The organism is Mycoplasmopsis lipophila (assembly GCF_045276895.1).
In the GTDB taxonomy this organism is placed as follows: Bacteria; Bacillota_I; Bacilli_A; order Mycoplasmatales; family Metamycoplasmataceae; genus Mycoplasmopsis; species Mycoplasmopsis lipophila.
This window is the reverse complement of sequence record NZ_CP174165.1, coordinates 1-57,671: the sequence shown is the minus strand read 5'-3', so window position 1 is coordinate 57,671 and position 57,671 is coordinate 1. Positions and strand designations below refer to the sequence as shown.

The 57,671-nt window shown below is 23.8% G+C and carries 43 protein-coding genes (1 of these 43 running past the window's edge); 12 read left to right on the top strand and 31 right to left on the bottom strand.

The genetic code is table 4. The features are described 5' to 3' along the window. From ACJA27_RS00215 to ACJA27_RS00160, 12 genes are all read right to left on the bottom strand, one after another. On the bottom strand, positions 1-645 hold the 5' portion of the coding sequence (locus tag ACJA27_RS00215; RefSeq protein ID WP_406617996.1) for an SGNH/GDSL hydrolase family protein. It extends 7,281 nt beyond the left edge of the window; only the first 645 of its 7,926 coding nucleotides appear in the window; it begins with the start codon at positions 643-645; its stop codon lies beyond the left edge, outside the window. A 340-nt stretch (positions 646-985) separates the two neighbouring features. Beyond that, positions 986-5,464 carry a DNA-directed RNA polymerase subunit beta' gene (locus tag ACJA27_RS00210; protein ID WP_406617995.1) on the bottom strand — a complete coding sequence of 1,493 codons (4,479 nt, stop codon included), beginning with the start codon at positions 5,462-5,464 and terminating at the stop codon, positions 986-988. After that, entirely contained in the window at positions 5,454-9,056 is a 3,603-nt protein-coding gene (locus tag ACJA27_RS00205; RefSeq protein ID WP_406617994.1) for a DNA-directed RNA polymerase subunit beta, read from the bottom strand. Before ACJA27_RS00205 ends, ACJA27_RS00210 begins: the two co-directional genes overlap by 11 nt. A gap of 302 nt (positions 9,057-9,358) precedes the next feature. After that, positions 9,359-9,964, bottom strand: coding sequence for a thermonuclease family protein (locus tag ACJA27_RS00200; protein ID WP_406617993.1), 606 nt, complete (start codon positions 9,962-9,964; stop codon positions 9,359-9,361). A 152-nt stretch (positions 9,965-10,116) separates the two neighbouring features. Beyond that, positions 10,117-10,563, bottom strand: coding sequence for a hypothetical protein (locus tag ACJA27_RS00195; protein ID WP_406617992.1), 447 nt, complete (start codon positions 10,561-10,563; stop codon positions 10,117-10,119). A 110-nt stretch (positions 10,564-10,673) separates the two neighbouring features. Continuing rightward, positions 10,674-12,650: a TaqI-like C-terminal specificity domain-containing protein gene (locus tag ACJA27_RS00190; RefSeq protein ID WP_406617991.1), complete on the bottom strand. Its 1,977-nt coding sequence runs from the start codon at positions 12,648-12,650 to the stop codon at positions 10,674-10,676. 59 nt (positions 12,651-12,709) lie between these two features. Then, positions 12,710-13,147, bottom strand: a complete 438-nt coding sequence (locus ACJA27_RS00185) for an MAG3450 family membrane protein (protein ID WP_406617990.1) — start codon at positions 13,145-13,147, stop codon at positions 12,710-12,712. Then, complete coding sequence (thrS, locus tag ACJA27_RS00180) at positions 13,140-14,888, bottom strand: threonine--tRNA ligase (protein WP_406617989.1); 1,749 nt, start codon at positions 14,886-14,888, stop codon at positions 13,140-13,142. The genes ACJA27_RS00185 and thrS overlap by 8 nt, the downstream gene beginning before the upstream one ends. Positions 14,889-14,902: 14 nt before the next feature. Next, complete coding sequence (gene trpS / locus ACJA27_RS00175; protein ID WP_406617988.1) at positions 14,903-15,904, bottom strand: tryptophan--tRNA ligase; 1,002 nt, start codon at positions 15,902-15,904, stop codon at positions 14,903-14,905. Between the two features lie 54 nt (positions 15,905-15,958). Then, a complete protein-coding gene (fba, locus tag ACJA27_RS00170) occupies positions 15,959-16,831 on the bottom strand; it encodes a class II fructose-1,6-bisphosphate aldolase (RefSeq protein WP_406617987.1) in 873 nt (290 codons plus the stop codon). A 9-nt stretch (positions 16,832-16,840) separates the two neighbouring features. Continuing rightward, a complete protein-coding gene (gene rpoE, locus ACJA27_RS00165; protein ID WP_406617986.1) occupies positions 16,841-17,101 on the bottom strand; it encodes a DNA-directed RNA polymerase subunit delta in 261 nt (86 codons plus the stop codon). A gap of 92 nt (positions 17,102-17,193) precedes the next feature. After that, positions 17,194-18,615, bottom strand: coding sequence for an HAD-IIB family hydrolase (locus ACJA27_RS00160; RefSeq protein ID WP_406617985.1), 1,422 nt, complete (start codon positions 18,613-18,615; stop codon positions 17,194-17,196). Between the two features lie 41 nt (positions 18,616-18,656). On the opposite strand from ACJA27_RS00160, the gene ACJA27_RS00155 reads away from it, so the two are divergent. From ACJA27_RS00155 to ACJA27_RS00140, 4 genes are all read left to right on the top strand, one after another. Continuing rightward, positions 18,657-19,913, top strand: a complete 1,257-nt coding sequence (locus ACJA27_RS00155; RefSeq protein ID WP_406617984.1) for a hypothetical protein — start codon at positions 18,657-18,659, stop codon at positions 19,911-19,913. Between the two features lie 6 nt (positions 19,914-19,919). Beyond that, complete coding sequence (gene rlmD / locus ACJA27_RS00150) at positions 19,920-21,227, top strand: 23S rRNA (uracil(1939)-C(5))-methyltransferase RlmD (RefSeq protein WP_406617983.1); 1,308 nt, start codon at positions 19,920-19,922, stop codon at positions 21,225-21,227. Positions 21,228-21,267: 40 nt separating this feature from the next. Then, complete coding sequence (locus ACJA27_RS00145) at positions 21,268-22,047, top strand: hypothetical protein (RefSeq protein WP_406617982.1); 780 nt, start codon at positions 21,268-21,270, stop codon at positions 22,045-22,047. Positions 22,048-22,188: 141 nt separating this feature from the next. Then, positions 22,189-23,613 carry a hypothetical protein gene (locus tag ACJA27_RS00140; protein ID WP_406617981.1) on the top strand — a complete coding sequence of 475 codons (1,425 nt, stop codon included), beginning with the start codon at positions 22,189-22,191 and terminating at the stop codon, positions 23,611-23,613. A gap of 257 nt (positions 23,614-23,870) precedes the next feature. On the opposite strand, the gene ACJA27_RS00135 is transcribed toward ACJA27_RS00140, so the two are convergent. Both ACJA27_RS00135 and ACJA27_RS00130 read right to left on the bottom strand, forming a co-directional pair. Beyond that, positions 23,871-24,359 (bottom strand): hypothetical protein, encoded by a 489-nt coding sequence (locus ACJA27_RS00135; RefSeq protein ID WP_406617980.1) that lies wholly within the window; start codon positions 24,357-24,359, stop codon positions 23,871-23,873. Between the two features lie 163 nt (positions 24,360-24,522). Next, positions 24,523-25,533, bottom strand: a complete 1,011-nt coding sequence (locus ACJA27_RS00130; RefSeq protein WP_406617978.1) for an Abi family protein — start codon at positions 25,531-25,533, stop codon at positions 24,523-24,525. A 244-nt stretch (positions 25,534-25,777) separates the two neighbouring features. On the opposite strand from ACJA27_RS00130, the gene metK reads away from it, so the two are divergent. The 6 genes from metK (at position 25,778) to ACJA27_RS00100 (ending at position 33,926) form a co-directional block, all read left to right on the top strand. Continuing rightward, positions 25,778-26,914 carry a methionine adenosyltransferase gene (gene metK / locus ACJA27_RS00125; protein ID WP_406617977.1) on the top strand — a complete coding sequence of 379 codons (1,137 nt, stop codon included), beginning with the start codon at positions 25,778-25,780 and terminating at the stop codon, positions 26,912-26,914. 91 nt (positions 26,915-27,005) lie between these two features. After that, a complete protein-coding gene (locus tag ACJA27_RS00120; protein WP_406617976.1) occupies positions 27,006-28,013 on the top strand; it encodes a hypothetical protein in 1,008 nt (335 codons plus the stop codon). Positions 28,014-28,225: 212 nt separating this feature from the next. Beyond that, entirely contained in the window at positions 28,226-29,530 is a 1,305-nt protein-coding gene (locus ACJA27_RS00115; RefSeq protein ID WP_406617975.1) for an amidohydrolase, read from the top strand. Positions 29,531-29,532: 2 nt separating this feature from the next. Next, positions 29,533-29,670 (top strand): hypothetical protein, encoded by a 138-nt coding sequence (locus ACJA27_RS00110; RefSeq protein ID WP_406617974.1) that lies wholly within the window; start codon positions 29,533-29,535, stop codon positions 29,668-29,670. 156 nt (positions 29,671-29,826) lie between these two features. Then, positions 29,827-31,488, top strand: coding sequence for a site-specific DNA-methyltransferase (locus ACJA27_RS00105; RefSeq protein ID WP_406617973.1), 1,662 nt, complete (start codon positions 29,827-29,829; stop codon positions 31,486-31,488). Positions 31,489-31,490: 2 nt separating this feature from the next. Next, positions 31,491-33,926, top strand: a complete 2,436-nt coding sequence (locus ACJA27_RS00100; RefSeq protein WP_406617972.1) for a DEAD/DEAH box helicase family protein — start codon at positions 31,491-31,493, stop codon at positions 33,924-33,926. 55 nt (positions 33,927-33,981) lie between these two features. Here the strand turns inward: ACJA27_RS00100 and ACJA27_RS00095 are convergent, their stop codons facing one another. From ACJA27_RS00095 to ACJA27_RS00040, 12 genes are all read right to left on the bottom strand, one after another. Then, a complete protein-coding gene (locus ACJA27_RS00095; RefSeq protein ID WP_406617971.1) occupies positions 33,982-35,367 on the bottom strand; it encodes an MSC_0618 family F1-like ATPase beta subunit in 1,386 nt (461 codons plus the stop codon). After that, positions 35,367-36,911 (bottom strand): MSC_0619 family F1-like ATPase alpha subunit, encoded by a 1,545-nt coding sequence (locus ACJA27_RS00090; RefSeq protein WP_406617970.1) that lies wholly within the window; start codon positions 36,909-36,911, stop codon positions 35,367-35,369. The genes ACJA27_RS00095 and ACJA27_RS00090 overlap by 1 nt, the downstream gene beginning before the upstream one ends. A 1-nt stretch (position 36,912) precedes the next feature. Continuing rightward, positions 36,913-38,979, bottom strand: a complete 2,067-nt coding sequence (locus ACJA27_RS00085) for an MSC_0620 family F1-like ATPase-associated subunit (RefSeq protein ID WP_406617969.1) — start codon at positions 38,977-38,979, stop codon at positions 36,913-36,915. Position 38,980: 1 nt separating this feature from the next. Beyond that, the gene (locus ACJA27_RS00080; protein WP_406617968.1) at positions 38,981-39,433 is read right to left on the bottom strand and encodes an MSC_0621 family F1-like ATPase epsilon subunit; all 453 of its coding nucleotides are present in this window, start codon (positions 39,431-39,433) and stop codon (positions 38,981-38,983) included. Positions 39,434-39,454: 21 nt separating this feature from the next. Continuing rightward, on the bottom strand, positions 39,455-40,342 hold the full coding sequence (locus tag ACJA27_RS00075; RefSeq protein WP_406617967.1) for an MSC_0622 family F1-like ATPase gamma subunit: 888 nt from the start codon (positions 40,340-40,342) through the stop codon (positions 39,455-39,457). Beyond that, on the bottom strand, positions 40,342-40,854 hold the full coding sequence (locus tag ACJA27_RS00070; protein WP_406617966.1) for a DUF2714 domain-containing protein: 513 nt from the start codon (positions 40,852-40,854) through the stop codon (positions 40,342-40,344). Before ACJA27_RS00070 ends, ACJA27_RS00075 begins: the two co-directional genes overlap by 1 nt. Then, complete coding sequence (locus ACJA27_RS00065) at positions 40,829-42,301, bottom strand: MSC_0624 family F1-like ATPase-associated membrane protein (RefSeq protein WP_406617965.1); 1,473 nt, start codon at positions 42,299-42,301, stop codon at positions 40,829-40,831. Before ACJA27_RS00065 ends, ACJA27_RS00070 begins: the two co-directional genes overlap by 26 nt. A 54-nt stretch (positions 42,302-42,355) precedes the next feature. Beyond that, positions 42,356-44,659 carry an Ig-specific serine endopeptidase MIP gene (gene mip / locus ACJA27_RS00060; RefSeq protein WP_406618311.1) on the bottom strand — a complete coding sequence of 768 codons (2,304 nt, stop codon included), beginning with the start codon at positions 44,657-44,659 and terminating at the stop codon, positions 42,356-42,358. Between the two features lie 12 nt (positions 44,660-44,671). Next, positions 44,672-46,867, bottom strand: coding sequence for a putative immunoglobulin-blocking virulence protein (locus ACJA27_RS00055; protein WP_406617963.1), 2,196 nt, complete (start codon positions 46,865-46,867; stop codon positions 44,672-44,674). Positions 46,868-47,146: 279 nt separating this feature from the next. Beyond that, entirely contained in the window at positions 47,147-47,890 is a 744-nt protein-coding gene (locus ACJA27_RS00050; RefSeq protein ID WP_406617961.1) for a hypothetical protein, read from the bottom strand. Positions 47,891-47,959: 69 nt separating this feature from the next. Beyond that, complete coding sequence (locus tag ACJA27_RS00045; RefSeq protein ID WP_406617960.1) at positions 47,960-48,937, bottom strand: ABC transporter permease; 978 nt, start codon at positions 48,935-48,937, stop codon at positions 47,960-47,962. Next, a complete protein-coding gene (locus ACJA27_RS00040) occupies positions 48,928-49,860 on the bottom strand; it encodes an ABC transporter ATP-binding protein (protein WP_406617959.1) in 933 nt (310 codons plus the stop codon). Before ACJA27_RS00040 ends, ACJA27_RS00045 begins: the two co-directional genes overlap by 10 nt. A 163-nt stretch (positions 49,861-50,023) precedes the next feature. Here ACJA27_RS00040 and ACJA27_RS00035 point away from each other — a divergent pair, with 163 nt between their 5' ends. Further along, positions 50,024-51,331, top strand: a complete 1,308-nt coding sequence (locus tag ACJA27_RS00035) for an ATP-binding protein (protein WP_406617958.1) — start codon at positions 50,024-50,026, stop codon at positions 51,329-51,331. A gap of 52 nt (positions 51,332-51,383) precedes the next feature. Here the strand turns inward: ACJA27_RS00035 and ACJA27_RS00030 are convergent, their stop codons facing one another. Next, a complete protein-coding gene (locus tag ACJA27_RS00030) occupies positions 51,384-53,759 on the bottom strand; it encodes a phosphoketolase family protein (RefSeq protein ID WP_406617957.1) in 2,376 nt (791 codons plus the stop codon). 149 nt (positions 53,760-53,908) lie between these two features. Between ACJA27_RS00030 and ACJA27_RS00025 the strand changes: the two genes are divergently transcribed. Beyond that, positions 53,909-54,328, top strand: coding sequence for a hypothetical protein (locus ACJA27_RS00025; RefSeq protein WP_406617956.1), 420 nt, complete (start codon positions 53,909-53,911; stop codon positions 54,326-54,328). A gap of 36 nt (positions 54,329-54,364) precedes the next feature. On the opposite strand, the gene ACJA27_RS00020 is transcribed toward ACJA27_RS00025, so the two are convergent. The 4 genes from ACJA27_RS00020 to dnaA form a co-directional block, all read right to left on the bottom strand. Then, a complete protein-coding gene (locus ACJA27_RS00020) occupies positions 54,365-54,676 on the bottom strand; it encodes a hypothetical protein (RefSeq protein WP_406617955.1) in 312 nt (103 codons plus the stop codon). Continuing rightward, positions 54,669-54,884, bottom strand: coding sequence for an RNA-binding S4 domain-containing protein (locus tag ACJA27_RS00015; RefSeq protein ID WP_406617954.1), 216 nt, complete (start codon positions 54,882-54,884; stop codon positions 54,669-54,671). Before ACJA27_RS00015 ends, ACJA27_RS00020 begins: the two co-directional genes overlap by 8 nt. A 2-nt stretch (positions 54,885-54,886) precedes the next feature. Further along, positions 54,887-55,999 (bottom strand): DNA polymerase III subunit beta, encoded by a 1,113-nt coding sequence (dnaN, locus tag ACJA27_RS00010; protein ID WP_406617953.1) that lies wholly within the window; start codon positions 55,997-55,999, stop codon positions 54,887-54,889. A 136-nt stretch (positions 56,000-56,135) separates the two neighbouring features. Further along, entirely contained in the window at positions 56,136-57,566 is a 1,431-nt protein-coding gene (gene dnaA / locus ACJA27_RS00005) for a chromosomal replication initiator protein DnaA (RefSeq protein WP_406617952.1), read from the bottom strand. Positions 57,567-57,671 lie beyond the last annotated feature (105 nt).

Below are 57,671 nucleotides of genomic sequence, written 5' to 3'. Positions count from 1 at the left end.
TTCAATTTCTTCTTTTGCTTTTTCTTTTGAACCAAATTTTTGAATTAAAGGTTCTAACATATTAGTTTTACCAGTATCAAAATATTTTTCTTCAGTTTTAGATTTTTTATATTCAATATTGAATAATTCCATTCAATCAACAATAGTAGAACCTGAAGAAGCAAAATTATGGAAACTTTCTAATTTTCCATCTTGAAGTTTATTAATCAAATGAGCTACATAAGCGGGAAAAGAAGTTCCTGAAACTTTACCATCTTTAAATTCACCAGCATAATCTTTATCTAATTCACCAGAAAAACCTGCAGAAATAGAATCACCTAAAGCAAGGTATTTAACTTTATCTTGTTTTTTAATAAAGTTTTTAGAGACATTTCTTTCTTGAGTAATGTCATTATCTGGATCTTCTGGTTTAGGTTCAGGTTCGCCTGGTTCAGGATTCACAGGTGGGGTAGGTGGGGTAGGATCTACTTCCCCAGGATTTTTTCCAGGATCAGGTTGAACTTGAGGGTTTTCAGGGTTATTTGGAATGCTTTTTTTCTTTCAAGGAACAAAGCTTAGTCCAGTTGCTAACCCTCCTATTCCCAACAAAGAAAATAGAGTTGATAAAATAATAATTTTTTTCTTTTTGTTATTAGAATCTTTCATAATAACCTCCATAATGATTCCTATATATATTAAGTTTCTTATATTAATATATAAATATTAATTAATAATATATAAGAAAGTCTTATTAACACGCTTTATTATAAATGAATTAGAACAATTATAATTTTTACCTATTTTTTACATAGAAAAACAAAAAGTTAATTTTTTGAACTTTTTTAAGGTATTTTTTGACTTTTTATAGTTTTATGAAGAATAAGAAATGTTTGTTTATAAAAATTTTATTGAGGGGAAAAATTAATTTAGCAATTTAATGACAGGGCAAATAATCAAAAAATAAGGCCAATAAGACCTTATTTTCAAATAATTGTAATTAATTTGCTTATTCATCAATGTCATTATAGTTGTCATCTTCTTCTGAATCATCATAATTTGGTTCAGCCATAAAATCACCAATTTCATCCATAATTCCACCAGCAAACATTTCTATTTGGGCGTCATCTAATGAAGGAGGAATATTAGGTTCATCATCAACGGTAATTTTTCTTGAAGTTTTGCCAAAGAAATAACTTTTTGGATCACGAATATCATATTTTCCTTTTAGTTCAAATTCAGTATTTGTTCCAGCAGGAATTTTATGTCCTAAAATAATATTTTCTTTAAGTCCTTCTAAGTAATCAGTTCTACCGGAAATTGATGAGTTAACTAAAATTTTTGGTGTTTCTTGATAAGAAGCAGCAGCTAAAAATGAACTTGACAATAAAGGAATTTGTTTAGCACCTTTAATTTTTACTTCTCCATATGGTGGACGTTTTCCTTGTGCTAATAATTTAGCAGATTCATTTTGATAGGTTAAAATGTCTACTAATGAACCTGAGAAGAATTTAGAATCTCCTGGATCGGTAATTAAAATTTTAGATAATAATTGACGAATAATAATTTCAATATATTTATCAGAAATAGTGATACCTTGTAAACGATATAATCTTTGAATTTCTTTTAATAAATAATTTTGAACAGCTCTTGAATCGGCAACTTTTAATAATTCATTAAGGATAATAGGCCCATTAACAATTTTTTGACCTGGAATAACTTTATCGCCAACTTTTACTCTTGGACGACGATCAGATTTAAAGGCAAAAGTTTTGGTTTGCTTTTCATTTTGTTCATTTAAATATTCAACATTTACTAAAGTAAATTCAATTAAAGAATTTACTTTAGAAGTTTGATTATTAATACTTGTTACAGTTCCATAAACATCAGAAATAATAGCTGGTTTACCTCAAGGAGCATCATACGCATCAATTAATTCTATTAACCGACCAAAACCACCAGTAATATCTTCAACACCAGCAACCCCTCCAGTATGGAAAGTACGCATAGTAAGCTGAGTACCAGGTTCACCAATAGATTGGGCCGCAACTATACCAACAGCTTCACCAATATTAACTACACGGTTAGCTGCTAAATCTTTACCATAACATTTTTTACATACTCCATTTCTAGTATGACAAGATAAAACAGAACGAATTTCTACAGTTTTAATACCTTGAGAAACTATTTTATCAGCAATAGCTGGGGTAATTAATTCATCAGCTTTAATAATAATTTTTCCATTTTTATCAAAAATGTCTTTATTAGCAAAACGTCCTTCAATTCTTTCTCTTAATCCTTCAATTACAGAATTAGTTTGAATATCTACTATATCTTTAACTACAACTCCAAAATCAGTTCCACAATCTTCTTCTCTAACAACAATACCTTGAGCCACATCAACTAAACGACGAGTTAAATAACCAGATTTAGCAGTGTTTAAAGCTGTATCGGTAAGCCCTTTACGAGCCCCGTGAGTTGATGAATAGAATTCATAAGCAGTGAGCCCATCAAGAAAAGAAGATTTAACAGGAATTTCAACAGTTGAACGAACCACACGGTCATTAGAAGCATCGGCTTTTAATGTTTTAGTGTTGTTATTCATAAGTCCCCGCATACCAGCTAACTGAACAAAGTTAGATGAATTACCACGAGCACCTGATGTAAACATCATAAATAATGGGTTATCTAAATCAGATTTAGTAATTTGTTTTAATTGATTTTCAATACCATCTTTAATAGAAGATCATTTACTAATGGTTAAAGTATATCTTTCATCATCGGTTAATCAACCTTTATTAAAGTAGCTTTTTAATTCATCAATATATTTATCACCTTGAGCAATTTTTTCTTTAATTTCTCTAGAATCAATATTAATATCGTGAATAGAAATAGTAGTTCCTGATCTAGTTGAAAATTCATAACCTAAATCTTTAATTTGGTCAAGAATATCGGCAACTATATGTGTATATCTGAATCAAACATTTTCTAATAATTCTGCATAATCTTCAATAAATCAAGATACATCTTTTTGAGTGGTATTTGCATCCTTCATTAAACGAGCAAGAATTTTTTCATATTCTTCAGTTAAGAATTTATTCAAAATAATTTTATGAGAATATTGAATTTTATTTCCGGCATAGTCTAATAATTTTGAACAAGCTTCTTCTTGATTCATATAGTTAGTATGATCCATACTATAAATAATTTTAGCAATATCCTCTTTGGTAATAACTGCTACATAGTGGTCATAAACTTGACGAATAATTTTAGCAACGTCTTTTTTGGTTAAAGCTAAATTTAAAGGCATATTAGCAATAACTTTAGGAAAATCTACACCCATAGGGAGTAAATAGTGTTCTAAATCTTTAGAACTATCAGAAGTATGAATAACTTCTTTTTCAGTTATTTTTTTAACTGTTACTCCATCTTTTTCATAATCAATTTTTCTATCAACATATTTTCCAAAAATAAAGGCAAATGTATTAGGGAAAACATTGTTTAAAATGAATTTACCTGGAGTTGAAACAATATATTTTGCTTTGTTTGGATTTTTAGAAGTAGCAATTAAATCATCTTTATTAATTGCTTCAATAGGGAGAACTACTCTTGTATGTAAGGTAATAATATTTTCTTCATACGCTCTTAACATTTCATCATATGAACTAAAATATCTACCTTCACCTTTAGCCCCATGAGCTAAGTCTTTTTCCATAGTTAGATAGTAAATACCTAAAATCATATCTTGAGAAGGATTGATAATAGGATCACCATCTTTAGGTCCTAAAATGTTTTTAGAAGCTAGCATTAATTCTCTTGCTTCTCTAACTGCTTCATCACTAATAGGAACGTGAATAGCCATTTGGTCCCCATCAAAGTCAGCATTAAAAGCAGTACATACTAATGGGTGTAATTTAATGGCTTTTCCCCTAATTAAAACAGGTTCGAAAGCTTGAATTGATAAACGGTGTAATGTAGGAGCACGATTTAAAAGTACAGGTCTAGTTTGGATAGCTCTTTCAACATAAGGTCAAATAATTGGATCTAAGTTTTCAATAGCTTTTTTACCTGCTTTAATTGAATTTATATTATTATTTTGATCTTCTATTAAAGCCTTAATAATTCATGGTTCAAATAATTTTGCAGCCATTTCTCTAGGAACACCAACTTGATACATTTTAAGTTTAGGTCCTACAACAATAACTGAACGCCCTGAATAATCAACACGTTTTCCCAATAAATTTTGACGGAATCTACCTTTTTTACCTGTTAAAGCGTCTGAAATAGATTTCAATAAACGAGAATCTTTAGAAGTTACAGGATTTGGTTTTTTTCTAGCGTTATCAATTAATGAATCCACTGCTTCTTGAATCATACGAAATTCATTTTGTTTAATAAGCATAGGAGCATCAGTTTCATCTCATTTACCAGCACGATTATTTCTAATAATAATACGACGATAAAGTTCATTAATATCACTAGTTGAGTGTCTACCACCATCAAGTTGCACTAATGGACGTAAATCAGCAGGGATAACTGGTAAATCATAAATAAGCATATCAGTAGGAGCTTGTCCTGACTTAATAAATGCGTTTATAACTGCTAAACGTTTATATAATTTTGTTCTTTCTTGAGTTTTAGAAGTTGATAAATCATCTTCTTCACTTTTAACAGATTTATTAATAAGATTAATTTCATCTTGAACTGCTTGAGCTTCTTTTTCTAAGTCAATATTTTTTAATAAATATTCAATAGCTTCTGAACCAGTTGAAATTTTAGCATCTGAAAATTCATGAATAATATCATTATATTCATAGAAATCAATACCATAATCTTTACCCATTTTAGAAGTAGCATATTCTTGCAATTCTTCTAAAGCTTCTGAAATTAATTCATATTCTTCACTTTCAGGAGCAAAACGTTCTTTTAATTCAATTAAAGCATCTTGATAAATAACAGCAGCTTCTGAAATATCAATAATTGAGTTTTTATCAAGAGATTTAAGACCACCATCTTCCAAAACAATATGACTTTTGTAGTAAATAAGTTTTTCTAAATCAGCTTTAGTTACAGCTTTATTTTTATTTGCTACTCTTAAACCTAATAATTTAGAAATAATTGAGTGATCAATTTTAAAAAATCAAAAATGAACAACTGGATGTTTTAAATGAATATGACCCATTCTGCTACGACGAGAAATTTTAGGTAAAATAACTACATTATTTTGTGCACAAGCATAGGTTTTTACACATTTAGAATTTTCATCACTTCTTTTATATTTGGTACCACAAACTGGACATTTGTAATCTGTTGTTGGTCCAAAAATTAATTCATCAAATAAACCATCTTTTTCAGGTTTATAACTTTTATAGTTGATAGTTTCAGGTTTAGTAACTTCTCCACAAGATCATTGGAGAACATCTTTTTGAGTTGCTAATAATAAAGTAATTTTATTAATAGCTTTTGCGTTTGTATCATTATTCTTCATCTATTCCCCCATCTCTTGGGCTATCAAAATATTGTTCATCTTCAAGATTATTTTTATCATCAACTTCTTCAGTTAATAATTTCATACCTAAACCTTTTAATTCATAACTTAAAACATTAAATGATTCAGGAATACCAGGATTTGGTAATTCTTTACCAGAAGCTAAAGCAGCATAAAGTTGGTTTCTTCCATTAATATCATCGGATTTATAAGTAAGGATTTCTTGTAAAACATTTGTTGCCCCATAAGATTCAAGTGCTCAAGTTTCCATTTCTCCAAATCTTTGTCCACCATTTTGAGATTTCCCTCCTAATGGTTGTTGGGTAATTAATGAATAAGGTCCAACTGAACGAGCATGCATTTTATCGTCAACCATATGGTTAAGTTTAAGCATATACATAACCCCAACTGATACAGGTTTATCAATTTTTCTACCAGTAATAGGATCGATTAAATATTGTTTTCCGGTAGGGTTAATTCCTGCTTCTTCTAAAGCATCAGCAATTTCTTCTTTTTTAACCCCATCAAAAACAGGAGTTACATATTTACAATTTAATTTTTTAGCAGCCATACCTAAATGTAATTCTAAAATTTGACCTATGTTCATACGTGAAGGAACCCCTTGAGGATTAAGCATAACATCAACTGGTGTTCCATCTTCTAAATATGGCATATCTTCTTCAGGTAAAACTATAGAAACAACACCTTTGTTCCCATGTCTTCCTGACATTTTATCTCCAACTTTAATCTTTCTTTTTTGAGCTATAAAGACTTTCACAATTTTGTCAATATCATCTTCTAAAGCATCACCATTTTTTCTATCCAAAATTTCAATGTTAATAACAGTTCCATTATGACCATTTTTAACTTTTAAAGAAGTATCTTTAACATTCATTGGTCTTTGTTGTAAGATTGCAGAAAGTAACTTTTCTTCTTGAGAAGGGTTGTCATCACCTTTTGGAGAAGTACGTCCAACTAAAACATCACCTGGAACAACTTCTGAACCAATTTTAACTATTCCATGTTCATCTAAATTTCTAATAGCATATTTAGAAACATTTGGAATATCTGCGGTTAATTTATCATCACCAGCTCTTGAAGTTCTAAATTGAATAATTTGTTCTTCGATATGAATTGATGTAAATACATCATCTTTTACTAATCTTTCATTCAAAATAACTGCATCTTCATAGTTATAACCATGATAAGTAGTAAAAGCAACTAAAACATTTTTACCTAAAGCTAATTCACCATCTTTAAATGAAGGTCCATCAACTAATAAATCACCTTTTTCAACTCTTTGTCCTACTTTAACAATAGGTTTTTGTGAAATAACAGTTCCTTGATTTGAACGTTGAAAAATTCTTAATTTGTATGTAGAAACAACATCATTATCTTTTCTAATTTTGATTTTGCTTCCATCTACATATTCAACAACCCCAGCAGTTTCTGCAACTAAGTTAGAAGAAGAATATTTAGCAATATCTGCTTCAATACCAGTAGCGACAAAAGGAGCTTCAGTTTGAATAAGTGGCACTGCTTGACGTTGCATATTAGCACCCATTAAAGCACGGTTAGCATCATCATTTTCTAAGAAAGGAATAGCACCTGCAGCTATAGAAGTCATTTGTTTAGAAGCAACTTCAATATAATCTACATCTTTTGATAAAGCTACAACATAGTTGTAATCATGTCTAACAGTTAATTTATCATCAATAATTCTGTTATTTTCATCTATTTTAGTAGTAAATTGAGCTATATTAAACCCTATTTCTTGCGCGGCGGTTAAATATTGAACATTTTCATAGTCAACTACACCATTATTTACTTTGTAATATGGAGTTTGTAATAAACCATATTTATTTACTTTTGTATAAGTTGCAAAGTTTAAAATTAACCCAATATTTTGACCTTCGGGTGTTTCAATAGGACAAATTCTTCCATAGTGAGTAGCATGAACGTCCCGAACTTCGAATTGAGCAGTATCACGATTTAAACCACCAGGTCCTAGAGAAGTGATTCTTCTTTCATTTGAAATTTCAGCTAGTGGATTAATTTGATCCATAAATTGTGATAATTTAGATGAATTAAAGAAAGTTTTCATTTGGTTAGAAATCATTTTATTGTTAATAACATTTTTAGGACTAATCTTATCAGGTTCTTTAGCTCCCATTCTTTCACGGGTGGTTTTTTCTAATTTATTAACTCCTAAAACAAATTGGTTTTGTAATAATTCCCCAACTGAAACAATACGTTTATTAACCAATGAATCTGGATCATCATCTTGTCCAATTCCATCTAATAAATTAAAGTAATATCCAATAGTAGCAATAATATCTGAAACCAATAAATGTTGTTCTTTTGATTTTGGATCATTACCAATTACTAAAACTGGTTCTTTATCTGATTCCATTCATTTTCTATTTGGAAAGACTTTAATTTTAATAATTTTTACACGTCTTTTTAGATCTTTGTTATTAGCTTCATCTTCAAGAAGTTTTGCATAAACAACTTCGGCTTTAATTCCATCAATATTTTCTGAACTTAATTGTCCATTATCAAATAATTCTTGAATTTTAAGGGCAGTAGGATGATCAATATAAGTACCTTGAGTAAAGAATATTTCATCTTTGTTTTTCAAGTCTTCTGCTAAATATGTTCCTGAAATACGGTCTACTAAATTTAATTTATGATTAAGCATATGTCTACCAGTAGCTGATAAATCATATCTTTTTCTATGGAATAACATTCCTGAAATTAAGTTAGCAACAGCTTCATCAGTCACACGATCTCCACGACGTAAGGTTCTAAATAAATCTTCTTGACAAGCTTTAATTAATTCTTCTTTGGTTTTGTTTAATTCTAATTTTTTTTCACGTTTAATAGTTACATTTAAAATTTCAGAATTACCAAATAATTTTTTAGCATCAGCGGCATCAATACCTAATGCTCCTAAAAAAGTCATTAAATTAACATTTTTATTTTTGTCAATTTTGATCTTAACTACATCAGCAGTTTGAGTAGTTACCTTATGATAAATTTCTACTCATGAACCTAAACGAGGTAAAATTTCAACTTTGTTGAATAAGTCATCTGATTGTTTATTACGAACATTACGTCCAAAATAAGCACCAGGAGAACGAATCAATTGAGAAACAATAACTTTTTCACTACCGTTAATAATGAAACTTGCTCCTGATGTTATTAAAGGAATTTCACCTAATAAAACAGTGTCTTCTTTTTGTTCACCGCTTTCAATAATTTCAGTATAAAAATTAGCTTTTAATCTAGCTGCATAATTTATACCTTTATTTTTGGCTTCTTTAATTTGATCAAATTCATTTTTATCATATTCAAGAACAAATGAATGTGGTTTATAATGTAAAGAAACTTTCTTATTTGTTGAAGTAATAGGAAAATGTTCTTTTAAAACTTCTTCAATTCCTTCTTTAATGAATCATTTAAATGATGCTTTAGGGGTTTCTAAAAAATCTGAAACTTCTAAAGTTTTTTTAGTAACAGAATAATCTCTTCTTTCTGTTATAGGGCCGTATTTACGAATTTTGTATGGATATTTATTTGTGTATGCCATCCTTAGTCCCTTCATTTACATTTTTTAAAAATATAGTAAAATAATGTTTAGTTGCTTTAAAAAACTAAAAAAATAATTAATATTAACCTAAGATAAATTCATTAGATTAATATTAATATTTAATAAAGCATTACAATTTTACCAAAAACATAATTTTTTGTATTTGCTTATAGCATAATTATTTATTTTTTTATAAAAAAAATAATTTTATAAAAAAGTTTAAATTTATATCAAAAACATATGAAAAATTAACTTTTTTAAGTTTTGCCAAAAAAGTTAATTTATTAAATGCAATAAAAAATTTATTTTCATTTATGAAAAATTTGTTTAATATCTTGCTCTTTTCAAAAACCTTTTTGATACTTTTTTGCATAATTTTCCACTTGTTCTAATTCATTGTAATAATTTTTTTGAAAAGCATTTTTAGTTCCATAAAATTTATAATCATAACTATTTTTGTTAATAGAAATATATGCTTTTCTAGCAAACCCATTTTTTAAAAGTTCTTTCCCAATATCAATATTATTTAGTTTCAAAATTCCTACTAACCTCTTATATTTATCAACATTTTGTTTTATAAAAATAGCTGAAGTTCCATATTTATATAATAATTTTTCTAAAAATTTTTTAGCTAATAGACCATAATGGTCTTCTAATTTTGATATATTTTTATCAATAACATTATCTTTATTTATCTCTGGAGTATCTACACCATATAGTCTAATAATAGTATCTTTATTATTTAATTTAACGACAACAGTATCTCCATCAATTACTTTTTTAATGATAATTTTTTCTTCATTTTTATTTGTTGCTTTAACAAATTTACAAGAAAAAGTAGAAAAAGTAAAAATAGGTAAATAAATTGATAAAAATATAGAAAAAGTAAAAATCTTTTTAAATTTCATAAATTGTTCTCCATTAATATATGTCTATTTTTTGTCAAAAAGTCAAAAAAATTTTAATTAATTTTAAAAATAGGAATTTTTTAAAATTAATTAAAAAAAATAAAACCCAAAAATAGCTTTTAGGTTTTATGTTTCATAATAATAGATTAATATTATTTATTATTGTTATTCTTTAAATTTGCTTTATATCTTTTAATATCTTCTACATGAAAAGATTTTAACATTCTTATGTCTTCCTCAATAATATCAAGTCTTCTTTCAATAGCATCTAAACGGTCATATATTGGTTTTAACTTCTCATTAAGTTTTTTCTCAAGCTTTTCTTCTAATTTTTCTTCTAATTTTTTATCAACAACTTCTTCAACTATTCTTCTTATCATTTGTTCCATACGGTTTCAATCAAATTTATTAAAATCATTCATATCATTTCCTCCATTTATTGGTATTTCAGGAACAACTTTTAATTGATTTCAATCACATTCAACCATTAAAATAGTTTTTTCTTGTTCTTTATCATTAATCATAATATATTCTAAATTATTAAATCTAGATATTTCTTTTAACATTTTAGATTTTGTTATTTTTATTTTTTCAATCATATTTATAATAGGTAACTTTCTGCAAGCAAATAAATACTTACACTTATATATGTCTATTTTTTGCAAAAAAGTCAAAAAAATTTTAATTAATTTTAAAAATAGGAATTTTTTTAAAAATCTAAAAATATATTCTTAGGTAAATTTTTCTTTATAATATTTTTTTCTTCTTTCGTTAATTTATATAAATCTAAAATAATTTCATCTAATTTATTATAAATTTCTAACCTATTATTATTTTTTTCATCAAGTAAATCATTAACAATTCCAATTATTTTGTTTTGTTTGTCTTTAGAAACAATTGGAATAGGAATATTTTCAATATGATTTCGTAATACTTTTATAGAATTAAATGTTTTTTTAAAAAAGAAATGTGCAAAAGAAGAATTTAATATAGCTAAAATATACTTGATATTAAATTCTTTGTTATTAGGAATCAAAATATTTGCACTATTTAGAGATAATCTTTGTTTATCATCATAAGCAAAAACCAATGTGTTAGAAATAAATCTATAAATTAGTTTTTCTTTTGCTAAATATAAATTTTCTTTTGCGATTTGATGAAATTCATTGGGTTTAAAGTCTAAATATAAATTTTCTTTTGCGATTTTATATTTAAAAATATTCGAACCTTTTATAATGCTTTTTGTAGTAGAAAATGGTTTACTAAAAAGAAATTTTTTATTATTTCCAGTTACTAATCCCATAGCAAAAATTGCATTATTTTTTAAATAAAAATAATTATTGCTATTGTTTATCGTTTCTAAAATAGAATATTCATCATCAGATATTTTTATTATTCAATTATTTGATTTTCTTTTCTTTGATATTAAAAATTTATTATCTTGTATTTGTATTTCAGCATTCAATTCAAAATCATTATTAGTTTTGAACTTTTCTTTTTGAACCATTATAGAAATAGCAGGAGTTTGTACTCCATCAAATATTTCTCCTCAAAAAATTACATTTAATAATTTAGATTTTTTTTCTAAAATTTGTCTTATATATTTATGCGAAACTACATTAATTAATGCCTCAGGAACTACATAATATAAAATTCCTTCATTTTTTAAAACATCTATGCCTTTCTCTAAAAATAAGTCAAATGAATCAACGTTTTTTTGGTTTAATGTTTCTAAATTTAAATTTTCATTTTTATCCAAAATAGAGCCTCATGGAGGATTCCCAATACAAAAATCAAATTGTTTTTTGTTATATTCTAAACTATTAGAAGAAATTAAATTTTTTAATAAAACATTATAATCAGTGTTTTTAAAATTTAAAGCGATATTTAACCTTGCTATTTTTATAGATATTTCATCTATATCTATTCCATAAATATTTTTATATTTAAACCCTATTTTTAAAGCCGATAATAAAAAATTTCCTGAACCACAACAAATATCAATAATAGTTGGATTATTATACATTTTGGATTGTATTTTTTCTAACATTGTATTAACAATTTTAGTGGGAGTATAATAAACTCCAAAAGTTTTTCTTTCTTTTAAAGATTTAAGCCCCATATACAATAAACCTATAAAATCATCTAAATAATTAATTTTAGGTAATTCAAATATTAAAATATTTTTTATTTTTTCTATTTTTTCTTCAAAATTATTAATGTCTTCCAAAAAAGACATAGCTACTTTAAAACTAGTTAAATTATTAAAATAATTTTTAAGTTTTTTTATATTTTTCAAATAAATTTCTTCTTTTAAATCAAATTTATTTAAAAAAACAATAATTTTTAACGAATATTCGCATAATATAATTTTTATTTCTTCACTAGTTAAAGAAAAATTAATTGAATTAACAATTTTATAAGCTATATTATATAAATCATTATTGAGCAAATATTTTTTATTTAATCTTATTCCTTTGATTGCTAATTTATTTCTTCTAGAGTTTAATCGTTCTATTTTTCCTAATTCAATTTTTTCCTTTAAATCTAAAACGTCAACTAATAAAAAATCATTATTAGTAGTTTTTTGTAAACTGCCATTTTTAACTCAATTCTTAATAGTAGCAATAGAAACTTTTAAAATTTCTGCTGCTGCTTGAATATTTATTTTTTCATTTTTTTGCATAATATAAATCCTTAATAAATTAAATTAATAAAACAAAATAACCACAATAAAGTGATTATTTATAAAACTTTTTGATTGTTTTGTTTTTCAACTTTCTTTTCAAAATAATCTAATAAACCATTAATCATAAAATTAGAAATTGTTGCTGTTAATAATACTACTATAATAATAATTCCAATACGCAAATATAAACTATTTATTTTAAATGAAATAATTAAAGTTAATAAAACTAACTCTAATGGAATAATTCAATTTAAACTTTTAATACTCAAAACTTTAAAATAAACAAAAAGACTAGATAATCCATAAATAAAAATCATTCAAATAATTGGAATTGTATAAATCATTCAAGTGGTTTTAATTAATTGATTTTTTGCATCTGGAGTAGCAAATAACCATCAAATAATATTAGGCAAAATCACAAATAAAGATAAAAAAATGGTTAATATAAAAGGTCTTAAACTAACTATTTTTTTATTTTCTTTTTTTTTATTCATAATTCTTAACCATTGTTTTTAATTCTTTAATAAATTCTGATAATTTTAATGTATAAGTTTTTTCTTCACCATATTTTCGATAAGAAATAACTTTATCTTTGGTTTCATTAGCACCTAAAATGAGATTGAATTTAGATTTTGAAATTTGTGCTTCTCTAATTTTTTTGTTTAATCTTTCATCACGATCATCTATTTTGACCCTAAAACCTGCTGCAAATAATTTTTCTTGTACTTTTAAGCAATATTTTAGGTTCTCTTCTAAATTAACGGGAATAATAGTTATTTGTTTAGGAGAAATTCAAAATGGTAAAACGCCTTTTGTTTGTTCTAATAAAATAGCTACAAACCTTTCGTATGTTCCTATTAAACCTCTATGAATCATTACTGGTCTTACTTCTTCATTATTGGAATCTATGTAATCTAATCCAAATTTTTCTGGTTGTAAGAAATCTAATTGAATAGTAGAAACGGTAATTTCGTGACCTAAAGCAGTATCTATTTGGATATCAATTTTTGGACCATAAAAAGCAGCTTCACCTATAACAGAAGTATATTTAATTTTTAAATCATCTAGTGCTTCTCTCAACATATCTTCAGCTTCATTCCACATTTTATCATTACTGAAATATTTTTCCTTGTCTTCTTTATCTCTTAAAGATAACGAAATATAAGAAATATCTATTTTAAAAATTTCTAAAATTTCTTTAATTTGAGAATACATTCTTTTAATTTCATCTTTAATTTGATCTGGTCTAACAAATAAATGTCCTTCAGTTAAAAGCATACCTCTTACTCTTTCAAGTCCTGTTAAAGCGCCTGATTTTTCATAACGATACAATTGTGATTGTTCAGAATATCTAATTGGTAAATCACGGTAAGAATGTTTATTTAATTTATAACAAACAATATGATGAGGACAAGTCATTGGTCTTGGAATCAATCTTTCATTTTCAAGTTTCATTGCCGGAAACATATCATCCTTATAGTGAGCTAAATGACCAGAAGTTTTATATAACTCTTCTGCTCCAAAATGAGGAGTTAACACTTCAGTAAAACCATATTTTTTATCCAATTGCAAAACTAGATTTCTTATAGAATTATGAACATACATTCCATCTTCTAATCAAATAGGAAAACCTTGTCCAACTAATGGACTAAAAGCAAAATATCCTAATTCTTTTCCTATTTTACGATGATCTCTTTCTTTTCTTTCCTTAAGTACTTCTAAATATTTATCTAGTTCTTCTTTGGTTTCTCATGAAGTTCCATAAATTCTAGTTAATTGTTTATTATTGCTATCTCCTCTTCAATAAGCACCAGCTATAGAAAGTAATTTAAAGTTTTTAATAACTTTTGTTGATTCAATATGATTACCAGCACATAAGTCAACAAAAATCATTTCTTTATTTTGGGGATCTTGCAATCCATAAAAAGTTACTTCTTTTCCTTGCAAAACAAATTCATCATATAACTCTTTTTTATAGGGTTTTTTGTCAAAATTATATGCTTTAGCATCTACTTGAATCATTACTAAATTTCTAGATGCTAATTGTTTCATTGTTCTTTCTATTTTCGGTAATTCTTCTACACTAAAATATTCTGGGAATTCAAAATCATAATAAAATCCTTCATCAGTAGCAGGACCAAACCCCATTTTAACACCTGGGTATAATCTTTCTACAGCTACCGCTAATAAATGACTTGTAGTATGATTTAATTTTTTGTTAGCTAATATTTTCATTTTTCACCTCTAGATTATTTCTCAAATCCTCTTAATTTTAAAAGCTTATTAAAAATTGGTTTAACTATTTCTCTTGCTTTTTTAGCATTTTCTTCTGCAATTTCATCTACCATAGGTAAATATTTTTTAAAGTTTGTTTGTAAATTGATGAGTAAATTTTTAACTAATTCAGCAATTTCTTTTTTGAATTCAGCATAATTTTTATCTTCAAAATATTCTTCTGCTTGTTTTAATGTTAAAGATTTTAAAGAAGCATAAATATTTAATAAATTGGTTACACCAGGTTTATTTTCAGAAGCATAAACTTTATTTTCACTATCTGTAATAGCTTTCATTATTTTGTCATAAGCAAAATTTGGATCATCATTTAAATAAATTGTTCCTTTGGCACTTTTATCGCTTTTTGACATTTTTTCTAAAGGATTGGATAATGATTTAATTCTTGCCCCAACTTCAGGAACAATACCTTTTGGAATAATAAAATTCATTTTATATTTTTTGTTTATCCTATTCCCAATGGTTCTTGCAAGTTCTAAATGTTGTATTTGATCTTCACCCACAGGAACTAAATGTGCATCATAAAGTAGGATATCAGTAGCCATTAAAGTAGGATAAAATAACAAACCAGTAGGAATTTTTTCTGTACCATTTTCCATTTTAACCATTTTTTGTGTTTTATCTTTAAATTGAGTCATTCTATTTAACTCACCCAAAGTGGTTTCATTAGAAATTATTCATTGTGCTAAACCTAATTCTAAAATATCTGATTGATAAAAAATAGTTGTTTTTTTAGGATCTATACCTGCTGCTAAATATCAAGCAATAATTTCTTTACGTGTTCTTTTTAATTCATCAGGAGCAATTTCATTTGTTGTTAATGAATGCAAATCGGCTACAAAATATAAACATTCATAATCATCTTGGTATTTTTTAAAATTCAAAATAGCACCAATATAATTTCCTAATGTTATATTTCCTGTCGGTTTAATTCCACTTATTAATCTTTTTTTGTTCATAAATTTCCTTTATTACAAAAATTAAATAAATTCCTTCAAAGAAGGAATTATTTTTTATGCCTTGTTATTTGAACCAAAATCTCTTATTTTTTCTCTAGTAATATCACACATTGCAACACAACCAGGGGCCAAAAGTTTTCTTGGATCATAATTTTTGCCTTCTTTTGCTTTTCCAGATTCAACAAATTTTCAAGTTGCTTGAGCAAAAGCAATTTGTAATTCTGTATTAACATTAACTTTTGCTACTCCTAAACTAATAGCTTTTTTAACTTGTTCAGTTGGAATCCCAGAACCTCCATGTAAAACAATGCCAATTTTAGCTGCTTGTTTGATTTCAACTAATTTATCAAAATTTAATGATTTTCAATTAGTAGGATAAGGACCATGAATATTACCAATCCCGGCTGCTAAAATATCAATACCTAATGAAGACATTTTAGATGCTTCTTCAGCACTAGCGAATTCTCCCAATCCAACTACCCCATCTTCTTCACCACCAATAGTTCCCACTTCCGCTTCAAAAGAAATATTTTTCTTTTTAGCTAAAGCTAAAAGTTCTTTGGTTTTAGCATAATTTTCTTCAAATGGAAAATGTGAACCATCAAACATTACAGAAGTAAAACCTAATTCTATTGCTTTTTTAACACCTTCATATGTTCCGTGATCTAAATGTAAAGCTACAGGAACTGCAATTTTTAAATCTTCTACTAAAGATTTAACTAAATTAACTACAACTTTCATACCACCCATATATTTGATGGCACCTTCAGAAGTAGCAATTATAATTGGCGATTTTTCTTCTTGGGCAGTTAATAAAACGTTTTTAGCTCACTCTAAATTATTAATATTTATATGTGGAATTGCATATTTTCCTTCAACTGCTTTTTTTATCATTTCTTTAGCATTTACTAATTTATATTCAGACATTGTAACCTCTTATTCAAATCCTCTTTTTTTAGTTCAAAGACCTTCTTCATTTCTTACAAAACGAGAGTCAAGAGTCATTATTTTATATAACTCTCCCATTTTTAATTCAAGAATATCTTTATAATCAATACCTTGTTTTTCTGCTTTTTCTAATCAAAGATCTTTTAATTCTGATTCAACAATATCAAAAATTTCTTTAAATTCAATATATTCATAATTAGCACATTTTTCTTTAATTACTTCAATAGCAACATCAATTATTGTTTTCATTTTTTCTCCTGTTTAGCAAATTATTCTTACAAATAGTTATTAATTTTTATAATTATAAATTATATTAATATAGTCATATTAGTTAATATGACTTATTTATTTAGAATTTCTAACATTTCTTCTCCAATTGCTGCTGAATTACAATCACCTATAACTTTAGAAGCTATTTCTTTAATTTCGTTAGTTCCATTAGACATAGCAAAAGATTTATAAGCATTTTTTAACATTTCAATGTCATTACCAGAATCGCCAAAAGCATATACACAATACGGATACAAATCTAACATTTCAATAACCTTTTGGATACCCAAATATTTAGAAATACCTTTTGGATTTACATCAGTGTAAATTTGATTAGTTAAAAAAACATCATAATCTTTTAATTTTTCTCTAATAAAAGTTGTATTTTCTAAAGCAATATTTTTAGGGTTTCTTAAGGCTATTTGTGTTATATCGTTGCTTTGATGTGCAATCTTATTTAATTCTTCATATGAACATATTTTTCTTATATTCATATCCATAATTTGTTGTTTATTCATTCACTTAGGAAAATTATTATTTGGTAATCAAGTTCCATTAAAAATTGGTGTATCTAAAGTTAGAATTAAATTATTTTTTTGAGCAAAATCATATAAGAAATCAAAGACTTCTGATTTAATTTTTCCTTGAATATATGTTTTTTTATTTTTAACATCATATATTAAAGTTCCATTTGAACAAATACAATAATCTATATTAGGAATTTCTTCTAATAAAGGTATAACTTTTAATAATCCCCTACCTGTTGAAATAACATTTATATTTCCCATTTTATTTGATTTATTTAAAGCTTTTTGTGTAATAGGATGAACTTTATTTTGATAATTTAATAAAGTTCCATCTAAATCAAAAGCAAAAAGTTTTTTCTTTTTTCTTTTGATAATTAATTCTAATTGTTTAGAAGATAAAAAATCACTTTCAAATTTATCTATAATATTTTCATTAAAAGAACAAACAGAAACATAATAATTTTCTTTATATTCTCATAATTTAAAATAACCAATTTTATTACTTTTCAAATCCTTTATTTTATGTTCACTTAAAATTTCATAATTATTAAAAAAACAATCAATTCCAGTTCCTAATAATTTAGAAAAAGATTCTTTAATTGTTCATATTTTTAAATTATCTAATTCAAGAGATTTAATTATATCTTGCTCTTTTTTTGAATATAAAAAATTAGTTATATTGTTAGAAATCTCTTTTTTATATTGAATATCTATACCAATTTCTTCATTAGAAATAGCAAGTATTGAAATTTCTTTAGAATGTGAAATATTAAATTTTTCTTTTATATTTTCAAAATATGGTTTTCCATATTTTCCTTTTTTATAGTTAAATTCAACATTTTTATTTTTATTATATTTATAGAAAAAATATTCTTTTAATCATAGTGAAATATCTTTTTCAGAATAAATATTACTATTTTCATTTTTTACAATTATTAATTTTATTTTCTCTGTGTTATTTTGCATATTGATTTTAATTATATTTAATAACATTTATAATTAACAATATGAATAAAAAAATATCATTGTTTTCTTTTGCAATAATAATTCCTTTTTTCACAATTTATAATTTATCTTCTAAATGTAATTTTAATAAAGAAAAAAATAATTTTTTGAAAGAATTTAATTCTATAAATAACCAACTAAAATTGCAATTTATTAAATCAAATAACACACAAGATTTTTATTGAAACCAATTGGACGTTGATTCTGATTTTGATTTTGAATTTTCTTCAAAAGAATTAGAAAAACATTTTTTAATAAAAAAACTATATTTTACTTTTTCAGAAAATAATGTTTTCTATAATTATCAAATTTTTAACAAAAAAACAATGATATATTCTCCAATTTATAAAAAAGAAATAAAAGTAAAAACCATTGATGATAAATATAAAAACATTGAAAAAAATATAGACCAATTATTAAATAAAATTAATAATGAATTAAGTCTAAATGATAATAAAAATAAATTAAAAAAACAAATACAGGAATATCAAAATATTAAAAACCAAATTTTAAATGACGAAAATTTAAAAAGGAAATATCAAAATGTAATAGACTCATATAATTTTTTTATAGAAATGATAGAAAAAGAAAATAATGAATTTAAATTAATAAAAATTTTTAAACAATTAAAAAATTCTGGTTCAAATGATTTTTTATCAAATAATTCATTAATAGAAAAATATCTTAATGCTATAGAACTAACAAAAAATATTTTTTTATTACCTACTGCAACTTCTTTTATAGAAAACATAATAAAGGAAAATAAATACAATGAATTTCGTGGCTCATTTGACAATGATGACGATTTTAAAAATAACCCTGGTTCTGGTATATATAAATTATTTATACAAATGAATTTTTGAAAAGATTTAAATGAAAAAGAAAAATGAAATGAAGCTAAAAATCAAATTAATAAAATAATAGAAGAAAGTAATTCAAAATGTATGGTTGTTTCTTTCATTAAAAAATGATGCCCCGATTGTAATAGATTTAAAAAAGAAATAGCTCCACAATATCAAAAAAAATATACAAATGATAAATTTGTTTATTTTGATTTAGAAACAAATTCTAATCAACAAAAAATTTATCATTTAATGTTAAGCATTTTAAATTCAATGGGAGCTAAAAAATATTTATTAAGAGTTCCATATACTGTTTTTATTTATAAAGGTAAAATCATTGCTAATGGGACCGAAATAAATACATTAGATAAAATGGAATCTCTTAGAAGAATATATGAAAATAATTTTGATTGGTAATATACTATGGAAAAATTTGAAATAATAAAAAATGTTAAATGTGAAGAATTAAGCTATGAAGGTTATGGGACTTTTAGAAAAAATGATTTTCTTTATCTTATAGATAACTTTCTTCCTAATGAAATTGCTAATATTAAAATAATTAAAAAAACCACAAAAGTAATATATGGTAAAGTTCAAAATATAATTCATAAAAGTCCATTAAGAATTAAACCTAAAAATTCTGATTTATTAATTTCAGGTTCTGCTCCTTTATCTAATTTAGCATATGAAGAACAATTAAAATGAAAAAATGAAATAATACAAAAATTTACAAAATGAAATCTTCCAAATACAAAAATTTTTCAAATTTTACCTTCTCCTAAAATATGAAATTATAGAAATAAAATTACCGTATTTTTTGAATATAAAAATGAAAAAATATATATTGGTTTATATGAAAAAAATTCTCACAATTTAGTAACTCAAAATTCATATGATTTAGTTGATGAAAAAATATCAAATTTAATAATAGATATTCAAAATAATATAAATAATTTTGATTTAAATAGTTTAAAAAAAATTACTAAATTGTCTATTAGAATAAGTAATTTTAATGATTCATTACAATTATCTTTTTATTCAGAAAACAAAATAGAAATAGATAATAATTTTATAAATTACCTAAAAAATAAATTTAATAATATTGTTGAAATTTCCTTATTTATAGTTAAAAAAGAAAAAATTTTTAATACTATAAATTTATATAAAAAAGAAAATTTAATCCAAAAAATCAATGAAATTAAATATATTGTTAGTCCCGAATCTTTTTTCCAAGTTAATTTTTGACAAACAAATATCTTGTATAAAAAAATATATGAAGAATTAAAACTTAACAAAAAAGATAAGGTAATAGATCTTTTTTGTGGGGTGGGATCAATAGGACTTTTTCTTACAAAATATGTTGAAAAAGTTAGGGGTATTGAAATAATTGAAAAGGCAATAGAAAACGCTAAAAAAAATATGGAATTAAATAAAATTAAAAACATTGAATTTTATTGTTTAAATGCTGATAAATTATCAAATAATATTTTTGATAAATATAATGTTTTAGTGTTAGATCCACCAAGATCAGGAGTTTCTAAAGAAACACTAGAAATGATAAATAAGTCTAATATAGAAAAAATAGCTTATGTTAGTTGTAACTATCATACTTTAATTAGAGATTTAAAAATATTAGAAAAAACATTCAAAATAATAAATTTAACTCCTTTTGATATGTTTCCACAAACTTCACATATTGAAGTATTGGTAATTTTAGAAAAGAAAATATAATTTGGTATTTAATGTTTATTTATTAAATGAGAGGTTATTTATGAATGATATAGATAAGAGAGAGAGAGAGAGAGAGAGAGAGAATTCACTTGATCTAAATGATAAAATTATTTTTAATTGAAACGAATATCCTGAAACTGTTTGCCAAAAAGCTTTTTGAAGCTATTATCTAAAAGGTGTGTATGAAGACAAAACACATACAATTTTAGATAAACCATATTATGAAGAAAAAATAATTCACGGAACCGATGGAATAAATGAAGATGTTTTATTTGAATTTAAAAAACGTTTTGATGAAAATCAAACCTTACCAAAAGCATTTGGAGAAGCTTTGGCTTACCTAAGAAAATTTAATAATGATGGATTAATACAAATTCCAAGATGAATTTGTATAGCTACATTTTGTCCTAAAAATTATTGATTAATAGATGCTTCTAAATATAAAGAATTTATTTATACAAAAGAAGATGGAGATGGAGATGGAGATGAAATAAAACCATCTAGTGCTAAATATGTAATATTAAAGGATAATGATAGTAATTCATTAGAATGAACAAATCCTAAAGATTTAATAGAAAAAGTAACTCCTAACAATGAAAATAAAAAATATTTGTTAACAAAATTAAATATTAAAAATATCAATAAAATAAATGATTATTTTTATGAAATTCAAAATAATGAAAATGGAAAACCTGAAGAGTTTATAAAAGAATTAGCAAAAAAAATAAATATAAATGATTGTATTGCAAAAATAAATTCAACCACTGATAAAAACATATTGGAAAAATTGAAAAATTCATTGGAAAAATTAAACAATTAAGAAAAAATATTATATTAAGTAGAACCAATTTTTATAGATGAATTAAAAGAAATAATTTCAGAAAAATGAGATCATGTTGGTGGAAAAAATTATAGAAAAGATAGAGGAGCATTTTTTACCCCAAATGAATATGCTAAAAAAATGCAAGAATATTTATTTCATATAATTCAAGAAAATAAAAATAAAGAAATTTTAATCATTGATAGATGCGCGGGTACAGGACAATTAGAAAAAAATTTACCTGATAATATTTTAAAAAAATTTATTTTAAATACGTATGAGTTTTGTGAATGAATAAATTTAGGACATAATTTTCACAATAAGGTAAAACTTATTAAACCGCCTTATACAAATGCTCAATTGATAGATGTTTATATAAATGAAAATGCAATGGAAAATGGAAATGCATTATCAAAAGAATTTAACAAATGACTAATAGAATATTTAGCTGAATGAAGAAATAATTTCCCAAATGGCAAAATAGTTTTTTTTGAAAATCCTCCTTTTAGAGATGAAACAGCAAATAGTCATGGAAAAGGCCATACCATTACTTCTAGTTTTGTATATAATAACTTGCTAAAAGAAAAAAGCTATCAAAATGGAACAATTAGAGATTTAAGTTTTCAATTTATTTGGAGTGCTAAAAAATATTTTATGCGAGAAAATGATGAATATTGTTTAATATCACCTATAAAATATTGAAAATGAAATGATATTAATTTTGAATTTATTGAAGGATATCTTTCAAACAGAAAAAAATATAATGCTACTACTGGCGGATTACCCATAATTAGATGAAGAAAAAACGATAGTAAAAAAACAAATGAAATTGAATTAGAATATGATTCATCTAAAAATAAAATTAAATTAAAACAAATTAAGAAGAGGGTCGCCGATCTAAAGATTGATACAATAAAAAAAGAAAATTCATATGCTGCTTTTTCCATAGGTAATATGTTTGTTCCGGAAGGAAATATATTAACAAACATAAATAAAGGGCTATCAAATAAAAAATTTTATGTTTCCAATGAAAATATTTTACAAATTGCTGTTTTAAATGCTTTAAATGCTTGAAGAGGAAAGGATTACACAAAAGATTCATTAACAATAATGAAATCTTTTGATTTACAAGAACAAGCATGAAACGATAAGAAATTTATGAATGATTGTTTGCTTTGAACTCTTTTAACAGATCAAAACCAATGCTATTCAAACGAAGATATATTAAATGAAATTTGTTATAGTGGTATCGCAACAGAAAAATTAGATAAAAATTTATTCGAAAATAAACAAAACGAATTAATTAATCTTTGAAATGATTTAGATAAAAATTTTAGAAAATTTTGTTTATCTAGCATTTATCCTCATTGAAAATATGGTTTAAAACAAATTATTAAAGAATTTAATGTTAAAACAAAAAATTCAAAGGATAGATTTGGTAAGGAAATAAGGGAATATTTATATCCGGAATTAAATTCTTCTATTAGAACTTTAAAAAGCAAATTAAAAGATTTTTATTCTGAATTTATAGAACCTAAATTAGAAGAATATCAATTATTAAAATAACTAAAAACCCACAAGAAAAAATCTTGTGGATTAGTGCTTCTAACCAATACTAGGCAACTACAGTTTTTTAATAAAATTTGTTTTTTAAATAATTTTTGTTTATAAACAATAACTATAAAACTAAAACTATAAATAAAAAAACAAATAATCTTTAACTAAAAACAATTAAAACACTCTCAATAACTAATATTTCTTGTAGTGAATATAATATTTTCAATGCTAAAAAATAAAAACAAAATTTATTATGGAAAGGTAAATTATTTAATTTCTATATATGTTTCTAAATTTGCTTTATCAATAGCTACTTGAATAGAAACGATTTCTTCTTGTGTTAACATAGATTGTTTTTTAACTTTTTCTATATCATAAAGATATTCAAAATATTCTATTTGGCCATCATTTGTCGTTTTTCTAATTTTTTGTTTTCTATTAGCAAAGCTTTCTTGTCTTCTAACATTTAAAGTTTTTTGTGCTAATAAAACTAACAATTCAGCAATTGTTAAATTTTTATATTCTGTTTTAGTTACAATGTTTGCTTTTTGAATTGATATTTTTAAATTTAAAATTTCACCATTTAATTTTTCTCTCAACTTTTCAAATTTTTCATATGAATAATTTGATTTTTCTGGTGTTTCATCTTTTAAATATATTACATAACATTCTTTATCTTCTGTATCATTCAATACTTTTAATTGTGATTCCAACAAAGATATTTTTTTAATAGCTTCTTTTATTGTTATTTTCATAATATTCTCCTTATATGTTCTAATTATAGAGTTCTATGATTTCATTTTAATTAAATGAAATAAAAAAATCTTCATCTAAAACCGGTAATGAAGATTTTTTTAGTGGTTTACCCACGCCGGCGTTGCTCTAAAAGAGACTTCATAAGACATATCTAACGCGACTTTACGCTTTATATTTTACACTATTAATTAATTTTTTATTATATTTTTTAAAACCTAAAGATAACAAAATTTTTGACTTAATTTTTTCTAAAATATTTGGATTATTTTCAATTTTATTAAATAATTCATTTTTTATCAATTCTAATAATTTACTTTCCGCTAATGAAATTTTAAAATTGAATTTTTCTATAATATAAATAATTTCAAAAATTCTTATTCTAGAACTATTTAAACCATTTGCTTGTAAAAAATTTGATAATTCTTTGCTTCTACATTTAAAATTATAAAAAACATTATTATGACAAATTCTATTTCTAATGTTTTTTATAACTACCATAATGCTATAAAATTGACTAACATTGATTTTAATTTTATTTGAAAACATTATTTTTAATATATTGTTTTTTATTTTTATATTTAAAATTTGAAAAAAATTCATCAAAAAATCAAATGATCAAAATATACAGATAGATCATAAAGGTATTTCATTTTTATTATTTAGATATTTTTTTATTAAATTATTATTTAAATTTTTTTCAAATGGTTGATTTCATTTTTCTTTAATGTAGTTATATTTAATTTTATTTTCTTCACTCGATAAATCAAAAAGTAAATCAAAATCATTCTTTTTTAATGCAAAAATTTTACCATCCATATAATTTCTTTTAAATTTACAAACAGCTGTAATAAAACAATTTGAAAAATGCCTTTCTATATTTAAAATATTTGACAATACTAATTGTGACATTCTTCTATCAAAATTAAATAATGATATTATTCCATCAGCATTGTTTTTTGCATAATCATTTGTGTTTCTATTAAAATTCTTAAAAAAATAATCATTATATCCATTTACAAAATTTTGATAATTATGACATAACAAATAACTTTTAAATTTTGATTCTATATTTTTTTTATCCACTGTAATAAAGTTTAAATTTCTCTCTTTTAATAATTCAATTTGTTCATTTACATCTAAAAATTGTTTATTTTTATCGTTATTTATATTCATAAACTTTATTTTATAACAAAAAATATAACCAATTTATAAATTCATTTTAACTAAAACATAAGTGTAATTTTATATATAATAGTTAAGCAAAAAACATAAAGAGTTGCTGAGTTTAACCAACTATGACGCATGCCAACCAAATTTTTAATTATGGTGGATGGTAAGGATCTTTATTAAGATCAACATGTTATATATGTTATCTAGTTCTTCTCTTTTTGTTTAACCATACAAAAGGAGTTTTTTTATGCAAAAAATCTTATTTACAAGTGAATCTGTAGGGCAAGGACATCCTGATAAAATTTGTGATCAAATTTCTGACACAATTTTAGATAGTTTTTTAAAAGAAGATCCATATTCTAGAACCGCTATTGAAACTGTAGCTACAGGTAATAAATTAGTTATAGCGGGAGAATATAGTTCAAAAGCTAAAAATGTGAATGTAAAAGAAATTGCTATTAATGTTTTAAAAAAATTGAATTATTATCAAGAAGATTTAGAAATTATCATTGATTTAAAACCGCAAAGTACTGATATAGCACAAGGAGTTATATTAAATGATAATGAAATAGGTGCTGGTGATCAAGGAATTATGTTTGGTTATGCAACTAATGAAACACCTAATTATATGCCTTTAGCTATAACTCTAGCCCATGAAATTGTTAAATTAGCTGATAAAAAAAGAATTAGCGGAGAATTTAAATGAGCTAAAGCTGATATGAAATCTCAAGTTACAATTGATTATTCTAATTTAAATAAAACGCAAATTGACACTATATTATTTTCATGTCAACATGATGAACATTTTAATGAAAATGAATTTAAAACTTACATTAAGGAACAAATATTTAAGCCTGTTTGTGAGAGATATGGTTTAAATATTCCTAAAAATATTTATATTAATCCTACAGGTCGTTTTGTAATAGGAGGGCCTATTGGAGATACAGGATTAACTGGTAGAAAAATTATTGTTGACACATATGGTGGATCTGCTCATCATGGTGGTGGTGCTTTTAGTGGTAAGGATGCTACAAAAGTAGATCGTTCTGCTGCATATGTATCCAGATGAATAGCAAAAAATTTGGTTGCTGCAGGAATAGCTTCTAAATTAGAAATACAAGTTTCTTATGCAATTGGTGTAGCCAAACCTATTTCTATATCGGTTAATACTTTTAATACTTCAAAATATAGTAATGAAATTATTTTGAAAATTATCAATAAAGTTTTTGATTTACGCCCCTATGCAATTATTAAAGAATTAGATTTAAGAAAACCCATTTTTGCTCAAACTTCTTATTTCGGACATTTTGGTAGAGATGATTTAAATTTACCTTGAGAACAATTAAATAAAGTAGAAGCAATTAAAAAAATATTAAATAAATAATTTTAATTAACTTAAAATAATTAAGTAATCAAAAATTATAGACAATATTAAATATAAAATTTTCTTATATGTCTATAAATAAGGAGAATATATGAAAATTAACAAAAAAATATTTTGTTCTTTTCCTTCATTAACATTTATTATTCCTTTATCTTTATCTGCTTCATGTAATCAAAAAAGTATTTTAAAAGAAGAAATAAATGATTTAAAAAAAGAGTTTAAAAATTCTAATCAATTATTTTTGAATAATCAAGGTGCTAATTTTTTAGACACTAAAAATTTTAATTTTATAAAAAGTGTTGCTTGAAAATATGCAACTAATCTTATAGATACATATAAATATTTTGAAAATCAAATTGTTCCATTAACCAAAACTTTTAAAAATGAAAAAGAAATCAATACATTTTTAAAAGAAAATTTTACAAATAAAATAAAAATTGAATATTTTTCTTTTATTAATACAATTGTTGCTAAAACCAAAAATAATGAAAAAATGCAAGAAAGCAAAAGCGCAATTTATGATGAACTTATAAAAAGTTATCAAAATATAATTTCAATATTGAATCCTTATTTAAACACTAATTTAAAAATAGATAAAAATCCTTTATTTTTAAAAACTAAAAATACTTATTCCAAAACTCAATTTACTTTTTTTGAATATGCCAAAAGCATTCTTAAAAAGGAACAACCTAATTTTAAATATAGTGAAGCCATTTATGCTCTAGGAACTTTTTATGCATTATCAAACAATCTTTTTTGAGAAATAACCAAAAATATTAATTTTAAGGAATCTGATTTAGAATCTAATTTAAAAAAAATAGAAAACCTTAATCAAAATATAATAAAATCTTTTCTAAAAAATATAGAAGATTTTAAAGGATTAAAAATTTCTGATCCTTCTAGCGTTCCTGAATGGATTAGTTTTGTAAAAATTGATTCCGGTATATTTAATCAAGAAGAATTTAATAAGAAAAAAAATAATTACTTAAACGAATTAAATGCTCTTTATAAAGAATTAAAAGAAATTTATCAAAAAAATAATGAAAATCAAAAATATGCAAAAAATATTATTTTAAATTTTGTTAAAATATTAAAATAAAAATACTTCTATTATTTTCGAAGTTAATTATATTTTGCAACAATTTTATGAAAAGGATTTTATGAGAAAAATCGTTAGAGAAAGAAATAAAGTTAGAGCTGAAAAAAGAAAACATAAATTAGCTCTTGAACTTGCTCGCGCTAAAAGAAGAGAAGCAAGAAAATAGTAAAAAGCACCTTTATGGTGTTTTTTAATAGTTGAAAGGAAATAAAATGAATATATTAATTAAAAACGCAAAAGTTTTAACTAACAACAAAAATTTTGATATTTTGAATAATGCTAATGTTTACATTAAAGATAATAAAATATTTTATGTTGGAAATGAAAAACAAAATTTATCAATTGATAAAGAAATAGATGCTAAAAATAATCTAGTGATGCCAGGTTTAATAAATGCTCATACACATATAGGAATGGGTGTATTTAGAAATTATGGAAATGATGTTAGTTTAGAAAAATGACTATATGATTTTATATTTCCTATAGAAGAAAAATTAACTGCAGAAGATGTCTATTATTCATCTTTATTATCAATGGCTGAAATGATTTCAACTGGAACAACTTCTTTTGTTGATATGTATTTTTTTATCGATGAAATAGCTAAAGCTGCTGAAAAAATGAAAATGAGAGGAATAATAACTCAAGGTATTACTCATTTTTCAATTGAAAAAGATTTAAAAATAGCTAAAGAATTTTACAATAAATGACATAACAAATGTAATGGAAGAATTCAAACAATGATTGCTCCACATGCTGTTTATACTAATGATATTAATGATTTAACAAAAGCTATTAATCTAGCTAAAGAATTAAAAATTGGAATGAATATGCATTTAAATGAATCCAAAACAGAAGTAGAAAACTCTTTAAAAACTTTTAATAAAAGTCCATTAGAGCTTGTTGATTCATTACAAATGACTAACCAACATTTAGTTGCTGCTCATTGTGTTTGACTATCAGAAAAAGAAAAAGAAATTGCTAAAAATAAAAATGTTGTTTTAGTACATAACCCCGTTTCTAATCTTAAATTATCAAGTGGAATTATGAATGTTCAAGAAAATTTAGATAAAGGTTTAATTGTTGCTTTAGGAACAGATGGTGTGGCTTCAAATAATACTTTAGATATGTTTGAAGAAATGAAATTTGCTTCTTTACTAGCAAAAGGAACTGCTTTAAATCCCAAAAATTTAAATGCTATAGCAACAATCCGAATGGCAACATTAAATGGTGCCAAAGCCTTAGGTAAAGAAAAAGAACTTGGGAGAATAGAAAAAGATTATTTAGCAGATTTAATTATTGTTGAATTAAATAATATTAACCATACACCTGAAATAGATATTCCTGCTTCTTTAGTTTATTCCACATCTGGTAAAGATGTTTTAACAACAATTATTGATGGTGAAATTATTTATGAAAATAGAAAATTTGTTAATCTTGATATTAAAAAATTACAAATTAAATGCAATGAAATCTTCACCAAATTAATTTCAAAAATTAAAATAAATAACAAGGATTAAATATGAATAAAACAAATATGAAAATTAAAAAAAGCAATCCTATCACTCCTGAAAGAGTAGAAGCAATATTCCAAAACTTTATTAAATCTCCTGATTATGAAAAATTTAAACAAGTAATAAAAAACTTGGAAGATATGTAATTTTAAAATTATGATTTCCTAATAACACTATAAATAAGTGTTATTAGGAAATTTTTTTATTTTATAAAAAAATGAATATAATCTTATTTTTCTTTAAATTATTTTTTAAATGTAGATAAATATATAATTAAAGATGTAATTTTATAAGGAGAAAATATGAAGGATTTAAATAGTTATTTAACAGACATTGATGAAATGTCAAAAAGTTTATTAAATCAAGATCAAAAAGATTTAATAAAAAATATATTAATCCATACAAAGAAAGAAAATTTAGATGCTGTATTCCAATTATTGATTCAAAAAGTAAAAATAGGTTTTACTTTTGATGCAGCTCCGAGTTTAAATACAACATCGGTTTCTTCACTTAAAAAAGATGAAAAATTATCTTTTGTTAATAATCCATTAAGCAAACAAGACCAAAATGTTTTGATAATTGGAGAAAATTATGATGCTCTTAAGAATTTAATAGTAATAGAGAGAGAGAGAGAGAGAGAGAGAGACGGGATCGAATCTAATTATGATTTAATCTATATTGATCCTCCTTATAACACTGAATCTGCTAGTTCAGATGGAAATAATTTTTCAGAAAAAGATGAAGTTTCATCTTCAAAATTTATTTATCGTGATAAATTTAGTCGAAATGGTTGACTAAATATGATGAATGAAAGATTAAAATTAGCACACCAACTCCTAAAAGATGATGGTGTAATTTTTGTATCAATTGATGACAATGAACAAGCTTATTTAAAAATATTAATGGATGAAATATTTGGGGAAGAGAATTTTGTATGTAATTTGATATGGCAAAAGAAAAATGAAGGTTCCGCTGATGATAGCAAATATATTAAAAGTCTTACTGAATATGTATTAATGTATTCCAAAAACATAAATAAATTATCAACAAATGACTTAATAAAAGAAATTAATGATCATTCTTATAATCTAATTGATGAACATTATCAAACAAGAGGAATGTATAAACTAAAACAATTAGATTTTGCTTCTTTGACTTGGTCAAAAAATCTAGATTATGTAATTGAACATAATGGAAATAGATATTATGCTGGTGGTTCAAAAGAAAATTGAGAAAAAAGGAAACAAGGAAATCATACTATTAAAGATTGGCAGTGAAGATGAAGCAATGAAAAAGTTAAATGAGGAATTGATAATGGTTTTATAGAATTTAAAAATAATAAAATTTATACAAAACAATATCAATTTGTTAATAATGATAATGAAATTATCATAAGAAAATCAAAATTTTCTAATTTGATTCTAAATTTTCATGGTACTCAAGGAACATCTGAACAAAAAACAATTTTTTCTAATATAAAAGTGTTTGATCATCCCAAACCTTTAAATCTTCTTAAATACATAATAAATTTAATTAATAACAAAAATGCTCGTGTCTTAGATTTCTTTGCCGGTTCAGGAACTACTGGCCATGCTGTTTTAGAACTTAATAGAGAAGACGGTGGTAACAGAACATATACATTAGTAACAAATAATGAAAATGAAATTGGTGAAAACGTATGCTATGAACGTTTATTTAGAATTAACAATGGTGAAGGAACAAATAAAGAAAAAGATTTTGATTGATTAAAGAATAATGATCCTTATAAACAAAATTTAGATGTTTTTAAAATAGAATATTTTAACACTGATATTTATTGTGCCGACAACACAATAATAAAAGAAACATTTATCAATGAATTAAATAATTTTAATATTTTTAATAGGGATAATTATTACACAATGAATAATAAAGAATTGTTGTTAAATTTAACCTCATTAAAACCACAAAAAGAGGATAAATAAATATGGAATTAACAAAAACTCAAAGTGAAGCTGTTGAAAAATTAGTAAACGAATATATTCAAGCAAATCAAAAAAATAAAAAAACAATTATTGATTTTCAAGCACCAACCGGGAGTGGAAAAACTTTTATAATTGCAAATACAATAAATAGAATTATTCAAGAAAATCAAACCACTAATAATAAATTAGTTTTTGTAATAACAACATTATCATCGGCTGATTTACCAATACAAATGGAACAAAATTTAATTGAATATAAACAACATATAAATGGTTGTTTATATTCAATAGAAAGAAAAGAATCTCCATCTACATCACAAATTAAAAATAAAGATAGTGTTTATCATTTAGATCCCGAAGAAAATAAAGTTATTATATTTGGTTCTTCATCATTTGGAAAAGGTAGAATTTTAACAGAATATGGCTTGTTTCAAGGATTTTTAGATCAAATTAAAACCCAAAACTATAAATTAATATATATTAGAGATGAAGCACACCATGGTGGAAATGTAGACAAAACTAATAAATTTCAAGACTATGAAGAAGATAATAAAAAACTTAATTCATTAAAAACAGAAGGAAGATTTGAATACCAAATACAAGAAGCAGCTGATTTTATTATTAAAATGACTGCTACTCCAAAAGGAAAAAATCAATTAATTTGCATAAATGAACAAGATTTAGAAAACGATTCTATAAAACTATTAAAAAATAATCATATCTATAATGAAGGAATTAAAAATTCTAAAGAAGATGAAATAGATGATTTTGTTCTTTTAGAGCAAGCATGTAAAACATTTAAAAAAGTTAGAAAAGAATATGCTGAAAATAATTATGAATTAAAAAATATAAGACCAGCAATGCTTATTCAAGTAGAAAACGCCCCTGATAAAAAGAAACATCCTAATGAATATATAGAATTTGAAAACAATATAGAAAAGATAATTCAAATATTAAATGAACACAATTTAAATTGAGTTAAATATTTTTCGAATGAAAAAATAGAATCTTCTTCTCTAATAAATAAAGAAGAAAATAAAAAAATAAATTTAAAAGAAATATCAAAAAATGATGCAAATTGTGATGTTATCCTTTTTAAAATAGGACCTGCTACAGGTTGAAACATTCCTAGAGCTTGTATGTTAGTACAATTAAGAAATGTTTCATCAAAAAATTTATCTATCCAAACATTAGGTAGAATCAAAAGATTCCCTAATCCTTCTTTTGAAAAAAATTTTATACCGTCAAACTCTATAAGTGATAATTATTATGTTTATTCTAATCTTGTTTCTGAGGATACATTTAGACAATCTCTTGTATTAAAGGAAGAATTTAAAAATGAAGAATTTCCTTATGGAACAATAAACGAAACAATTATTAAAAAATTATTAGATAAAGAAAAATATACTGAAAAAATTTGGGAAACTTTAAATAAGGAACAAATAATTAAATATTTTGAAACATATAGAGAATTACATAATGATAAATTAATTGGTGAAGAGGCTAATAAAAAAATAGAAAATAAAACAAGGGTATACACATGAATTTGTAACTCAATAGAACTAGAATTGTTTGTAGAAAAATCTAAACAAATAAACAAATTATTTTTACTTAAAGAAATTGAAAATGTAATAAATAATTTTTATGAACAAAATTTTGGAAATAATCAAAACAATAAAATAAGCATAAATATGTATTGATATATTTTAATAAAAAAATATTTCGATCAATTTAAAGAAATATATACACTTTGTATAAAAACAACCATCAATAATGATACTAGTATGTATGAAATACATAAAAATATAAAATTACCTGAATTAAATGAAATTCTAGTTCATGACAAGGATAGAAGTGATAGAAATTCTTTATCACTAAATAATATAAAAAAATATGCTTATCAAAATCCAAAAAATATAAATCATTGATTTGATTCAACACCTGAATTTAATTTTATTTTTTCTATTAAAAATTTACTTTCTGATAATCAAAATGTAAAAATATATACTAAAAACCCTGTTTTTCATGGACTAAAATTACAATATTTTAATTCCGATTATGAAATTAAAAACTCATTTCCAGATTTTATTTTTAAATTTGAAAGTGATAAAAATACACATATAGTTTACATTGAAGTAAAAAGTCTTAAAAGTGATTATGACCCAGAAAAAACAAAACAATTATTAGAAAGTTATAAAAAATATATAAATAACAACAAAAAAACAAAAGAAGAAAAAACAATTTCAAATAAAGATAAAGGATTAAAATATACATTTTTAATATGTTATGAAAATCAAGGTGATTTTTATTTTTTGGGCGGTAGTGAAATAGATGAATTAAATCAACAAATCGATCTTGAAATACCTGACAATTTAATAGCAAATAAACATAACTATATTTTAAATATCAAAGATCTTTTTAAATATTTTGAAAATTAACTTATTCGTCTATAAAATAGGTAAATATAAAAAATCAAGGACATCCTTGATTTTTTTATATCCCCAATTCTTCATCAGTTGGTATTTCTTTATTAGAACCTACATAAGAAAATATTTCAGGACTTTGTTTAATATATTTACCTTCTAAAATTTTAATAACACTTTCTACTGTTTCTTGTAAAGGAACATATACACCTTTTGATTTGGTAAAATGTTCTGTCATAAAGAAATTTTGTGTGAAAAAACTTTCTAATTGTAAAGCTTTTTTAACTGTGATTTTACTTTCTTGGTCTAATTCGTCAAATCCAAGAATTAAAATAACATCTTCTAAATCTTTATATGCTTTTAAAATTCTTTTGGTTTCTATAATTGCATCAAAATGTCTTTTACCTATAATTTTTTCATCTACAGAGTTAGATGAACTGGCTAATGGATCAAAGGCTGGAAAAATATTTTTAGCTGATTGATTTCTAGATAAAACTAAATTTCCATTCAAGTGATTAAATACAGCAACTGCAGATGGATCACTTAAATCATCCATTGGTAAAAAGATTGTTTGAAAAGAAGTAATTGAACCATTTTCATTTTTAAATAAACGATCTTCAATATTAGATACATCACTTTCTAAAGTCGATTGATAACCACCAATAGAAGGTTTTTTACCTAAAGAAGCACTAACTTCATTTTCTGCCTGAACAAAACGATAAATGTTATCTATAAATAATAAAACATCTTCTTTTTCATAATCACGTAAATATTCAGCGGCTGTAACTCCAATAGGAACAATTGAAGTTCTTGCCCCAGGTGATTCATTCATTTTAGAAATATACATAACAGAATTTTTCATTAAATTAGATTGTTCTAATTCATTAAATAATTCAATACCTTCCCGTGAACGTTCACCTGAACCAATAAAAATATTTGAAGTAGAAGTATATTTTCTGTTAATGTTAAAAATAATTTCTTTCATTAAAACAGTTTTACCAACTCCAGCGCCACCAAAGATACCTAATTTGTAACCTTTTATAATAGGCATAAAAAAGTCAATCGCTTTAATTCCAGTTTCAATAATTTCAGTACTTGAATCTAAATAACGTGAACTATTAATAATAGAATTCATTTCTATATATTTTGGTTTTGTTCCTCTATTTTCTAATAAAGGATTCCCTCAAAAATTATAAATATTGTTTTTTGATTCTTTTCCTACTGGAACCATAAAACTTTTCCCAGTGTTTTCAACTACATCATCTATTGCTAAAGGTTTGCTAGCATAAACAATAATGGCTCTAATACTTTCTTGATCAACAATTCTTTTAACTAATAAAAAGGTTTGCTTATTATGTAAGGTTAATAAATGATTAATAGAAGGCAAATTATTTTTAACAAATTTAATTTCCACAATATCAGATCAAATTTTTGTTATTTTTCCTGTTTCAGTCATTATCTATCACCTACCTTTTTAGCTAATTCTAAAAGAATATTTTCTGTAAAAGGAATAAAGCTGTGAGCATAATCCACTTTTCAACCTAAATTTAAATAATCGGAATATTGTTGTAAAGCAAAAGCAAAATAATCTTTCATCAATTTATCATCATATGGTTGATTTAATTTAATGGTTTCAAAAGCTTTATTCGCTTCAGGATAATAATTAATTAAATTATCTAGAAACACTAAAGCTCTTTGTTCATCTTTAATTCCTTTAAAAATATCTCAAGAAATCAACTTAGTCATAAATAAAACAAAATTATATGAATATAAAGAATAACCCTTTTGTAAAAACATTTTATCTATAATTTTTCCACGACGCAATAATGAAGCTGTTTCTTTATTAAGTTCATAATCTAACATAGCTAATTTCAAATGATGTTTATATTTTCTAAAGATTTTCCCAATTTCTCCCGCTACTTTAGTAATAGTTCTAGTTTGTACACTTGAACCAGTTCTAGAAACAGATAAATCAATATTTATAGCTGGTAATTTACCAGCGGCAAATAAGTCGGTACTTGTAACTATTTGTCCATCAGTAATAGAAATAACATTAGAAGAAATTAAACTGGTAATATCACCATCTACTGTTTGAATAATAGGTAAAGCTGTAATAGTTTTTCTATTAACGAATGAACCTGATCTTTCTAAAAGTGAAGAGTGAGCAAAGAACATATCTCCAGGCATAGCTTCTTTTCCTACTGGTTTATCAGTTAATAAAGCTATTTCTCTAAAAATATTTGAATGTTTTGTTAAATCATCGAAAACAATCAAGACATCATCATTTTGTGAAATATTTTCAGCATGAGCCATTCCTATATAAGGAGCTAAATATTGTTCATAAGCACTAGAAGATGAAGCATCTAAAATAATAGTATTTTGTAAAGCATTATATTGTTTTAAAGTTTCATACAATTTAGTTAATGTTTCTCTTTTTTGACCTATAGCAACATAAACACATTTAACATTGTTTTTTGCTTGATTAATAATAGTATTAATTGCAATGTGAGTCTTTCCTGTTTGACGATCACCAATAATTAATTCTCTTTGTCCTTTACCAATGGGAATTAATAAATCAATAGAAATAACCCCTGTATAAAGTTGTTCATTTAATGGTTTAACGGTCATTAAATTATGAGCTAAACCAAAAATAGGATGTTTAGTAGTTAATTCTTTATCATTTTTTTGTTCACCATTAGCATATGGTCAAATAATATTTCCATATATATCAATGATTTTTCCAAAATAATTTTCCTTTGTTAAAATTAAAGTTTCTTCATTAGATTCAATAATCTCTTCTCCAATTTTTAAAGAAAAATTATTTTTATTAGTTAAAAGATATGCTTCTTTATCGGTAGAACTAATCAAAAAGAATTTAATATTAGCATCTCTTTTTAACTTAAAAATTTGATTTTGTTTATAAATATATTCTCCACTTACTTTGACTACATAATCAAATATGGCTTCTATTTTCGGATTTAATTTTGTTGTTTTTTCCATATTAAATTCCTTTCACTCCTGCTAATAAAATGCTTCCAGCAGTTAATAAACCTAAAGCAATAGCAAGGATAATTAAACTAACAATAAGTAAATATTTAGCGTTTTTATCTTTGAATTTTCATCCAAATGCTAATCCACTCACAATCAATAAAACTACTCCAATAGTTAATAAAGCAATAGCAATATTTTTCTTAACTTTAACATTTTGTTTCTCTGTTTCATTAAGAATTTCTTTAGCTAATTCATAAGATTTTATAAAGTTATCTTTTAAGGTTTTATCTGTTGTAATGCTCTTATTTATAGCGATATTTGAAAAAATATTAAAGGTATTTACAATTTTTTTAGTAAGAGCTAAATACTCATCATATCATTTAAATAAATCAAAAGTTCTTGAGCTAATTAAAGCATTAAGTTTAAAAATATCCTTTTTATTCATTTCAAATAAATTAACAATGTTATCTACTGAACCATTAACTGATTTTACATTTTGTGCGAGATATTTTTTATTAAACTTAATAACTTCTTGGAATTGATCATGAACTGCTTCAAAAGCTTGTGGAAGCAATTGCCAAAAAATACTTGAATTAATTTTTAAACTTGATAATGTAGACAATAAATTATATATAGTGCTATTTGTCATCTCATAAAAAATATTTTTGTTTGATTTAATATTTTTAAAATTTTCATCAATTTTTTTATTCTCTATTTTTTCAAATGAATTTTCTTTACGAGATAAAGTCATTTTGGTAGCAGATTCAACTAAATTAAATAAAGCGTTTTGAATAAATTGATTTTTAATTTTTCCATAATCAATTTTGTCATCAATTCCTAAAGCACTAAATAATTTTGAAAAGGTTTCTTTAGTAGCTTTAATTTGATTTTGTTTTAATGCATTTCAATCAGCTAAATGATTTAATTTAACATCACCTAATGTATAACTTCTTGTTAATTTTGGATTAACCCTATCAGTAATATGGACAATCATATTAGCAATATTATTTTCTCCATTAGAATCAAAACCAAAAACTTTATATTCATATCTTGTGTTTATTGGATTATTAAAATAAAACATTTTAGATTTTTTTATTTCATCTCCACCATCAAATAAACTTTTTAAAAGAGCAGAACCATAAGTTGAATAATCTTTTGTGGTGTAAGGCGCTAAAGTTGGAAGACTTTGAATTTTTTCTTCTAAATCTTTGATTCCTGGAACATTAGTATCACCTGGAACTAATGGAGGAATTGAAGGAGGATGATTTGGTTTTTCTTCTTGTTGTTTAGGCTCTTCTGATTCTTGATTTTGAGTTAAATCAAAATCAACATATCTTGGTCTAATTTTACTATATATATAATCTCTTCAACTGTTAAAACCTTGAGGGAGAGTAATAGATAATTTTCCATATACATCTTTTTGTAATTTAACATCTTTATCAATTTGTGGAACATCAGATTCATCAAAAATAATTGATTTTAATTTTTTAATAAGTTCATTAGAATATTTTTTAATAGATGCTAAAAATTTTGCCTTTGTAAACCCATTTACTTGATCTTTTTGAGTAATTTTTTTCTTTCCTTTTGGTTCAATAGCAAAAGAATAATCTAAAGGAGCTTGATTCCCTATTTTTACTTCTTTATAAACTTTTCCGTTGTAGTCTATATCACCATAGTTATATTTTTTATTTTTAGAAATAACATAAGGAAAAACTATATGAAAACCATATCTTTCAGGTTCTTTTTTAATATATTGTTTGTGATCTTCAAAATATTTTAATAATTCATTAAAATAAAATAAGTTTTGAATTCTATCTTTAAAATTTCCACTTTGATTTTCTAATAATTCTTGATATTTAGATTTAATAAAGTTTATAGCTTCAGCTATAACTTTATCCATCATTTCTTCCATTTCTTTCTTAGCAGCTGGTTCAAATTGTCCAAATTCAGGATCTAAAGTAGGTTTTTTATCTTTTTCTTTATTATTAGTTTCAGCGCTAACTGAAGAAACAATAGGTAAAGTAGAAATCAATGCTGTAGAAGATAAAGTTAATATAAATTTAAACTTTTTTTTCATATTAATTATCCTCCATTAAATTAAACATTTTTTTCATCCTCATTATATATTCTTCATATTTTAATTGTTCTAATAATAAAATTTCATCAATTGAAAGTCCAATATCTTTTTTTATTTCCATTTTGCCAATTTTCTTTTTTAGTTTTTTAAATTCAACTTCATCAATAGTTTTTCTTAATAAGGAAACATAAAATTGTTTAGTAGAAAAAGTATCAATATTAGCTATATTATTTTTAATTAAAATGTTTGAATTTTTTAAAAATAAGAAATATTCTTTATTCATTTGAATATCAATAATTTTAATAAGAATTTTTTCATAACTACAAATAGTATTGTTTTTTAATTCATGAAATTCATCTTCATCATTTACATTAACAAACATTTTGGCTTTTGGTATAAAGTGTTCTCCACTAGATAAAAAAGAAATGTTTATTTTTAAAAAATCTTCATTCATAAATATCCTTTCTTTGTTATCTTAGATATCTCTTTTACTTCTAGTCAAAAGAGTAATTTCTTCAATTTGTTTTTCACTTTTAATTCTAGAAATTTGTTTATGTAATTTTGTTTTTTCATCATCAACTTGTTTAATAATTTTGTTAGTTGTAACTAACCCATTTTTAGAGCTATAAAATGATGATTCACATATTAAAGCATTAATAGAATTTTCCAAAAATATATTTATTTCAGTATTTATAAAATCATTAATATTAGGATATATTTTATATTTTGAAATATCCATAATAGAAGTTAAATCTTTATAATTAGCATTAACAAATTTATCTATATCAAACTTATTTATAGGCAAAACGGTAAAAAATCCATCATAATTTTTATTTGAATTAATTACAAACCTTACATTGGCATATACACCTGAAGCAAAAAGTATTTTGGTAATAGTGACTAATTCATTTGACAAAAATTTATATTTGTTATCATTAGGAAAATACTTCAAAATATTAAATTGGTTTTTTTCACAAAATTCTTTTGCATGATTTCCTATAACTATAAAATCGTCTCTTTTTTTATAGTTGTTTTGAATAATATTTTTTTCATATCTTGAATACGAATCAGTATTATATTTTTGTTCTTCTGTTATATAAACTCATAAATTTTTATTCATTTTTTTTGTTAAAAAATTAAGTTTATTAAATATTGTTCTTTCATTTAATAAATCATTTTTTACATTGTATTGTTTTTGAATAGATAAAATAATTCTTTTATTCAAAATAGCATTTTTAGTAAAAAAAGATAGTTGTTGATTCAATTTCATTATTTGAATCAAGAAAATATTTTTTTCATTATTTACTTTCAAAACTAAATTATTTAAACTATTTATCTTTTGTTCTATTTTCTTTAAATGCATTATTTATCCTTTTTAGTTTTTTCTTCTGGAATATAAGCACAAATTGATTTATCAAAAACAATTATTAAAGTATTTGTTTGTGGAGAAATAAAAATAATTACATTTGGAAAAATTTCTAAACATTTTCACTGTAATACATTTTGTTCTATTTCTTTATTAAGAGAAGTTAAAAAATTATTATATTGCTCATCATTTGATTTTGAAAATACTATTGATTCATTATTTGAAGTTTCATTATAAACTATCATAGGAACTAAAGCATTAGAAGAAAATTTTAAATTTACGTTAAAAGTAATTATGAATTTAGAAAAAATTACATCTTTTTTTTCTAAAAAAGCTGATGAAAATTCATTAAAAAATCTTTTATAAATATCTGATTCAAAGCCTAAATTATTATTAAATAATAATGAAGACATAAATTTGTCATAAGATATAAAATTAGTTGACATTTTTGCTTGTTCATACACTTGATAAACATCAAAGTAGTTATTTATTCCCAATGATTTTTTCATTTTTCTCCTTTTCTTTATTAGTTTTTATAATAATAAATAATAATTTAGCTATCATTATAAATTCTAATGCTATTAATATTGATATATTAAGAACCAATAATATTTGTACAACAGTTAATCTATAAACAATGGTCATAAAGAAATAATTACCATATTTACTTGAAGTTAAAACATAATTTAATCCAAAAACAAATAATGTTAAACAAATAAACAATAAGATAAAAATAAACATTATTAAAATATATAAATCTATTTTTTTGTTCTTTAACCAAAAAATAAAAAATACAGCAAGAGATGATAAGGAAGCAAAAAAAGTATTTATAGTTAAAACTAATGAATCTTCATTTAAAATTCCAGTAACTAATAATGAAGTTCAAATCAATAATTGAGTTGAAATAAATAAAAATAAATTATTTAAATTACCATTAATTTTAATTTTATGAAAGAAATTAACAAAAATATAAAGTGCTGTTATAACCAATACAAAGAATATTTCTAAAAAATATAAATATTCTTTTTTAACTTTAATACCAAAAATATTGTTTAAATTATGTTTATAAGTAAATACTTTGATAAATCAAATCAATAATGAAACAATAAAAGTAAAAATTAAATAAAATTTATTTTTTAGATATGGAGCATTATATTTTTTATATATGATAAAAAATATCATTTCATAATTTGTTGCTATTATTAAAGTAAATAAAACAGCAAAAAATAAAAGAAGTAATAATAAATTTCCAACTGCTTTTATAGTAAATAAATTTCTTATTCAATTAAAAAATTTATTTTCATAAAATAAAACATTTTTTGAAGTTCCTGAATGAACTCATATATAAGATAAAGTAATTACTAAAACTAACAAAAGTAATTGAGCAATAATGGGAACAATAACAATAGTTATATGTTTATACAAAATTGGTTCATTTTTTCTTTTATTAAAATAATTTGTAATAGTATATGCTGTATTTATTGCAAACAAAGCAACTAATAAATTAATTAAATTAACTATTTTGCTAGGGTATATTTCAAAATAACCAAAAAATAAACCAAAACTTATAATAGTAATAGATAAATAGATAAAATACCAAGGAATATATTTTTTAATAATTGCTTTGTTTAAATATAAATTATTGTAATTCTTAACAATAGAATAAAAATAAACAAAACCTATCACTAAAAATCTAAAAATTATTAAAGCATTTAATTGTTCTAAAGATTGACTTTGAAAATTAAATAAATATCTTAAATTACTTGGAATAAGCATTTTTACAGGAAAAATAGATTTATTCATAAGTATTAATAAAATTGTTGTTAATAAAACCGTAATTCCTAACAATGAATAATTTAAAATATTTTTAATTAAAGAATTATTTGCGTTTCCTTTAATTGTCTCTTCATCTTCATAAATAATACGCTCAGAAAATGAATTAATTTTTTGTTCCATATGCCCCCTTACATAAAAATAAAAGCGAAATGTTTCCCGCTTTTATTAATTATATTAATTAAATTTATATTCTTCAGGAATGTTTTCTACACCGTCTTCAAATAATCCAGTTTTATAATCTTTTCCATAAGCATCTAATAATGCTTTACGGTAAGAAGTTGTTTGGTTTTGTCCACCACCATAAATTAAATCATATTGAGGTAAATTATATTGTCCATATAGTCCATTATAATCATAACCTTCTGATCTAAAGGCAGCTGCTAAACCTGTATGCGCTGAACTGTTTGAAACATGATAAACACCAACTAACTCATTGTTTTGAGTTCTTACACTAGAACCAGATGCTCCACCAACAGGAGCATAATGTCTAATTGCATATTCAAGCCCCATAGCTATATATTCTTTATTGTCATTAGATTTATATAAAGAATTACCAGTATGCGGAGCTGAAATAAATGCATCTACTAATCCAGGTTTATCTGTAAATGAACGATATCCTAAAGCATAAGATAAATAATTACCTCTTTCAGTCTTGGATTCAGGTCAAGTATTTCCTGTTAGTTGATTATAGAAACGATAATCAGAGTTAGTTCATAAAGAGAAATTATATTGAGTACGATACTTAATTTGATCTTCATCAATATATTGTCTTAAGAAATAATCTCCTGTTGAATTAGGATAACCAACAGCAAAAAGTTCATCCTTTTGTTTGTATCATTCAGGATTATCTTTTGGTGTAGTTAAAGGATAATCAATTTTTGAATAATCTTTTAAATATGAAGTAGATTTAAATTTAACTCTATCACCTTTATTAGCATCTTCTGCATAACCATTAGTCATCATTTTAGCTAATTCATGTGGGTTCATATTTTTATATTGAGCACTATTTACACTACCATTAATATTTCCGGTCACACTTGATAAAGTCATTTTTTCAAAATCAACTTCAAAGATAGAAAAATCTAAAAATTCTTCAGTATCTTTATATTTTTCTTTTTGTTCATCATTTAGATAATCACTAGGTTTAGTACTTAAAAAGTTTCTAGCTGAATAAATGGTTTTTACACCATTGTCTTTCATATAGCCTTCTGGTTGATCTTTTCTTACAAAAGAGAAGGTGTTAAAATTATCATCTAAATTAGTTAATCTAAATGTTGTTTTTTCACGGGCAGTATTCATTAATTTTAAGAATGATAATACTGTGGTTTTATCATTCAAAGCATCAGCAACATGTAAGTTAGTGCCAAAATATCATTTAGTAGGATATTTGCCATCTGCACGTTTTTCATAATCCATTACTCACATAGTACCAGAAGTGGTTCTATATTTTCTTTCAGCTTTATTTTCTTCATTGGTTATAGTTACACCAAAAGTTTGACGTGCTGTTCTTAAATAATTTTTGTTTGGTAAAGTTCTAGCTAAACCATTAATTTGGAATGGATTTCTACCACCTAAAGAATCAACTCATGAAGGTCCTTTAATAGTTTCTTCAGAAGCCATTGCTAAACCTTTAAAATTGCCATCTGAATCATAAGTAGGAACAGTATAACCTTTTCTAGCAGCACTTTCATAACTATCTTGATTTAAAGTTTTTGCTTTTTCATTAAAATTATTAATACCCTTTTGATTATATTTAGATTTCAAATCCGTTCTAACTTCATCTAATGGTTTATTCATTTGTTGTGCTTGTAAAGCTTGTAAATATTTTTTATTATCTAAATCATATCTTTTTTGTTGATCTGCGTTAACATATTCTTGAACACTGTCAGGTTTTAAAGTATCAGCAGAACAACCTGGAATTTTTCCGTTTTCATCTGCTCCATAGGGACTTGTAGCAAAACCAGAAAGACTAACAACCTTATTGTAGATTTGTTTTGTTTTCTTGTCTATAAGTTTTAAAGATAACTTAAATTGACCTGTTTTATTACAAGTGTTATAGTCAACAATAACGTCTAAAACTTCAATATCTAACTCATTTTTATGTTCTTTAACAATAACGTCAATGCCTTTATCAAAGTTATTTTTAACTTGAGTGGGTAATAATTTACTATATTCTTTATCAGCTAAATGATGTGCCTTCAATTTAAAATCAAAAGTTTTTTTAAATTCAACATTATTAACAATATTTTGAAATTCAGTAGTTAAATCTTTTAAATCACTAAAATTTTTATCCTGTTGAGTTTGAGGATTTGATGGATTGCTAGGATTATTTGGTTTGTTAAGATTATTATTTTCATCTTTTGGTTCTTTTTCTTTAGCTTTTTCTACTTCATTTTTTTCACATTTAAGAGATAAAGCAGGCACTAATGAAACACTAGCTAAAAATAAAGGAAATAATATTTTTTTATTTTTCATTATATTTTCTCCTTCCTAAGTAAAATCTAATGATTCGCCAGATGAAACATTAAATCCTGCATTTTGCAATTGCGCTTTTAATTCTGTAGCATCTTCATCAACAATAACTTCTCTATTTCTTAAAGATTCAGCATAATTAAATAAAATATTTAAGTTTGATAATCCATCACTTGTTAATCTAGTTTTTCCTGTAATTTTAACTTTTGAAGTTAAATTCCCATTACTAAATAAAATTTTAGTTTTTGGTGGGGTAGGTTCATTTAATACTAAATGTCTATTAAATCCAGCTTCATTTAAATCTTCTGATGAAATATCAAAAGCTGTCCCACTACTATAAAGTTTTAATCTTCTTAATTTTCTTGGTTTTGAATTAGAAGATTTTAATTTATCATGAAATTCTAAACCTCTTAATGATCTAAGTTCTTTTACTCTACTTAAATCTAAACCTTGTGGATAACTATTACCCGTTTCTTTATGGTCAGGATCTAATCCAGGACCAAATCCGCCTTGGAAAATTGGTTCATTATTTCTTACTCAATAAACCATTCTTAAACCATCATTAATTCTTTTTAACTTATCTGCTAAAGTAGCACCATTTAAATTGTAATCAACTTCATCAAATGCTAAAGTATCAAAAGTAATTCTTGTAGCTATATTTGAACCTGGTTTATAGTCGAAGCTTACATTGTAATCATTGTTATTAATTCATTCTACATTTCTTAAAGCATTAGGATTAATTGATCATTCATCTAATAATGAATTACCTAAAGTATAAAGTCCTAATTCTTTAATCTTTTTCTTTTGAAGAGCAATAAGTGAAGAAGTATTAGCAGCACCCGCATGAAAGAATAATTCTAATAATGGTAATTTGTCAGGCATTTCTTCTAAGATTTGTTCAAATCTTTGATTTGAATCAAATTTACCCATATTTCTTATTCTGTAACCTGTAATGTTTACATTAGCATCTTTTAATTTTTTAATTAATTCTTTAGCTTTTTCATAACCTTTATTATTTCCAGCATCAATATCAACTATATAACCTTCATTCATTTGACCATCTTCAGGTTTTTCTCTAGTTAATTTATTAACTGTGATACCATCTCCATTTTCAACACCATATTTGTGAAATTCTGAAGTTGCATCAGTTTTCTTTCATCCTGGATATTCACCATGTTGAGCTTGTCAAGGAGTTCTAGTTTGGGTTCCTTCATAGTTAAATACTCTACGATTTTTATTATCATTAGCAATTCTTGAAGTTACACCATTATATCCATCAGGAGGAGAAGCGGCATAAGAATCTATTTCACCGTTTTCATTAATGTAAGCATTATCTGGATCAGGAGTTAAACCTTCTTTAAGGTATTTATCAGCACCAGCTGATAATTTTGTAAATTTATCGAAATCTAAATTTTTATACAATCAAGCATACTTGTGATCTTTTGTTCTAAATTTTTTGTTAGGAAATTCTGATTTAGCTGGTTCTTTTAAAAAGTTTACAACATTAGGAGAATCAAATAATCTTTGGAATTTTTGTCAAATTCTATCATATCAATATCTATTATTTCTTCCGATGCTTTCTGCTTCTTCATCTGATTTAGCATCTTCTATATCCCTTAATAAATCATTAACGGATCCACTTAATCAAGAAGGGGTTAATCCACCTTTAGCAATTCCTAAACTTTTTTGTCTTAATTCTTCTGTTACATGAACGTTTTTAATTTTTCCAACAGTTTGATTAGTATAAGGATTAGGATTTTGTAATCCATTTTCTTTATCATATTCAAATGTTTGTCTTGGAGCTGGTTCTTCAACCTCTGCATCTACTAAAACACCATTTATATATATTTTTTTGGTTACAGTACCAGGAGATGGTTTAGGAATAGGAGCTGGTTCTGGTTTAGGTTGAGGTGTTGGTTTAGGGGTGGGGGTGGGGGTTGGAGTAGGTTCTGGTTCTGGAGTTGGAACAGGACTAGGAGTGGGTTTAGGTAATTCTCTTAAATTATTATCAGTAATAGAAGGATCAGCACCTGTATAATCTAAATTATCTTTTGGAATTAAATTAGGTTTTGCGTTAGTTCTTCTTGAAAAATATCTATTTGAATTTTGATTACTTGTATTATAAAAAATTACACTAACAAGTGTTGAAGTAGAAACTATTCCACCTAATGTCATTAATAATATTTTGTTTTTTCTTTTATTAAAAAATTTCATAAGCACCTCTTTAATATATATATATATATATGGAGTGTCATAACAACTAATATCCCCCCCATTTTTGAGAAATATATTATATATATTAAATATACAAATTAATTAAAAGTAAATATTATTTTATTAATTTATTTCCATTTTCTCCATATTGTTCTATATCATAGGGCAATAAAGATAAAAATTATATTAAAAATTTATAATAAATTCTTATTTTTTTACTAAAAAAATGTAAAAAATAAAGCCATTTGCTATGGCTATATCTTAAAAATATATGTAATTTTATTTGTCAAATTCATTAATAAAATATCAATATCTTTCTGATTTATCTAATTTTTTGATTTCAAAAGTTTTATAAAAAATAGAAAAATCATAATCAAACACAAATGGTAATCATTCTTTTTTTCAATTTTTAGTTTCTTCTAATCATTTTTTAGTTTCATTATTAGAAATATCATATTTACTTTTTTTATAAATTTTAAACATATGTGTAGCATATAATTGGCCTGAATGAGGTTTAGCTTGATTGGTGTATTTTTCGTCATTTGTAAAGAAAATAAAAAAACTTTTAGCTATTTCACTTCTATCCATTAAATTGTTCAAAGTTTGTAAATCAAAATATATATTTACATTTTCTGTATACACAAAATTATTTTGATATATATTTTTAAATTTTAATTCTATAGGGAATAGTAACTCCTCATTATTATTAAAATATCTAATAACAATATCAACATAATTGTTATGCCGATTATTATTTTTATCAACTAAAGGAATGTTATATTCAAGAGAAACTATAAATTTTTCACCTATAGCATATATTTCACTTTGCAATAAATCATCTATTATTTTTGCTAAATTATGTTGAAATGTAGCTTCTTTTTCCGGTTCAAGATAACCATATTTTAATTTTGCAATATAAATATTTATCGCTTTATAAATAATTTTTGTTACTCTTGTTTTTATATCTGCTATATCTAATATTTCCACTTCTTGTATTTCTGAAATATTTATTTTTTCTTCCATTTTTTCTCCATACCTTTAAAATTACTTATATAAAAATTGTAAATTCCTTTGTAGAATTTACAATAAATATTATTTTTTATTTTTAATAATTTGTTTTTGCTTATTAGTTATTCCAAAAGATTTATGTTTTAATGTAATAAATAAACTAAAAAATAAAATTGAACTTCCTAATAAAACTAAAAACATTACATAATCTTTTAATTTATATCCAAAGAAAAAGGTATCTGATCCATAATAAGTAACTAAAATGTTTATCATTCTTCTTTTGCTATATTCATCTCAAGAATCTACAAAAGATTTAACATGGTCAATAGTACTTTGCATAAAGATTTTTTTAAATAATCCTACAGAATAAGTTCCGGGTATAAATAAAGTGGATTTTTGAACAAAATTAGGTAATAATGATAAAGGAATATAAGCTCCCACAACAAAACCAGCAACTACTCCTATTACTGTATTAAATATTGAAACTTGTGAATTTTTTGTTAAAAAACTAACAATTAAAATAAATATTGTGGATGCAGAAATAACTGAAACTAATATAACTAACAATCCATAAAATAAATATAAAACACTTATAAAATATGCTTTAGCAATAACTAAATAAATAATAATTACAAAGTATAGAATTGTATTAATTATCATAGAAGTAAATATAGTAGAAAGAATATAACTAGCAAGAAGAATATGTTTTTTAATTGGTGCAGCTTTAAAAGTATAATCTATACCAGAAATTTTATCATCAACACTTTTTCCAGCAATTCCTAAAGTAATAGTAATAATAGAAACTGACATTAGTCCACTAAACATTCAATTCAAGGATATCTGTGTAGCTAGTGTTTGAACATCACTAGCATGTTGTTTAAAAATCCCTTCGGTAAAATTATTAGTAAAATTTGATATTTGCACATTTTTTAAAAATAAAATAAAAAGTAATAAAACAATTAAAGGAGAAATCAAAGAAAATAATAAAGTAAATTTATCTTTTATAAAACTTAAAAAATGTCTTTTACTTAAATGGAATAATTGTATAAAATCTAATTTCATTTTTCTTCTCCATATGCTACATTAAGAAATACATCTTGCATGTTACCTTTAATAATTTCAATATCTTGCAATAAATCTTTAATATCATTATTATTTTCTATTATGTTGCTAATATTATTAATTTTTACTAAGTAACAATTGTTTTTATAATCAACATTATTAAAATATTTTTTAAGTTTTTGATTATCTTCTTGATTAAATTTTTTATAAATTTTCAAAATATTAGATGAAAATTTATTTTTTAATTCATTTGGTGTCCCTTGTGCTATTATCTTACCTTCTTTAATAAAAATAATGTCATCTGCTAATTCTGCTTCTTCCATATAATGTGTTGTCAAAAAAATAGTAATATTTTCTTTATCAATTAAGGTTTTAATTGCATTCCAAACTTTTTCTCTATTTATAGGATCTAATCCTGTAGTTGGTTCATCCAAAAATAATAACTTAGGTTCATTAATTAGTCCATAAGCAATATCAACTCTTCTTTTTTGACCACCTGATAATTTTTGATATTTAGATTTTAAAATGGGTTTTAAATCAAGTAGTTCATCTAAATAAGTTAATTTTTCTTTAAACAATGATTTAGATATTCCAAATAATAAAGCTTTAATTTTTAAATTTTGATATACAGAGAGTTCTTTATCTAGACAAGAATTTTGGAATACAATGCCTATTTCTTTTTTAATATCTAAACTATTCTTATCAATATCTTTACCTAAAACTTTAATATCACCAGAAGTTCTTTCTAAAACTTGGCAAAGGATATTTATGGTAGTAGATTTTCCTGCACCATTTAATCCTAAATAACAAAATACATTTCCTTTCTTCACCTTGAAAGATAAATCTTCGATAACTGTTTTATTTTTATATTTTTTTGATAAATGTTCTATTTCAATAGCATATTCTATATTTTTATTTTCCATAACTTTATAAGTATAAAGTAAATTAAAAATATGAAAAAATATTTAATTATAATCGTAAAAAATATAGAATTCTATAAAAAACAAGATTATAAAACCAAATAAATGATTATTTTTATATAATTAAATCGTAAAAAATATAGAATTCTATAAAAAAGTTGGTAATATGATAAAAAGAGATATATATTTGCAACAACTAATTAATGCTAAACACAATGGGTTTTGCAAGGTTATTACTGGAATTAGAAGAGTAGGTAAATCATATTTATTAAAAAATATATTTTATAAACATTTAATTGAAAGTGGAACAAATGCTGATAATATAATAATTATAGAATTAGATGATATTTCTAATGCTAATTTAAGAGAACCTTTTGCTTTATGAAATTTTTTATTAGATAAATTAAAAAATAAAGAAGAACAATATTATATTTTTATTGATGAAATACAACTTGTTAACACAATAATAAATCCTGTTTTTACAAATAATCAAAAAATATTAGCTAAGGAAACGGATGAAAATTCTATTTCCTTTGTCGATGTTGTTCTCGCTATTTCTAAATTAAAAAATGTAGATTTATATGTTACTGGAAGTAATTCTAAATTATTATCTAAAAATATTCTCACACAATTTCGGGATAAAGCAACTAATATTCATCTTTATCCTCTTTCTTTTAAAGAATATTATGATTATTTAAATGGCGATAAATATGAAAGATTCTACAACTATATGATTTATGGGGGTATGCCACTATCTGTATTAAAAAATAATAATTTCGAAAAAGAAAAATATTTAAAAGAACTTTTTAAAACAACATATATAAATGATGTTATTGAATATAACAAATTTAAAAAAAATGAATTTTTAGATGAATTATGTGACATTATAAGTTTTTCTACAGGTCAACTTTTAAATACACAAAAAATTTCCAACATTTTTAAAAGTAGAAAAAAAGAAAATATTGGTAAAGAAACCATTGATAAATATATTAAATCTTTTGAAGAAGCATACATAATTTCAGAAGCAAAAAGATATGATATAAAAGGAAATTCAACAATTGGTTCAACTAGAAAATATTATTTTTTAGATACCGGACTTAGAAATGCAAGGCTTAATTTTACTTCATTAGATATAGGACAAATATTAGAAAATGTTATCTATAAAGAATTACTAATTCATAACTATAATGTAAAAGTAGGAACTTTTAATCAAGTAGAAAAAAATAACAATAAAAGCATATTAAAAACTTATGAAGTAGATTTCTATGCTACAAAAGGAACTGATACTTTATATTTACAAGTAACCGATAATATAGATGAAGAAAATTTAAAATTAAGAGAAATAACTCCTTTTAAATTTATTCGCGATTCTAATATTAAAATCATTTTAGTTAATAGACCTATACAAAAAATGAAATTAGAAAATGGAATAATTGTTTGAGGGATTATAGATTTTTTACTAAATTTAAATTAAACAAAAAAACATATTACAGTTGTTTATAGCGTAATATGTTTTTTTGTTCTTGTTATTTATTAATGTTTTCTCATTTTCATTCTTTAACTTCGGGAATATCAGTTCCATATTCTCTAATATATTTATTATGGAACTCTATTTTTTCTTCCATTGTTTTCATAAATAATTCTGCTTGTTCTTTATAAACAATTTTAGCAGCATCACTAGCTATATGGAATCTATCCATATGGCTTAATTGACGAATATCAAATGAAGTAGTAATATCACCATTTTCACGATATCCGTGAAGTACTAAATTATGATTATTTCTTAAGAAAAAGATGTCTCTTAATATTCCTTCATAGCCATGAAAAGCAAAAACAATTGGTTTATCTTTGGTAAAGATTTTATCAAATTCTTCATCTGAAAGACCTCTAGGATCAACTGAAGGATGTCTTAATTTTAATAAATCTAATACATTAACAAATCTAATTTTTAATTCTGGATATTCTTTATGTAATAAAGAAATAGCTGCTAACGACTCAATAGTAGACTCTGTACCAGAAGCAACCATTACTAAATCAGGAGTTTCATTCGTTTTACAATTTGAAGCTCAATCAATAATTTTTAGACCTTTTTCTACTAATTCTTCTGCTTCTTGTATATTAAAGAATTGATATCTTGGTTGTTTTGAAGCAATAATTAAATTAATAACATTTCTTTCTTTTAATGATTTAGCCATTGTAGCTAATAATGTATTAGTATCAGCAGGTAAATATTCTCTAATAAGTTCAGGTCTTTTATCTGCTAAATGTCCTATAAGTCCAGGATCTTGGTGTGTATAACCATTATGGTCTTGTTGAAAAGCATTTGAAGTAGCAATTAAATTTAAAGATGGGTAATCTTTTCTTCAAGAAACTTCTTTAGCTTTTTTTACTCATTTCATATGTTGAGTAAGCATTGAATCTACAACTCTTAAAAATGATTCATATGAAGCAAAAATACCATGTCTTCCTGTCAAAACATATCCTTCTAAAAATCCTTCTGCTTGGTGTTCTGATAATTGTGAATCAATTATTCTTCCTGAAGGAGACATAAACTCATCTAATTTTTTATCAATCTTATCTAGCCATTGACGATTAGTTACTTTAAACATATTATAAAGTCTATTTGATTTAGTTTCATCAGGTCCAAAAACTCTAAAGTTTGTTGGGTTTTTAACAACCAAATCTGCAAAATATGTCCCTAATTCCACCATATCTTGTGCTATTTTTTCACCAGGTTTTTGAATATCTAAAGCAAATTCTTTTCAATTTCCTAAATTTAATTCTTTAGGGTTTAAACCACCATTTGCTACTGGATTCATTCCCATTCTTCTATTTCCTTTAGGAGCAATTTCAGCAAATTCGTTTTTTAATTTTCCATCCTTATCAAATAATTCAGAAGGTTTATATGAAAGTAATCATTTTTCTAATTCATCAATATGTTCCATTTTTTCAGCACTTACAGGAATAGGAACTTGGTGAGCTCTAAAGCTTCCTTCAATTGATTCATCATTTCATTTTTTTGGGCCTGTTCATCCTTTAAGGGTTTTTAAAATAATCATAGGTCAAACTGGTCTTTTAGCTAAAGTAGCATCTTTTTTTCTAGCTTGCTCTTGAATTTTTTTAATTTTTTCAATAGCATAATCCATTATTTCTGACATTTGTTTATGCATTATTTCAAATTCATGACCTTCAACAAATAAAGGTTCTCATCCCATTCCTTTAAAATACATTTCCAATTCTTCATTAGTTCTTCTTGCTAGAATTGTAGGATTAGATATTTTCCCGCCATTTAAATGCAAAATAGGTAAAACTGCTCCATCTGTAACAGGATTAATAAAAGTATTTGAAAACCAACCTGTTGCTAAAGGTCCTGTTTCAGCTTCTCCATCTCCAACTACTGTAGCTGCAATAACTTCTGGATTATCTAAAATCATACCTGTTGCATGTGAAAGTGAATAACCTAATTCACCACCTTCATGAATAGAACCTGGAGTTTCTGGAGCAGCGTGAGATGCAGTTCCTCCTGGAAATGAAAAGTTTTTAAACATAAAAGCTAAACCTTTTTTATCTTGAGTTATGTGTGGAAATAATTCTGTATAACTTTTATCAAGATATGAATTTGAAATCATAACTTGTCCACCATGTCCAGGGCCTTCAATATAAAACATATTTAAATCATATTTATTAATTACTCTATTTAAATGTGCATAAATAAAATTTTGTCCAGGAATAGTTCCTCAATGCCCAATTGGGTATATTTTTACATCATCTTTAGAAAGAGGAGTTTCTAATAAAGGATTATTTCTTAAATAAATTTGTGCTACCGATAAATAATTAGCTGCTCTAAATCAAGCATCAACTTTTTTTAAATATTCTTCTGTATCAAAAGTTGTTTTTTTCATTTTTTCTCCTTTGTGTTTACATTTTTGTTTATAAAAAGGGAATAAAAAAGCACCTTTTTATTCAAGAATGCTACTAATAAAATTTGCTAAATAATTATATATTAAATAACTATATAATATGATTATTATTTAATATATAAAGGAGATATATGAACAAAACACAAAGAGCATATATTGCTCAATCTATTCTTTATAGTGGAATTGTTTTTGCTTTAGCATTATGAGGTTTTATTTGAGTTATTATTGGGAAACAAATAAGAGATTTTGCTATAGCAATAGGTCCTCTTTCATTTGCATTAATGATTCAAATATTTATAGGTTATTTCTTTAATCCAATTTATACAAGAGCAAAATTAAATAACACTTGAGCAAGAGTTATTTTAATATTAATGACTATTGCTTTTGTATTTATAGTTTTATTATTAATTTATACTTTTTTAATTATTTTTGGTGCTATATCAGGTGGGGCTGCTAAAGGATTTGGAATTGCTGTTATGTGTTTAGTATGAACAACTATGTTACCTTATTTTATAGCAATAGTTATTTATGCTATTGGACATGCTAAATAAAAAAAATTATTAAAAATCCGCTTTTGCGGATTTTTATTATGCTTTAAATTCTTTTATTATTTTTTTAGAAATTAAATTTTTGTATTCATATCAATATTTAAAATAAATAATTTTTTTATCTTCATCTTTGGTTATTGAATAAAAAAAATTGTATTTCTTAATTTTGTTATGTATTACAAAATTGTCAATATTAATTTGATTAATAGTCTTATTATTGAGGTTTTTAAATTGAATATTAATTTTATTTAAATCCTGGTTAATATTTTTTTGGTTAACTTTACAACTAACAAAAACTAAAGGTAAAGGAAATATTAGTGAAACAGTTAATATTGTTTTTATTTTATTCATTTATCGCTTGAATAAAATAAACTTTATCATTTACCCAAACTGTATCACCAATTTTTATTTTTGAACTTCTACCAATAGGAGGTTTTCCATTTATTAAGATTTTTGTATTATTTAAAATTATTTTAGCAGCCCCACAACTATCAATAAAACCAATTTTTTTTAAAAATTGTCCTAATTTTATAAATTCACCTTTTATTTTTATATTCATTTTTATCTTCTTTTTGGAGTAATTAATTGAATTAAGTTAGGATCTTTTTCTGAAAGAATTAATATTTTTGAAATTTTTTCATCTATGTTCAGAGTAATATCACCTTCAAAAACATTTATAGCATCTTTTAAGAAAACAAAATTTAAATCAAATTCTAAAGAAGAACCTTCATCTAATTTAAATTTATTTGTTTTTGCAATTGAAGTTCCTATTTCTTTTACAAAAGTTTTTAATTCAAATTCTTTATTAGTTATTTTAACTTCTATTCTATTTTGTTTTTCATTTGTAACAACTGCAACTTTATCAATTAAATTCATAAGTTCAGCTTTATTAATTGTTATTTTATATTTAAAATTTGTTGGAATAACTTTAGTTAAGTTATAAAATTCCATATCAACAAAACGAGAAATAATTTTTGTGTTTTTATAAATAATACCTATTTTTAAATTATCATAATAAAGTTGAAATGAAGAAGGAACATCAGAAGGTAATAAATCTTTAAAATAATTATTTTCTAATGAAAAGTCAAAATTTTTAATTTCTTGATTTTTATTTTTTAATCAAAATGTTTCGTAAGCTAAACGATAAGTGTCAGTAGCACCAAAAATCATTTTATTATCTTCTATTTTTAAATTAATACATTTATAAATTATTTGCATATCTGAGCTAACAACTTTTTCGACATCTTTAATTCCTTTTTTAAATTGCTCAGATGGTATTTCAATTGTTTTCCCTGTATATTCAAAATCAATAGGTAAAAATGTTTCAACGTCAATAGTTGTTAATGAGTAATTTGTAAAACCCTCTGTAATTTCAAGGTTAGTATTATTAACTAGTTTGATATCGATTAATCCAGAAAGTTTTTTAATACTATTTTTAAATATTTGAGCTTGTATTAAAAATATACCTTCTTCATATATTTCAATATATTTTTCATCAACTTCTAATTCTTTTTGAATACTTTGGGTTCCATTTGAAGCAATTAAATATATTTTTTCATCTGTTATTTTTATTAAAACACATCTTAATGCATAATAAGCATTAATTGGATCTGTATATTTTGAAACAATTTCTAATGTTTTATCTAATAAATTTTTTTGAATTTTGAAATGCATATTTCCTTCTTTCTTAATATTTTCCTTATATAAATAATATATTTTGTTATTTTGTGGAAAAACATAAAAAATGTATATTTTATTATTTTTTTCGTTGTTTTTTCAACTTTTTAATGCTTTTAAAATGTTAATAAATCTATTTTACTTTGTAGATATCATTACTTAATATATTAATTGTTTTTGTAATTGATTTATCTGGCTCTTCTGCTTCTTTTTCTATTTTTTTAATAGCATTAATAATTGTAGAGTGGTCACGATTACCAAAAATTTTTCCAATTTGTTCTAATGATATTTCTAATTGAGTTCTAATTATAAAAATAGCTATATGTCTTGCTAAAACTATATCTTTATTTCTACTTTTACCTAGTATTTCTTTTCTACTAATTTTGTAATATTTAGCAACATGTTCAATAACTGATTCTGGAGTAATATTTTCTTTATTTTGAGCGATGTCTTTAAAAATAGAATTAAGAACCGCTAACGTATATTTTGAATTAGTTTGCTTAACAAATTCACCATAGAATTTTACTCTTTTAATTGCCCCTAATAATGCTCTTATTGATGTTGAATAGTTTCTTGTTAAAAATGCTTTTGCTTCTTTTTCTCAATTATCTGGATTAATATCATTTTGATTTAAAATAAAGTCCAATATTTTCATTCAATCATTATTATCAGGAGTTTTAATTTCTAATTGTAATCCTTGAGATAATCTTGTCCCAATTCTTAAATCAAAATTATTTGATAATAAATTAATAGGTTTATCAGCACAAACTATAGTTAATAAATTATTTGTTATTCTATAATCTAAAATATTAAAAATAGTTTGTACAGTAGCTTTTTTGTTTCCAATTCCATAACTTTGAAAATCATCAAACATTACCACATCAGCTTTATGAAAAGTTTCATGAATTGCCTTAATTTTATTTTGATCATTTTCTTTTAATAATGAAGCAATTTCTCTAGAAAAAATATCAGGATTTATATATTTAACAACTAAACCTTTTTTATCTAATTCATTACCCACAGCATATAGAAAGTGTGTTTTTCCTAAACCAGATTTACTATAAATAAAAATTAATTTGTAATCATTAATTGAATTTGAATTATCAACAATATATTTTCCTAAATGAATTACCGATTCATTAAATTTTGATTCAACATAGTTATCGAAAGTGAAATCTTTATTTAATGATGAACTTTCTTGTTTTTTAAAAGTTGAAACACTTTTAACTAACATTTTTGCTGTTATAGGTTTTTCTAAATCATCTATTTCTTTTATATTAGTTACTAATTTGTAATCATATGTTTGTTCAAAAGTATCTTTTAACGCTTTTAAAATAACTTCTTTGTAATAACCATTAATAAAATCTATGATAGCAGAATTTAATTTATCAGATGTTATATAAATAACATTATTGTTCCCAATTTTAACAATAAATAATGATTTAAAAAAATTATTAAAAGTCATTGGATCATTGATATCCATTGCTAGAGAGTTTAAAAAAGTAGAGGTTGTGGCCTTTAATTCTATTTTTTTTCTTGTTTCTTCATTATCAATTTTTTCCATAGCTATTTAATCTTACATTTAACAAAATAAAAAAAATATTTATTTTGTTTAAAAATAATATATTAACATTTTATTAACATAGTTATAAACATTGCTTTTATCTAT